Source organism: Achromobacter semiaridum, assembly GCF_053543755.1.
This window is the reverse complement of record NZ_JBLVOL010000124.1, coordinates 1-48,190: the sequence shown is the minus strand read 5'-3', so window position 1 is coordinate 48,190 and position 48,190 is coordinate 1. Positions and strand designations below refer to the sequence as shown.

Below are 48,190 nucleotides of genomic sequence, written 5' to 3'. Positions count from 1 at the left end.
CCCCCCCGCTACGCTTCAGTGGTTGCCCTTCAATCACCGTGCCTCAGGCGCTGCGCGCCTCTGCGACAAACGCGCGCCAGCGTGCAAGAAAGGCCTCGCGACCGGCGGAAGCTTCGGCTTCATCGACCGGCACGATGTTGATGTCGGCAAGCGGCGGCATGTCCAGGTGCTTGCTGACGTCGATGTCGTCCCGGCTGGGGCGGCGATAGGCGTTTTGCAGCAATGCCAATTGCATCTCGCGCGACAGCAGCAGGTCGTACATGCGCTGGGCGGCCTGCGGGTTGGGCGAGTTCTTCACCATGGCCATGTTGTCGGCCACGGTGAAGGTGCCGTCCGACGGGTACATGATGCCGATTTCCTTCTGGCCGCCCGCCACATAGGGATACGCCGTTGATTCGAAAGTGATGCCCACGGCGTACTCGCCCTGACCCACGCTGCGCACCACATGCGAGGCCGCGCTGGAGACGCTGACGTTACGCGCCAGCGCTCGCAAGCCGTCGGTACCCAGCACGCGCTCGATGCCCCACAACGCGGTAAAGGCTGTTGAACTGTTGCCCGGGTCGCCGATGATGACCTTGCCTTTAAAGCGGCGGTCGGTCAGGTCGGCCCACGACGTCGGGGCGGGGCCGGACAACTGCCGCGCATTGACCATGCCAACCACGACGTGCAGGTTGGCGGCCATCCAGAGGTCGTCGGGGCCATGCAGGTGCTCGGGAATCGCGGCGATGTGCTTCGAGCGGTAAGGCTCGAACAAGGCGCGGTAGCCGTGCATGACGTTGGCGCTGGACGTCCAGAAAAGATCGCCCTTGGGCTGGCCCGCTTCGGCTTCGATCCGTTTCAGCAACTGGCTGCTGCCGCCCGCCACCGTGCTGGGCTTGATATGGGGCAGCAGGTCGCGCGCGAGATCGCTGGCGGTCTCGACGGACTGGGCGTTCAACGTGGTGTACAGGACGACTTTTTCGGCCCGCTGGGCCAGCGCCTGAGCGGGCAGGGCGCCGATGCCTCCGGTGACGGCCAGCAGCTTGAGCACCTGGCGGCGGTTGAAAGAGGGAAGCTGAATCATGGCGGTTCCTTGAAGGGTGGGGTGAAAAAGGCGGGCTCAGGCAAATAGCCGGATATTGAAGACACGGGTCGCCAGCAGCACCGGCGCCAGAATCACGGCGATCAGCACCAGGCCATAAGCCGATGCCTGCGCCATCAGGCCACTGTCGATCAGTCGGAAAATCTGGATGGGCAGCGTTTCATGGCCTGGCGAATACACGATGACCGACGCGCTCAGTTCAGAGACGGTGGTGGTCCAGGTCAGGACGGCGGCGGCGGCGATCGCGGGCGCCATCAAGGGCAGCACCACCTTCAGGAAGGACGCCAGTGGCGGCACCCCCAGGCTGATGGAGGCCTCTTCGATGGAGTCGGGCAGGTTGAACAGCGTGGACGACGCGTTGCGCACGCCAAAGGGCAGTCGGCGCACGATGTAGGCCAGCACGATCAATGACGCGGTGCCGGACAAATCGAACGCGCCATGGCCGAAGGTCATCAATAGACCGATGCCGATTACCGTGCCGGAAAGTGCTAGTGGAATGGAGCTTAGGTAATCCAGCCAGGGCGTCAACAAGTTGCGCTTCTTGACGATCAGGTAGCTGGCCAGCGTGCTGAAGGCAATGGCGATCAGCGTGGCGGCTCCGGCGAACAAGACGGAGTTCAGCACCGGGCCGGGGGCATTGATCAGCACGCGTTCCAGATGCGCAAGCGTCCATTCACCCCAACGCATGACCGGGCCATGCGCGCGTGTGAAGGCTCCCACGGCCAGCGTGCCCAGGGGCAACATGGACAGCGCCATCACGGCCAGCGCCGCACCCGCCATCGCAAGCGCGCCGGGCCCGCGTATCGGCGTCTCGGGCGCGGCGCGCCCTTGCGTGATTTCATAGCGGCCCCGCGACACGATCCAGCGTTGCAGGAACAGGGCCAGCATCACCAGGGCAATGGATGTGGTGGCCAGCGTGCTTTGCATGACCGGGTCGCTGCCGGTTTCGGATACGGACGCCTGATACGTCAATACCGACAGCAGTTCGACGCGGTGCCCAAGAATCATCGACGTGGCGAAATTGCCCACCACCATGGTGAAGACGAGCAGCGCACTTGCCAGCACGGCGGGCAGCACTACCGGCGCCATCACCTTCAGGCGCGATATCGGGGGCGACGTGCCCAGGCTTTGCGCGGCCTCTTCAAGCTGCGCATCAAAGCCGCGAATGGCGGCCAGCGTGCCAATGTAGATGTACGCGTAATACGTGAACGTCATCACGGTCAGCAAGCCCGGCCAGCCATAGAACGACGGCGGGTCCAGCCCCAGGCCGTCACGCAGGGCGCGTGTCAGCACGCCGTTGTTGCCCAGGATCATCAGCCAGGTCTGCGCGCCGATCACTTCGGGAATGATGAGCGTGATCAAGGGCAGGATCGACACCAAGGCCTTGCCGGGATAGCGGTGGCGCGCGGTCAGGTAGGCAAGCGGCACGCCGATGGCCGCGGCCAGCAGCGTGACGCCCGCGCCCAGCAGCAAGGTGTTGCCGATGGCGCGCGGATATCGCGGATCCGCCAGCATGATTTGCCAGCCGGACAGGCCTTCGTCGTTGCGGGCCAGCATGCTGGCCGACAGGATGTTCAGCACAGGCCAGACCAGGAATACCAGCAACACGGCCAGCACCGCCAGCGACAACCACGTCCAGGGCGACCGCAGGATGGGAACCAGGCGCTTCATGATGCCAACACCAGGGTTTTTTGCGGGTTGAAAACCAGGTCCACCTTGGCTCCTCGTGCCAGCGCCGCGATCGGGTCGCCGTGCACGTCCACGTTCATATGGCGGCCACTGGGCAGTTCGACGCGGTAGTTCGTCTTGATGCCCAGGTACTGCTGCGTCAGGATCCGTGCGGGCACGCCGGCGCCCGCGGTGGTGGACAGCAGGATGTCTTCGGGGCGCGCAACCAGAACGGCCTGGCCTGTCACGGGCACTGGGGCATGCGCGGCCACGGGGTGCCCGTCAAGCTGCAAGCGGACCGGCCCGATTTCACGCGCGTGGCATTGCACGGGCAGCAGGTTGGCCGCACCGATAAAGTCCGCCACGTAGCCGCTGGCCGGCTGGCTGTAGATATCGCGCGGCGTGCCCAACTGCGCCACGCGGCCCTTCTGCATGACGGCGATCTGGTCGGATAGCGCCAGCGCTTCTTCCTGGTCGTGCGTGACAAAGACGGTGGTGATGCCGGCCTCGCGCTGGAGTTCGGCGATGGTCTGGCGCACCTGGATGCGCAGCTTCGCATCCAGGTTGGACAGCGGTTCATCCATCAGCAGCACCTGCGGCTGGATGACCAGCGCGCGTGCAAGCGCGACGCGCTGCCGCTGCCCGCCGGACAATTCGGCAGGCAGTCTTGCCGCGTATTGCCCCAGGCCCACCCGTTCCAATGCCGCCGTAACCCGCTGCTGGATCTGGGCGGACGCCACCTTTCGTGCGCGCAGCCCGTACGCCGCGTTGTCGAACACGCTGCGGTTGGGAAACAGCGCATAGTCCTGGAACACCATGCCGATGTTGCGTTGGTGCGCGGGCAGCCGGGTCACGTCCTTGCCGCCAAAAAGCAGTTGGCCGGAAGCAACGGCCGTGAATCCCGCGATGGCGCGCAGCAGGGTGGTCTTGCCGCAGCCGCTAGGGCCCAGCAAGGTAAAGAAGGCGCCGGGAGGAATATCCAGGCTCAGGCCGTCGATGACGCGCTGATCGCCGTACGAAATGCAGAGTTTTTCAATGCGGATGTCCATGCCCGGGGGCTCCTGATGCGTGCAAGGTGTGTGGGGGAAGGATCAATCCATTGCCTGGCGCACCAGCTGCAAAGCCTGCCGATGGCGTCGCGGGTCCCCCGCGGCGAGGATGCGCGCCGCCGGGTTGCCGAGCCCGAGCGCCTGTCCGTTCCAGTCCGTGATGACGCCCCCGGCGCCCTGGATGACGGGGATGAAGGGCGCGTAGTCATACAGCGCCAGGCGGGCGTCGATGGCGATGTCGGTGCGGCCGGCGGCCAGCAGCCCATACGCCAGGCAGCATCCGCCGTAGATGCGCCAGCGGGTACGTTCGCGCAGCGCCTGCAAGGCGGGAAGTTCGTCGGGCGCGTAGAAGTCCGGGTTGCTGGTGCTGAGCATCGCATCGCCCAACTGGTCGCAGGCACGTGTGTGGCAGGGCACGCCGTGATGCAGGGTAGGGCGTCCGGCAGCGCCGACCCAGCGATCACCGGTGGCGGGAAAATCCATGATGCCCAGCACCGGCGTGCCGCGCTGCATAAGCGCGATCAAGGTGCCGAAGACGGGCACGCCGGCAAGAAAGGGCGCCGTACCGTCGATGGGGTCAAGCACCCAGACATGCTCGGCGTCCAGTCGCACGATGCCGCCTTCTTCTCCGTAGATGCCGTGCTTCGGGTACGCGTCTTCGATACGTGCGCGCAGGTGCGCTTCGATGGCTTGGTCCAGCGCGGTGACCAGGCTGCGGTCCGGCTTGATATCGGTGCGCGGCAGGCGGGGCCTGGCGGCGTGGGCTGCGGCGTTGGCATTGTTGTCGGCATCAAGCTCAACGGTGTGGTTCAGGTAAGGCGCGTACATTTTTCGCGCCTCGTCAGCCAGGCTTTGCGCGAACGCGATGTGGGCGTCCAGGGTGTTCGTCATGAGGGGTTCCTTAGTCGAGCGAGTTGCCGGATGAGGACGCGATGGCCGCCAGCGTGTCGATGCGGGCGGGCGCCAGCAGATGTCGGGGGGGCAAGGGCTGCCAGCCATAGAGGGCTTGGGCGGCGGCGCCGCAGATGCGGCCCTGGCAGGCGCCCATGCCGCAACGCGTGTGCAGCTTGGCGTCGGTCCAGTCTTGATGCGCCGCCAACGCGGATTGCGGCACGTCTTCGCAACGGCAAATCAGGGTGTCCGGGCGTGCCAGGGACAACAGCGGCGCGCGTAGCGCGAAGGGGCCGCGTAGCGCGTCGGCAAATTCCTGCCAACGCGCAAGATCGTTCGACAGGCGGGCGGCCTGGGTCAGTTCGCCCACGGCCGCATGGCCGGCGCGCGTGCCCTGCACCCGGGCGCGTTCGTTGCCGCCGATGCCCGTGCATTCGCCTGCCGCGAAGATGCCGGGCACGGTGGTTTGCTGCACGTCATCCACGCGCAGGCCACCGTGCGCGTCCAGTTCGCAGCCCAGCATCTGTCCCAGCTTGATGTTGGGCACCAGGCCAAACCCGCAGGCCAACCGATGGCAGGCGATGGTTTCTTCGCCGTCCGCGCGGCGTAGCCGCACCTGTTGCACGCGCCCATCGCCGGTGGCTTCCAGCACGTGGCTGGCAGTACGGTAGTGCGGATTGAACAGCGCGACGGCTTGCGCGGCCTTGGCGGGCCAGCGGTGCAAGCGATAGGCGAAGCGCAGCAATGCCCGCCAATCCGCTTGTTCGGCAATGCGCACGACGCGCGCGCCCGCCCGATGTGCGGCATGCGCCGCGGCAAGCAGCAAGGGGCCCGTGCCGGCGATGACGAGGCGCTTGCCGCGCAGCGGTACGCCCGCTTTCACCAAGGCTTGCAGGCCGCCCGCGCCGGTCACGCCGGGCAAAGTCCAACCGGGAAATGGCAGCAGAAGCTCACGAGCGCCCGTGCACAGGATCAGCGCGCCATAGTGCTGCGCCCAACCTTCGCGCGCATTCTCCAGCATCAGCGCCCGTTGCCCGGGCAAGCCGGCCATGCCGACGACACGGGTGTCGCAAAGCAGCGTGATATTCGAATATTGCGTCAGTTGTTCGCGCAGGCGCCGGGCAGGGGCGGGTATGGACGCGCCCGGGCCATCGCGCCAGATCTGGCCACCCGGTGCGGCGTTGTCGTCCACCAGCACAATGGCGCGTCCGCTTGGCGCGGCGGCCAGCGCGGCTGACATTCCAGCAGGGCCGGCGCCGATGATCAGCAGGTCGCAGGCATTTGCGGCAGCGTCATGTCGCGGGGCTACGCCAGGCGGGGTGCTGTGTTCCAGTACCGTATCCACGCGCATGCCTTCCTGGCAGCGCGTTTGGCATGCCAGGCGCAGGCGGCCATCGATCAGGACCCGGCATTCGTGGCACACACCCATGCCGCAAAATGCCGCGCGTTTTTCGCCGGACACCGATACGCGCGAATTGCCGGGTGACCTGGCGGCCAGCGCGGCGGCGACGCTGCTGCCGGGTTCCACGCGCATCGGCCGGCCGTCAAGCTGGATGCGCGGGCGGGCGGAATATCGCGGACGCGTCATGGCGTTACCTCGTCAAATGAGCGGGATGGTGCAAAGGGCGCGGCAGCCAGCGGCGGCGTTGCGTTCGTCATGAGAGCGGTCAGCAAGGCGGCGGTGGCGGGTGCGGTGGTGACGCCCAGGCCTTCATGGCCCAATGCCAGCCAGAGCCCGGGGCGGCTGGGGTGCGGTCCAATCAGCGGCAGACCGTCCGGCGTGGCGGCCCGGATGCCGGTCCAGGTGCGGATGAGGTTCATGCCCGACAGACCTGGCAGGAAGTCGATGGCCTGCTTGAGCATGCGCGACAGCACCATGGGATCGATGTCGGAATCGGCTTGCCCGATCTGGCGTGACGAACCGATCAGTAGCTGGCCCGTGGGCCGGGGCTGCACGTTGAATGCCACGGAGGCGCCGTCGCGTTGCTGGGTGCTGGCCATGTAGGCAAGCTCGACCAGTTGGTGGCGAATGCCGGTCGGGTAGCGGTCCGTGATGGCCAGATGGCCTTTTTTGGGAACAAGAGGCAAATCGTTGCAAAGGTGGGTGGCCAACATGCCCGCCGCCAGCACGACGGCCTTGGCAGGGCGCCGCGAGCCATCGGCCAGGACAGCGCCGCGCTCGTCAATCTTGTCCACGCGGGCGGCCTCGAATGACACGCCCGGTGGCGCGTGCGTCAACAGCCAGCGCGCCGCGTTGGGGGCATACACCAGGCCGTCGCCGGGTACGTGCAGCGCGCCGGCCAGGCCGGGGCGCAAGAAGGGTTCGGCGTCGGCCAGTTGCCGCGCGCTAAGCAGCGTGGCCGCTATTCCGTGGTGGACAAGTCGCGCGTGCTTGCGTTCGGCTTCGGCCATGTCGTCGGGATTGGCTGCGACCCACAGCGTGCCGCATTCGGTGTAGGCGCATGCGGGGTCTGCTGCGTTCATGCGCGGGCCCCACTGCCGCCATGTGTCCATCGAAAGGCTGCTCAGCGCGAGTTCGTCGGGGTCGCCGTCCATGACGACCAGATGGCCCATGCCGGCCTGCGTGGCGCCTTTCAGGCCGGCGTCCAGCACATGCACTGACAGCCCGGCGGCCGCCAGATGGCGCGCACAGGCGGCGCCGATAATGCCCGCGCCGACGATCAGCACGTCTTTCGTGGGGTGTGGCATGCGTAGGCTTCCGTGGCAATCAGCGATTAGCGAATAGCGGTCAGCAAATAACGGTCAGCAATAACGGCCGGCGATCAAAGCCGGATGCCCCAACCGAAGGGGTCGTCCGGCTGGATCAGCAATGTGGATTCGGCGCAGATGTGGGCGCGCCCGCGTATGGTGGGAATGATCTGCCCGTCCGCCAATTCATAGCTGGCCTGAAAGGTGCTGCCGATGACACTGGCCTGCCGCCAGATTTGCCCCGGGGCCAGCTTGCCGTCCGCGGCAAGGCAGGCCAGCTTGGCGCTGGTGCCGGTGCCGCACGGCGAGCGGTCATAGGCTTTGCCCGGGCACAGCACGAAGTTGCGGCTGTCGGCGTTGGGGTCGGGGGAGAACAGTTCAATGTGGTCGATTTCCGCGCCATCGCGGCCGCTGATGCCCGACGCTTGTAACGCCTGGCGGATGGCCCAGGCGTACTGGGTCAGCGCGTCAAGGTTGTCTGGCGCAACGCGCTGCGCGTGCTGGCTGACCAGGAAGAACCAGTTGCCGCCCCAGGCGATGTCGCCGACGACCTTGCCGTATTCGGGTACATCGACGCATACGGCTTGGCGTAAGCGGTAGGCGGGCACGTTGCGCACGCTGACGGATCCGTCTTCGTGCAAGGTGGCGCGGATCGTGCCGACCGGCGTTTCGATACCGTGTGTGCCGGGTTTGATACGGCGCAGGTAAGCCAGGGTGGCGACCAGCCCGATAGTGCCGTGGCCGCACATGCCCAAATACCCGGCATTGTTGAAGAAGATGACGCCGGCGGCATTGGCCGGGTTTTGCGGGGGGCACAGCAAGGCCCCCACCAGGACGTCGCTGCCTCGGGGTTCAAGGACGGTTGCCGCGCGCCATGCGTCGTGCTTGTCGGCAAGGCGGCGTTGCCTTTCCGCCATGTCCGCGGCGCCCAGATCAGGAAAACCGGAGACAACAAGCCGGGTGGGTTCACCGCCGGTGTGGGAGTCGATGACACGGATCTGGTTCATTGACGCGCCTTGTGCAGAAGTTGTAGACGTGCAGCGAAAAAGCGGCCCGGCAATCAGTGCTTGCCGGCGGACGAACAAGAAGAAAACGAACAAGCGAACGGGCTAGTCTAGGCAATTAAACGCGTGGCGTCGTGTCGTAGAGACCGCAACGCCACGCATTTTCCTCACCGCGCGATTCAGCGATAACGCCATGGCATTGCTGGAAATTCCTGGAAGTCATCGGCCGGATCATCGTCGGGCGGAAAGGGCGGTCAGGGCAGCGACTGGTACTGCGCGGGGCGCGTTGCCAAGGCCTGCGCCACAACGCGTTCGATCAATGCGCGTTCTTCGCCAATGACCGGCAGACGGGGGCGGCGCACGTGTTCGGTGCCTACGCCAACCAGCGCGTCGATCAGCTTCAGGTTCTGAACCAGCTTGGTGGATACGTCCAGATGCAGCAACGGCGTCATCCATTGATAGAGCGACAACGCCTCGGCGTACTTGCCCGCCTTCATCAGGTCGTAAAGCGCGACGGTTTCACGGGGAAACGCGCAGCCCACGCCGGCCAGCAGGCCATCGCAACCCAGCGCCAGGCCTTCGTAGGCCAGATCGTCCACGCCCAGGAAGATCTGGTAGCGGTCCCCCACGGTGTTGCGCAGGTCGGTCACGCGGCGGGTGTCGCCCGAGCTGTCCTTGACGGCGGCGATCCATTTGCAGTCGGCCAGCTCGGCCATGTGGGCGGGCGTCAGGTCCACGCGATAGGCCAGCGGGTTGTTGTAGACCATGATGGGTTGCTGCGCGGCATCGGCCATGGTGCGCACATTGAGCATGGCCTCGCGCGCGTCCGCCACGTAGATCAGCGACGGCATGACCATGAAGCCCGCCACGCCCAGCTTGTTGGCGCCTTCGATGTATCGCAGCGCTTCGCGCGTGCTGGTCTCGGACACGTTGGCCAGCACGGGCACGCGGCCGCCGGACGCCTCCAGTGCGATCTTGGTGACCTGTAGCTTTTCTTCCAGCGTCAAGGTGCTGGCCTCGCCAAGCGAGCCGCAGGTGACCATGCCATGGATGCCGTTGCGAATCTGGAAATCGATGTGCTTGGCGGTGCCTTCGGCGTCGATCCGTTCATCGGCGTGGAACTTGGTGGTGATGGCGGGAAAGATGCCTGTCCAGCGAGGGTGCGTCATGAGGAACTCCAGGGTTCACGTGCGGTGGGTGGCTTCAGATATATGGCTAATATATTTAATGCACGGGTTAAAGGAATGGGGGTTAACCAGCGCCTGGCCTTCCGGCACAAATTTCGATGGATGCGGTAGTGAGAATGGTTATAATTCAGGCCGATAAAAAACAGGCATCGGCCGCGGGGCTTGTCTGTTGTCTTTATCAGACTAAAAAACCAGAGGAACCAGAATGAACTTTGCAAGGACTTTGGCCGCTATCGCGCTCATGGGATGCGCGGGCGCTGCGCAGGCGCACTTTGTTTGGCTGGAACGGGGGGGCGAGGGCCCGGCCAAGGCGTACTTCGGCGAATGGGCCGACGACGTGCGCGAAAAGCAGGACGGCTTGCTGGGCAAGATTCTGGTGGCGCCCGTCGTGACCGCCGCTGACGGCACCGTGCTGAAGGCCTCGGGCAAGGGCGCGGACTTTGTGGAATACGCGGTGTCCGGAAAGGGCGACGTGCGCCTGGCCCAGCCGATGCAGTTCAAGGAAACGCTGGTCAAGTACGGCGCCAAGGCCGGACGCACCGATACGCAGGCCAAGCTGGACCTGGAACTGGTGCCCACCGCCGCCGGCGCCAACGCTTTTGTCCTGAACTTCGAAGGCAAGCCGCTGGCCAAGACCGAAGTGACCGTTTTCGGTCCCCCTAAGTGGGAAAAGCGCTTCTGGACCGACGAGAACGGTCGTATCGAAATCACGACGCCGTGGCCGGGCCAGTACGTGCTGGAAGCGGCGCACATGCAAGAGAAGGCGGGCGAGGCCGACGGCAAGACCTACGCCAAGATCCGCTACGTTTCCACCCTGACCTTCAATGTGAATCCGTGAAAGCTCCCGCAGCCGGCGCAGGCATGATGCGCTACCGCATGGCCGTTTTTTCCAGGGCGGCTGCCGCCATTCTGGGCGGCTATGTCCTTGCCTCGGCGGCTGCGGCGTGCCTGGCCGCCTGGCTGCCCATGGGGCGGGCAGACGCCGTCACCACGGCCCTGATGGTGTCGTTCGTCGTCTACACATGCGGCGTGATCTGGGTGTTTGCCACGCGTAGCGCGTGGCGCGCCTGGGTCGGTATTTTGCTGCCCGCCGCATTGTTGGGCGGCTTGTTCCTGGCCGGCCGCGCGATGGGGATGGCATGACGGCACGAAAGCCCAAAGCGCAGGGCGAAGAGGGCCTGCGCCAATCGATGTCGTGGCTGCACACCTGGGCCGGATTGATATTCGGCTGGGTGTTGTTCGCGATGTTCCTGACCGGGTCGCTGGCGTTCTTCCGGCCCGAGATCACGCGCTGGATGCAGCCCGAGATCCAGGTGCAGTCGGCACCCGCCGTGCAGTCGGTCGAGATGGCGCAGCGCTACCTGAACGAACATGCCCCGGACGCCAAGCGCTGGTTCATCACGCCGCCGTCCGATCGCGAGCCGCTGATTCTGTTGCTGTACCAACTGTCCAAGCCCAAGCCGGGCGAACGCGGCTTTGTGCGCGTGAAGCTGGACCCCGCCACCGGGCAGGCGGTCCAGGGGCGCGAAACACGCGGCGGCGATTTCTTTTACCGCTTCCATTTCGAACTTGAGACCGCGTTCCCGTGGGGGCGCTGGCTGGCCAGCATCGCGGGCATGTTCATGCTGGTGGCGATCATCAGCGGCATCATTACCCACAAGAAGATCTTTGCCGATTTCTTTACCTTCCGTCCTGGAAAGGGCGGACAACGCGCCTGGATGGATGGCCACAATGCCCTGTCGGTGCTGGGGCTGCCTTTTCATCTGATGATCACCTTCAGCGGCCTGGTGCTGTTCATGGTGATGCTGATGCCCGCCGGCATCAAGGCCGTCTACGAAAATCCGCGCCAGTACACGGACGACGTTTTCAAGTCATTCAAAGTCACGCCACCGCTGAACCAACCCGCGCCGCTGGTGCGGATTGCGCCGCTGGTCGAGCAGGCACAGCAGCAGTGGCAAGGTCGACTGGGCCGCGTCACGGTAAACAACCCGGGCGATGCGGGCGCCACCGTGACGTTGACGCAGGCCGCCGCTGACGGCGTGTCGTTCGGTCTGATGGCGCCGTGGATGCGGTTTGACGGGGTGACCGGCAAGCCAACGGAAGGGCAGGGCGAGTTGGGCGCCACCGCCAGAACCGCCGGCACGATCACCGGCCTGCACCTGGGCTTGTTTGCCGAGCCCTTGCTGCGCTGGTTCTATTTCCTGGTCAGCCTGGCCGGCACCGGCATGGTGGCCACGGGGCTGGTGCTGTGGATTGCCAAGCGTCGCCAGAAGGCGCGGCCCCAGGATGCGCGCGAAGCGTTTTCGCTGCGGTTGGTGGACGGCTTGAATGCCGGCACCATCGCCGGCGTGGTGCTGGGCGTTGCCGTGTTCTTCCTTGCCAACCGCCTGCTGCCGGCCGACCTGCCGGGGCGTCAGTTGTGGGAGTCCCGTAGCTTCTTCGCGGCGTGGGCCGTGTCGCTGGTCTATGCATTTCTGTTCCAGCGCCGCAAATGGCAGGACCTGCTGGGTGTTGCCGCCGCCGCGCTGGCCCTGGTGCCGGTGGTCAACGCGTTGACGACATCGCGCCACCTGGGCGTGTCGCTGCCGCAAGGCGATTGGGTCATGGCCGGATTCGATCTGACCTGCCTGGCCAGCGCCGTGTTGTTCGCCTGGATGTCGCTCAAGGCGGCGCGAGCGCGTCGCGCGCCGGCCAAGGGGGCTGCGCGGGGGCGGGCCAATGCGGCGGCATCAACGGCCACTACGGCATCAACGTCCCCCGCGACCGCCGCCGTCGTCTACGAACCGCGAGGTGATACGCCATGACGCTTGCAGCTTTCTGCCTGGCCTACGCCGGTTTTTCCGCGCTGTGCCTGGGAATGGACCGCCACTACGAAGACCTGTTCGACCGCGCCATCCCGCGCCGCCACCGCGTGCCGTTGCGCATCTTCGGCTGGATCGCGCTGGCCTTGTCGCTGTACGCATCGGCCACGGTCTGGGGCTGGAGCTACGGCACGGTGGAATGGATCGGCATCCTCAGCATCGCCGGCTTGCTGCTGATCTGGTTCCTGACGTTCCGTCCGCGCGCGGCGTTGACCACGGGCGGAATCTGCGCGTTGGCCGCGCCGGTATTCGCGGTTCTGTAGGCGGCCGCTCGCGCAGCCCGCGTACATGGCGTGATGGCGGTTTGCGCGGCGCTGGTCGGGCGCCCGCCGTCGCAGTCGGGCAAGGCGCCGATGCGCTGGCACGTTACACTGCTTGTTTCCCCCTAGCACACGCCTCTTCGCCTTATGAATACCCGCGTCCTTACCGGCATTACCACCACTGGCACCCCCCACCTTGGCAATTACGCGGGGGCCATCCGGCCCGCCGTGCAGGCCAGCACCCAGCCTGGCGTGGACGCGTTCTTCTTCCTGGCGGACTATCACGCGCTGATCAAGTGCGATGACCCGGCGCGTGTGGCGCGTTCCCGCCTTGAAATCGCCGCCACCTGGCTGGCGGTGGGCCTGGACCACGAACGCGTGACGTTCTACCGGCAATCCGACATTCCCGAAATTCCGGAGCTCAGCTGGCTGCTGACCTGCGTCACGGCCAAGGGCATGATGAACCGCGCGCACGCCTACAAGGCGTCCGTGGACCAGAACGTGGCCAAGGGCGTGGACCCGGACGACGGCATCACGATGGGTTTGTTTTCGTACCCGGTGCTGATGGCCGCCGACATCCTGATGTTCAACGCCAACCGCGTGCCGGTGGGCCGCGACCAGATTCAGCATCTGGAAATGGCGCGTGATATCGCGCAGCGCTTCAATCATCTTTATGGCCGCGACTACTTCACGCTGCCCGAAGTGGCCATTGAAGAAGACGTGGCGACCTTGCCCGGCCTGGATGGCCGCAAGATGTCCAAGAGCTACAACAACACCATCCCGTTGTTCGAAGGCGGCGCCAAGGCGCTGCGTGCGTCGGTGATGCGTATCGTGACGGATTCCCGCGCGCCCGGCGAAGCCAAGGACGCGGAAAATTCGCACCTGTACACGCTGTATCGTGCATTCGCCACGCAGGCGGAATCGGCGGCGTTCCGCAAGCAGCTGGAAGACGGCATGGGCTGGGGCGACGCCAAGCAGGCGCTGTACGAGCACCTGGAAAACCTGCTGGCGCCGATGCGCGAAAAATACGTGGACCTGATCGCCAACCCGGGCCGCATTGAAGACATACTTCAAGCCGGCGCCGACAAGGCGCGCAAGCAGGCCTTGCCGCTGATGCAGGAACTGCGCGTGGCCGTCGGCTTGCGCAACCTGAATGCGGGCGCGGCGACGGCCAAGTCGCAGGGCAAGAAAGACAAGGACAAGGGCGCGCGCTTCGTCAGCTTCCGCGATGAAACGGGCGGCTTCCGCTTCCGCTTTCTGGCGGCGGATGGCGAAGAACTGCTGTTGTCGCAACGCTTCGCGGACCCGAAGCAGGCGGGCGCCTTGATGCGCCGTCTGCAAGACGAATCGCCTGACACCGTGCTGCAAGCGTCCGGCGAAAGCTATGCCGCGGTCATTGATGGTGAGACGGTTGCTGAAGCCCCGGCCGGCGCGCAAGGCGATGCAGCGTCGCGCCTGACGCGCACGCGTGACGCGCTGGCGTCGCTGGCGAAAGAATAAGCGGCCGGGCGGCGCGCTACCGCCTGCTGCCCGCCTCCGTCTGCTGCCCGTGCGCCGTTACGCCGTACGGGCGCCCGCCACGATGCGCCCATCGCGCACCTGGAACCGCTGCGCGCTGCCTTGCCCGGCGATTTCCAGCAGGTCGCCTTCCGAATAGCCCGTCACGTTCGGGCAATCCAGCCATTCCGGGTTGATGAACGGAAAGTACTTCAGTGCGCCGCTGCCCTGGCTTGCGAAATCGAACGTCGTGTTGGCCACCACTTCCGGGTCCCATTGACTGGCGTCGAAAGTCAGCGCGCAGCCCACGCCGATCCGGTACACGATGCTGGCGCCCATGCTGGCAAAGCCCAGCGCGCCCACTTGTAGCTGCGCGCCGTTGCGCAACTCGATCACGCGGCTGCCCAGGCGTTCCAGCGTGATGTGCTTGAAGGCGACTTCGGCGCCGTCAACGACCAGATGCGAGTATTGGCCCAGCGTGACTTCGGCGTAGGTGCCGCTGTGGCCGGCTTCTTTTTCGGTGATCGTTGCCGCTTCATTGGCGGCAAGCGTGATGGTCGTGCGCATGTTCAATGGCTCTCCGGGGCTCTCAGGGTAGGGCGCTTTTTCTTTTACTTCTTGCCTGATAGACGGTTCGCGCCGCGGTTCGCCTGATCATGGGTGTTTGTGTCTGCCGTGTTCCCCAACGCCACCAGCTTTTATTATTTGGACACAATTCGATATTTTCCCTTATTTTTAGAATTCTTGATTGAGCGAGCGCAAGGAAAACGCCCAATCTACGGGAAAGTCCTAGGGTAAAGGCGGGCAAAGAAAAAGCCAGGGCATCAGCCCTGGCCTTGTTTTTGGCGACGCGCGAAAAAGATCAGCGCTTCAGCTTGGCGAAGGCGTCCGCCATGGCGCTGTTCATGCCACCGGCACCGCCTGCCGCGTTGCCACGGCCGCCGTCACCTTGCGGGCGGCGCGGGCGGTCGCTGCCCTTGGGGGCATCGCCGCCGCGGCGCGCGGGGGCCGCAGTGTCGTTCAGGCGCATGGTCAGCGCAACGCGCTTGCGGGCGGCGTCCACTTCCAGCACTTTCACGCTGACCGTCTGGCCGACACGAACCACATCGCGCGGGTCTTTCACGAACTTTTCGGCCAGGGCCGAAATGTGGACCAAGCCGTCCTGGTGCACGCCGATGTCCACGAACGCGCCAAAGTTGGCCACGTTGGTCACAACGCCTTCCAGCACCATGCCGGGATACAGGTCGTTCAGCGTTTCAACGCCTTCCTTGAACTGCGCCGTCTTGAACTCAGGGCGCGGATCGCGGCCGGGCTTTTCAAGTTCGGCGAAGATGTCGCGCACCGTGGGCAGGCCGAATCGTTCATCCGTGAAGTCGGACGGCGACACACCCTTCAAGGCGTCGCGCTGGCCGATGATCTGTTTGACCTCGGCCTTGATCTTGGCAACGATGCGTTCGACGACGGGATAGGCTTCCGGGTGCACCGACGAGGCGTCCAGCGGGTTGTCGCCGTTGGGAATACGCAAAAAGCCCGCGGCTTGTTCGAACGCCTTTTCGCCAAAGCGCGGCACTTTGCGCAGCACTTCGCGGGTCGGGAACGCGCCGTTTTCATCGCGCCAGGACACGATGTTCTTGGCCAGCAGCGAGTTCAAGCCCGACACGCGGGCCAGCAACGCGGCCGACGCCGTGTTCACGTCCACGCCCACGGCGTTCACGCAATCCTCGACCACGGCGTCCAGCGAACGGGCCAGCTCGCGCTGGTTGACGTCGTGCTGGTATTGGCCCACGCCGATGGCCTTGGGATCGATCTTGACCAGTTCGGCCAGGGGGTCTTGCAAACGGCGGGCGATGGACACGGCGCCACGCAGCGTCACGTCCAGATCGGGGAATTCCAGCGCGGCCATTTCCGAGGCCGAATACACGGATGCGCCCGCTTCCGAGACCACCACGCGGGTGACCTTCAGGTCGGGGAAGCGTTCCATCATGTCGCCCACCAGCTTTTCGCTTTCGCGCGAAGCGGTGCCGTTGCCGATGGCGATCAGGTCGACCTTGTGGCGCGCCACCAGCGCGGCCAGCGTGTTGATCGTGCCGTCGCGGTCGCGGCGCGGTTCAAACGGGTAGACGGTGGTGGTGTCCACGACCTTGCCGGTCTGGTCGATGACGGCGATCTTGCAGCCCGTGCGGATGCCGGGGTCCAGGCCCAACACGGCCTTGGGACCGGCCGGTGCGGCCAGCAGCAGGTCTTTCAGGTTGGCGGCGAACACGCGGATGGCTTCGGCTTCACCGCTTTCGCGCAGGCGGCCGATCAGTTCGCTTTCAAACGCCGTCAGCAGCTTCACGCGCCAGGTCCAGCGGCACACTTCGCCCAACCAGCGGGCGCGCGGCGTCGCGTCCAGCGCGAACAGGCCATTGCCCAGCTTCAGGAAGTTGGCGATGCGCGCGACGCACGGGTGCGGCACCTGCGCTTCAAGTTCGGCTTCCAGCCCCAGGCGCAATTCCAGCACGCCTTGCTGGCGGCCGCGCAGCAGCGCCAGGATGCGGTGCGAGGGCAGGGTGCGCAGCGGCTCGTTGAAGTCGAACCAGTCGCGGAAGTTGGCCCCTTCGGTTTCCTTGCCGTCGATCATCTTGGAATAGATCAGGCCGGTGGACCACAGGTGCTCGCGCATGTCGGCCAGCAGGTCCGCGTTTTCGGCGTAGCGTTCGGCCAGGATGTCGCGCGCGCCGTCCAGCGCCGCCTTGGCATCGTTGATGGACGCCTCGGGGTTCAGGTACTGCTCGGCCAGCGCGGCGGGGTCGCAGGCGGTGTCGGCCAGGATGGCGTCCGCCAGGGGTTCCAGACCGGCCTCGCGGGCGATCTGGGCACGCGTGCGGCGCTTGGGCTTGTACGGCGCGTACAAGTCTTCCAGGCGCTGCTTGGTGTCGGCCGTGGCAATTTCTTGCTGCAACGCGGACGTCAGCTTGCCCTGCTGCGAGATGGACTCAAGGATGGCGCCACGGCGCTCTTCGAGTTCGCGCAGGTAGCCCAGCCGCACTTCCAGGTTGCGCAGCACGGTATCGTCCAGGCCGCCAGTGGCTTCCTTGCGATAGCGCGAGATGAACGGCACGGTGGCGCCGTCATCCAGCAGTTCCACCGCCGAAGCGATTTGGGAGGTGCGCGCGCCCAGCTCGGTGGCAAGCTGCGCGATGATGCGGGCGTTGTCGACGCCGGCGGCGACGTACGTGATAGCGGAAGTTTCAGACATCTCTATACGACGGCAAAAAGGAAAAACAAGGGGCGGATTGTGCCATAAGCGGCTATTACAAAACGTGCCAGGGGGGACCCATCTGTCCCTTGGTCAGCCGGAAAGGCGGCGTGGCAAGGGGTATCATTTGGTCCTTTCCCACATCAGTGTCTGGCGCCCGAACCGTTACCGGTACCGGTTCACCATAGACTCCGACCGACACTAGGCTGCCGTAATGCTGGACCTGGATATTTCCGAATTCTTCGACGAGGACGGGCCGTTGGCCACGGCCATGCCCGGCTACAAGCCTCGCCCTTCGCAAGTGGAGCTGTCGCAGGCCATCGGCGACGCCATCCAGGACCGCGCCACGCTGGTGGCCGAAGCGGGCACCGGCATCGGCAAAACCTGGGCCTACCTTGTACCCGCCTTCATCCAGGGCGGCAAGGTGCTGATTTCCACAGGCACGCGCACGCTGCAAGACCAGCTGTTCGCGCGCGACTTGCCGCGCGTACGCGCCGCGCTGGCCGCGCCCGTCACCGCCGCGCTGCTCAAGGGGCGCGGCAACTATGTCTGCCACTACCACCTTGAGCGCTTGCAGGGCGATGAGCGCGCGTTGAAATCGCGCACCGAAATCCAGCAGCTGCGCCAGATCCAGGTGTTCGCGGGCATTACCAAGACGGGTGACCGCGGCGATCTGGCGCAAGTGCCCGAAGACGCCGACATCTGGCAGCGTGTGACCTCGACCCGCGAGAACTGCCTGGGCCAGGAATGCCCCCGCATCCGCGACTGCTTCGTCGTCAAGGCGCGCCGCCAAGCCCAGGAGGCCGATGTCGTCGTGGTCAACCACGCGCTGTTCATGGCCGACCTGGTGCTGCGCGAAGAAGGCGTTACCGACCTGCTGCCCGAAGCCGATACCGTCATCTTCGACGAAGCCCACCAGTTGCCCGACACCGCCACGCGGTTCCTGGGCAGCAGCGTGTCCACGCACCAATTGATGGACTTTGGCCGCGCGCTGGAGGTGGCCGGGCTGGCGTATGCGCGCGAGGCCGCCAAATGGAGCGACGTCAGCCGCCACCTGGAAACGGCCGCGCGCGAACTGCGCCTGGCCTGTGCGCCGCTGGACAAGATGCCGGGCCGCAAGGCCACGTTCGAGGCTATCCCCAACCCCGAGGAATTCGACGAGGCGCTTGCCGCCTTGCGCGAGGCCGTGGACACGGCAACCAAGGCATTGGGGGTGGTGGCTGAAAAGCACCCCGACCTGATGGCGGCCGCGCGCAGCGGCGCCGAAATATCGGTGCGACTGAAACGCTGGGCAACGCCGGGCCGCGCGGGCGCCCACACGGATGATGAAGGCTGGGGCCGTGATGACCAGGCGCCCGAGCCCGCCGCCGACATCGCGCTGGCCGATGGGCCGTCCACACCCGCCGCCATTCTGGAAGGAGTGGCGGCCGCGCAGCAATGGACCGGCCCGGCCGTGCGCTGGGTCGAACACGGCCTGCACCATGTGCGGCTGCATTCCGCGCCGCTGTCCGTTGCGCAGGCGTTTTCCAAATACCGCAAGCCGGGGCAGGCCTGGATCATGACGTCGGCCACGCTGTCGGTGAATGGCGAATTCACGCACTTCACCAGCCAGCTTGGCCTGGAGCAAGCGCGTACGGGCAAGTGGGAATCGCCGTTCAACTATCCCGAACAGGCGCTGCTGTTTGTGCCGCGCGGCATGCCCGAGCCGCAATCGCCGCAGTTCCTGGATCGCTTTGTCGACACGCTGATGCCTTTGCTGGAGGCCAGTCCGGGCGGCACGCTGGTGCTTTGCACGACGCTGCGCGCCGTGGAAAAAGTGGCTACATTGCTGGCCGACGCGTTTGACGACGCAGGCCACGACTGGCCGCTGTTGAAGCAGGGCGAGGGCACGCGCCGCGATCTTCTGGACCGCTTCTGCAAGCTCAAGCACCCGGTGCTGGTGGGCAGTGCCAGCTTCTGGGAAGGCATTGACCTGCCGGGCGACGTGCTGACCCTGGTAGCCATCGACAAGCTGCCGTTTGCCCCGCCTGATGACCCGGTCATCGAAGCGCGCCTGCGCGCGTGCCGGGCGCAGGGCGGCAACCCGTTTTCGGAATACCAATTGCCCGAAGCCGCCATTTCGCTCAAGCAGGGCGCGGGCCGTTTGATCCGCACGGAATCGGACTGGGGCGTCTTGATGGTGGGCGATGCCCGCCTGGTCGAAAAGCCCTACGGCAAGCGCCTGTGGCGCGGCCTGCCGCCGTTTGCCCGCACGCGGGAACTGGAAGAGGTACTGGCGTTCTACCGGCGCAAACAGGGCGGCGACGACGTGGCGGCCTAGCGCGGATGCGTTGCCGCCGGCGTTGCGGCAAGACGTTCTTTTTCGACAACGCCGCCAACGCCTAACCACCAGGCCCAAATAAAAAGCCCCTCGGATCCACGATCCGAGGGGCTTTTTCCCATGCGGGCAAATCCGCTGAACAGTCAGTCAAACCAATCAGTCAAACCAATCAGTCAAACGGATTCCACCAGCTGCGGTCGGCCTTCAGGCCCTTGGTCTTGAATTCGCTGTTGGGGAAGTTCTTGTCGTAGACGCGTTGCGCGTCGTTCTTCAAGTCGGTCATGCCCAGCTTGTCGTAGGACTCGACCATCAGGTAAAGCGCTTCTTCGGTGGCGGGGGCGCCTTCGAAATCGGTGATGACGGTTTGCGCGCGGTTGGCGGCGGCCACGTAGGCGCCGCGTTCGTAGTAATAGCGCGCCACATAGACTTCGTTCATGGCGATGGTGTTGACCAGCCACGCGATGCGCTTTTCGGCGTCAACCGAATACTTGCTTTCCGGGTAGCGCTTGATCAGTTCGTTGAACGCGTCGTAGGACGCGCGCAGGCCCTTGGGGTCGCGCTCGGCGGGGTCCTGGCCCGTGATGTTGGTCATGAACGCGCTGGCGGGCGTGAAGTTGATCAGGCCTTTCAGGTACAGCGCGTAGTCGGTGCCCGGGTGGTTCGGGTAAAGCTGTTGAAAGCGATCGATGGCGGCCAGGGCCTGTTCGTTTTCGCCGTCTTTCCAGTTGACGTAGGCCAGTTCAAGCAGGGCCTGCTGGGCGTACACACCGAAGGGGTAGCGGCTTTCGATGGCGGTCAGGCGCTCGCGCGCTTCCTTCCAGCCGCCGGAAGACATTTCCGACTTGGCGTCGGCGTAGAGCTGTTCGGCGCTCCAGTTGGTGGTCTTGTCATATTTGCTGTTGGTCGAGCCGCAACCGGCGATGACGATGACGGCAAATAGCGCGATAACCACGCGCAAAACCGGCCCGCTTCGGGATGCGGGGTTCGAGGGAGCTGCGGGGTGGTGAATCACGAGAATCGTATCCTTGGTGTTAGCATGGCAGGCTGATTATATGATTTGTCTCCATGTCCGATACAGCCGCCGGCACAGATCTCGTTTCCGACGACGAACTCCTGGGCCTTCCTGACGAAAACTCCGACGAAATCACCGAGGCAAACCCCGCCGAAAACCGGGGGGAACCGCAACGTGTAACCGTGCCTTCCAGCACCCGCGCCGACCGGCTGGACAAGGTGCTGGCCGGCTTGCTGCCCGACCATTCCCGCAGCCGCTTGCAAGGCTGGATCGAATCCGGCAACGTGCACGTGAACGGCGCGCCCGGCAAGACCCGCCAGACGGTGGGCCCGGGCGACGAGCTGCTGGTATGGGCCCAGCCCGCCCCTGACGCGCGCGCCTTCACCCCCGAACCCGTTGAATTCACCGTCGTGGACGAAAGCCCCGACTGGATCGTCGTGAACAAGCCCGCGGGCCTGGTGACGCATCCGGGCGCCGGCAACTGGAGCGGCACGCTGCTGAACGGCCTGCTGTACCGCTACCCGGAATTGGCGGCCGTGGCGCGTGCCGGCATCGTTCACAGGCTGGACAAAGACACCTCCGGGCTCATGGTCGTGGCCCGCAATGAAAAGGCCCAGACGCATCTGGTGCGCCAATTGCAGGCGCGCAGCATGGGCCGCGAATATGTCGCGCTGGCTCATGGTTGGATGGCGGCGGCCGGCCGGGTGGATCGCGCGATCGGCCGCGATGCCCGCGTGCCGGTGCGCATGAGCGTCGAACGCCCCGTTGCGCCCAAACTCGCCATTACCAATTACGCGCCGGTCCGGCGCGGCCAGGTGGACCCCGGCGGGCGCGTGACGGAAGTGGTGTGTCGCCTGGAAACCGGCCGCACCCACCAGATCCGCGTCCACATGGCCAGCCTGGGGCACCCGCTGCTGGCCGATACCATCTATGGCGGCAAGAACATTGCCGGGGCCACGCGGCAGATGCTGCATGCGCGGGCGTTGCATTTCGATGATCCCGGCGGCAACGGCGAGGTGCAATTCGCCGCTGACGTTCCGGCCGACATGACGCTGGTTCAGGAAACCGTTGCATGGACCGCGTGATCGCCAGCCTGCCCGTTGTGACCGGCCCGTCGTGGCCGGGCGTGTCGTACTTCTGCACGACCCGCGCCGGGGGCGTGGGCGTGGCGCCGCATGATTCCCTGAACCTGGGCCGGCGTGCCGGCGACCAGCCCGACACCGTCACTGAAAACCGCCGCCGCGTGCGCGCCGCCGTCCCGGGCGAGCCCTTGTGGCTGCGCCAGGTGCATGGCAGCGAGGTGGTCGATGCCGATGCGCCTGAGCTGCCCGACGAACCGGCGGTCGACGCCAGCGTCACTGCGCAACCCGGGCGCGTGCTGGCCATCATGGTGGCCGACTGCCTGCCCGTTGTCATTGCCGACGCGCAAGGCCGGGTGCTGGGCGCGGCGCATGCCGGCTGGCGCGGCCTGGCGGGCGGGGTGCTGGAACACACGCTGGCGGCCATGCAAGCCAAGGTGCCCGACGCCGGTGGTTGGCGCGCCTGGGTCGGCCCCGGCATCGGTCCGACCGAATTCGAAGTGGGGCAAGACGTGCTGGACGCTTTTACGGCGGACGATCCGGCCACGCTGCGGTTCTTCACGCCGCGTCCCGGTCTATCGGGAAAGTGGCTGGCCGACCTCGCCGGACTGGCCGATTTCCGCCTGCGCCGCGCCGGGGTACAAGAAGTGGCCCTGAGCGGCATGTGCACGGTATCGGACCCGCGGCGCTTCTTTTCATACCGCCGCGATACCGAAACCGGACGCATGGCGTTGCTGGCCTGGCTCGACCCGGTTTGATCTGGCGCAAGGCCGCCGCACAGGGCGCAAAACCGTGCGGCGAAACTCCTTGTATACCCGCATTGACAGTGATGGACCCGGAATGCAACATCAATCGAGCAGTGTCGATAACAAGGTGTGGAAGTGAACGCCAATCTCTCCGCAGGACCCATTCCGGTGAGCGTGGCACCGGAAATCCTGGCCGAAATTCAGGCCGAATTCTCTCGCGAGTGGCAGCGCCTTTGTGACGACGCCCGGCGCGGCGCGCTTGTGCCTCCCGCCGACCGCCGCTTTGCCGGCGACGCCTGGGCCGCCAATGGCTCGCATCTGCTGCTGGCCCACACGTATCTGCTGTCCGCGCGCGCCATGCAGCGCATGGTCGACGCCGCCCAGGTCAGCGAACCCATGCGCGAGCGCCTGCGTTTTTCCATCATGCAGTGGGTGGACGCGCTGTCGCCGTCCAACTTCCTGGCATTGAATCCGGACGCCCAGCAATCCATCGTCGAAAGCGCCGGCCGCGCGCTGAACGAGGGCTTGGCCAACCTGCTGGGTGACGTCAAGAAAGGCCGCATCACCCAAACCGATGAATCGCAGTTCGAGATCGGTCGCAACGTGGCCGTGTCGCCCGGCGAAGTGGTGTTCGAGAACAAGCTGTTCCAGCTGATCCAGTACGCGCCCTCGACCGCCACGGTCTACGAGCGCCCGCTGGTCATCGTGCCGCCGAACATCAACAAGTTCTACATCCTGGACTTGCAGCCCGAAAATTCCTTCGTGCGCCACGCAGTGGGGCAGGGCTACACGGTGTTCCTGGTTTCCTGGCGCAACCCGTTGGCCAGCGACACCGATGGCGTGGACCGCGCCACCTGGACCGACTACCTGGATGACGCCGTGCTGCAATCGCTGCGCGTGGCCAGCGACATCACCAAGCAGCCCAAGGTCAACGCGCTGGGTTTCTGCGTGGGCGGCACGATGCTGGCCGCGGCGTTGGCGCTGGCCGAGGCGCGCGGCGAACAGCCGGTAGCGTCGCTGACGCTGCTGACTTCGCTGCTGGATTTCCACGACACCGGTGTGCTGAAAGTCTTTGTCGACGAAGCCCACGCGCTGCTGCGCGACCAACAACTGGGCAACGGCGGCTTGATGCCCGGCCGTGACCTGGCCACCACGTTCTCGTTCCTGCGGCCCAACGAGCTGGTCTGGAACTACGTAGTCGGCAACTACCTGAAGGGCCAGAAGCCGCCCCCGTTTGACCTGCTGTTCTGGAATGGCGACAGCACCAATCTGCCCGGGCCGTTCTTTTCCTGGTACTTCCGCAATACCTACCTGGAAAACAACCTGAAGGTGCCGGGTCGCGCGCAAGCGGCCGGCACCCCGCTGGACCTGACGCGCCTGACGATGCCGGCGTACATCTTTGGTTCGCGCGAAGACCATATCGTGCCCTGGGTGTCCGCCTATGCCTCCACGCAGGTCCTGCGCGGGCCGCAGCGTTTCGTGTTGGGCGCCTCGGGCCACATCGCCGGCGTGGTGAACCCGCCCGCCAAGAAGCGCCGCAGCTATTGGGTGGCGGACAAGCTGGGCAAGAAGGGCCATGACATGCCGGGCGACCCGAATGCCTGGTTCGCGCAAAGCACCGAACACGCGGGCAGCTGGTGGCCGGACTGGACGGCCTGGCTGGCCGACCATTCGGGCAAGCAGATCAAGGCGCGCACAAAATTAGGCAATGCCAAGTACCAGCCGATCGAGCCGGCGCCTGGCAGGTATGTGAAGGTCCGGGCAGCCTGAAACCGCACGACGCGGTTTACCCCGGACTAATAAGAAGTTAATCAACGAGGCGTCCGTCGCACACAGGAGGAAGTCCAATGAGCGGAAAACTGGCTTACGTAACAGGCGGGATGGGCGGTATCGGCACCTCTATTTGCCAGCGCTTGGCCAAGGATGGCTTTCGCGTCGTGGCAGGTTGCGGCCCCAGCCGCAACTACCAGCAATGGCTGGATGAGCAGGCTGCGCAGGGCTACACGTTCCACGCGTCTGTGGGCAACGTGTCCGACTGGGAATCCACCGTGAAGGCCTTTGAAAAGGTCACGGCGGAGCTGGGCGGGGTCGACGTGCTGGTCAATAACGCGGGCATCACCCGCGATGGCTTGTTCCGCAAGATGAGCGCCGACGATTGGCGCGCGGTGATCGACACCAACCTGAACAGTCTGTTCAACGTGACCAAGCAGGTCATCGAGGGCATGGTTGAACGGCAGTGGGGCCGCATCATCAACATCAGCTCGGTGAACGGTCAGAAGGGCCAGTTCGGCCAGACCAATTACTCCACGGCCAAGGCCGGCATCCATGGCTTCACCATGGCGCTGGCTCAGGAAGTGGCCAGTAAGGGTGTCACCGTCAATACGATTTCGCCGGGCTACATCGGCACGGACATGGTTCGCGCCATCCGCCCCGAAGTGCTTGAAAAAATCGTGGCGACCATTCCGGTGCGACGCTTGGGCACGCCCGAGGAAATCGCCTCCATGACGTCGTGGTTGGCGTCGGATGAATCCGGTTTTTCAACCGGCGCGGACTTCTCGCTGAACGGCGGCCTGCACATGGGCTGATGAAGGCTAGCGGGCCGCCCCCCGGCGGCTCAAGGCGCTGGAAGGCCTCGGGGAGAGGGCCTTCCGGCATTACACTCCACCCTATTCGAAGTCTTAGAGATCGCCCGATCCGGGGACACACATGACGCAAGCACAAACCGGCGCCAGCCTGCGCCTGATTAAAAAATACCCCAACCGTCGCCTATACGACACCCGGACCAGCACCTACATCACTCTGGCAGATGTCAAGCAACTGGTCCTGGCCAATGAAGAATTCCAGGTGGTCGACGCCAAGAGCGGCGAAGACCTGACCCGCAGCATCCTCTTGCAGATCATTCTTGAAGAGGAAAGCGGCGGCATGCCCATGTTCTCGTCGAACATGCTGTCGCAGATCATCCGTTTCTACGGGCACGCCATGCAGGGCATCATGGGTTCTTATCTTGAAAAGAACATCCAGGCCTTCATGGAAATCCAGACCCGCATGGCGGAACAGTCCAAGGGGCTGTACGGTAGCCAGTTCGGGCCCGAAGCCTGGACGCAGTTCATGAATGTGCAGACGCCCATGCTGCAAAACATGATGAACAACTACATCGACCAGAGCAAAAACCTGTTCGTGCAGATGCAGGATCAAATGCAGGACCAGACGCGCGCGATGTTCTCGACGTTCCCGTTCACGCCGGGCAGCACGCCGGGCCAGGGTCGCAAATAGCGCCAAGCGGCAAAGGCGCATCCGCGCTTTTTGCCCTGCCAGCAGCCGGTGCGGCACTGCCTCGCCGGCTTTTTTGTGGCCGCTTTTCCCTTTGAGATAACGCAACGAACTGACGCATCCCGGGCCTTTTGGTTCAGGGATATGTCAGTTTTTTTCGTTACATTAATGCAAACGGTTCTTGTTTATGTTTTTAGAGCCGATACCTAATTCGAGTTTCACAGGATGATGCACATGATCAAGAAAGCCTTGGCGCTGGCCATTGTCGCAATGAGCGTGTCGGCCGCCAACGCGGCCCAATACCCCATCGGCAAGCCGGTTGAGAAGGGCGGCATGGAAATCGGCGCGGTGTATTTGCAGCCGATCGAAATGGACCCGCCCGGGATGATGCGCCCCGCCAAGGATTCCGATGTGCACCTTGAGGCCGATATCCACGCCACGGCCGGCAACAAAACCGGCTTCCCGGAAGGCGAATGGGTGCCTTACCTGGTCGTGAATTTTGAAATCCAGAAGGTCGGCAGCCAGAACGTGCAGAAAGGTACCTTCATGCCGATGGTCGCCAACGACGGGCCGCACTATGGCGACAACGTCAAGCTGGAAGGCCCGGGAAAGTACAAGCTGAAGTATTCGATCCTGCCGCCGTCCGAAAACAAGATGGCCCACTTCGGCCGCCACGTCGACAAGGAAACCGGCGTGGGCCCGTGGTTCGAGCCCTTTGAACTGGAATACGAATTCGTCTACGCCGGCACCGGCAAGAAGGGCGGATATTGATCGTGCGCCGCCTGCTTCGCGTTGTTGCCGCCGTGCTGATCGGCCTGGCCGGCCTTGCCGGCATGGCGCCCGCGCAGGCGGACGAATTGCCGACGTTCACGCTCAGGTTCAAGCCGGACGGCACGTTCGAGCCGGCAACCCTGGAAGTGCCCGCCGGCCGTTTCAAGATTGAACTCATCAACGAAAGCAACGAGCCGGTGGAATTTGAGAGCATTCCGCTGCGCAAGGAAAAAGTGTTGGGACCGGGGGTGAAATCCTTCGTCGTCATCACCATTTCCCGCCCCGGCGAGTACCCCTTCTTTGATGACTTTCACCAAAGCGTGAAAGGCACCCTGGTCGTCAAGCCCAAGGAATAAGCGGTAGCCATACATGGAACAGGTCCTTTTTATCGTCTGGCGTGAAAGCGTCGAAGCCCTGCTGGTGGTGGGTATTTTGTACACCTGGCTACGCGCCACGCCGGAAGGCAAGCGCGGGCTGAACTACCTGTGGGGCGGCGTGGCGGCGGGCCTGGGGCTGGCCGTGGCGCTGGCCCTGGTGTTGCTGGGCGTGTCGTCCTGGCTTAGCGACGAAGGGCAGGAATGGTTTCAGGCCATCATGTCGTTAGCCGCTTGCGCGCTGGTCGTGCAGATGGTTGTGTGGATGAAAAAGCACGGCCGCACGCTAAAAGGCGAACTGGAAAGCGGCGCGCGTAGTTCCGTCGCCAATGACAACTGGTGGGGCCTGTTCGTGCTGGTGGCCATTGCCGTGGCGCGTGAGGGCAGCGAGACCGTGGTGTTTCTGTACGGCACCGTGTCGGCGGGCGAGGGCGGTGGCGACATGGCCAAGCTGGCGCTGGCCGGCGTGGCTGGTTTTGCCGTGGCCTTGCTGACGTTCTGGCTGTTGCAGTTGGGCGGCAAGATGATTACGTGGCGCCGCTTCTTCCGCGTAACCGAAATCCTGTTGCTGCTGTTGGCCGGTTCGCTGCTGGTCGGCGGCCTGGACCACCTGATTTCGCTGGACGTGTTGCCCACCATCATCGACCCCGTCTGGGATAGCTCGTGGCTCTTGAGCGACAGCACCGGCGTGGGCAAGGTCCTGGCCGACTTCGCCGGCTACCGCGCGTTGCCCGCCCTGATCTCGGTGTTGTTGTGGGTGGCTTACTGGATCGTGGTGTGGGCGCTGTTGCGCTGGGTGGGCGGCAAGCCGGCCCGCGCGCCGGTGCCAGCGCGCAACGTCTCTTGATTCCGACGTGATGCCGGACTGAACATTGAAGGTTTGACCATGGCTGCTGTACTCGGGAGGGTGACTTCCCGGATCGCCGATTTTCTCCGTGACCATGCCCCGCTGTTGCGCAAGCTTCAGTGGGGCATTGTTGCGTTGTACGCGTTCCTGTTGATCGTGCCCGCAATCATGCCCTTGCCCGACAACGCGGCATCGGTGTTCAACAACCTGACCATCGTTGCGCAGTTTGCCTTCTGGGGAGTCTGGTGGCCATTCGTGCTGATCTCGATGCCGATCCTGGGCCGCGCCTGGTGCGGCTGGCTTTGCCCAGAAGGCATGCTGACGGAATGGGCCAGCGAGCGCGGGCAGGGCCGCGCCATCCCGAAGTGGATGCGCTGGGGCGGCTGGCCGTTTGTGGCGTTTGCGTTGACGACGGTGTACGGCCAACTGATCAGCGTGTATCAATACCCGCTGGCGGTGCTGGCCGTGCTGGGCGGTTCCACCGTGGCGGCCATGATCGTCGGCTGGCGGTATGGCCGCAGCAAGCGCGTCTGGTGCAAATACCTGTGCCCGGTCAACGGCGTGTTCAACCTGCTGGCCAAGCTGGCGCCGTGGCACTTCAAGGTCGATGAAGAAAAGTGGCGCCACCCGGTTATCCGCATCGAGCCCATCAACTGCGCGCCGCTGGTGCCGCTGCGCCACATGAAGGGCGCGGGCGATTGCCACATGTGCGGCCGGTGCAGCGACTATCGCGGCGCCATTGCCCTGACACCGCGTTCGCCTGAAGAAGAAATCGTGCACGTGGCGGATGGCGATGCCTGGCAGACCGCCTTGCTGTGCTTCGGCCTGATGGGTATCGCCATCGGCGCGTTCCTCTGGAGCGCCAGCCCCTGGTACGTGACGGCCAAGCAGTGGGCCGCGACCTGGCTGGTCGAGCACGACATCATGTGGCCGCTGATGGACAACGCGCCCTGGTTCATCCTGACGCATTACCCCGACGTCAACGACAGCTTCTCGTGGCTGGACGGCGCGGGCATCCTGATGTTCGTCATCGGCGCCACGGTGTTTGTGGGCGGCGCCAGTTTCCTGTCGTTGTGGCTGGCGGACCGCCTGGCGCCCGCCGCGCCGTCGGTCGATGCCGCCGCAACGCGCTGGATCCGTCCCGGCGTGCACAAGCTGGCGCAGGCGCTGATCCCGTCGGCCGGCATCGGCGTGTTCCTGGGGCTGTCGGCCACCACCGTCAACCTGCTCAAGCACGAAGGGGTGCAAGCGGGCTGGGCCGGCCCGGTGCGCTTCACGCTGTTGACACTTGCCGTGCTGTGGACCTTGCGCCTGTTTGCCCGCCTGTTGGCGCCGCGCCCCGTCACGGCCACGCGCAAGGTGGCGGCGTGGGTGGTGCTGGCCGCGGGCCTGGCGCCGTTCTGCATGGCTTGGGTGTTTTTCTTTGCAATCTGGTAAGCGATGCGTGATGGATCGCGGCGGGGCGCTGCGATAAAGTGGAAAGCCTTGCCGGGTGCGCCGGCGCTTTTCCTGCGTGATTCCCTTCATGACTTCCTACGCTTTCCGCCTGCTAAACGTCTTTGCCTCGTCCACCTTCGGAGGTAACCAGCTTTGCGTGTTTGAAGACGCGCGGGGCATGGACGACGCCACGATGCTGAACCTGGCTGCGCAATTCAACCTGTCGGAAACCACGTTCATCCTGCCGTCCGACAAGGCTGATGCACGCGTGCGCATCTTCACGCCGGGCTACGAGATGAAGTTTGCCGGCCACCCCACCCTCGGTACGTCGCAAGTGGTGCGCGACATTCGCGGCACCGGCGATGCGTTGACGCTGGAATTCGCCGCGGGCGTGGTGCCGGTGCAGGCGCAAGGCGACGCCTGGACCTTCACCGCGCCGTGCCCCAACGGCGTGCAAACGGCGCCGCCCCAGCAAGATCGCGCGGCAATCGCATCGCTGGTCGGATTGTCGGCCGATGACCTGGCAAGCGATCCAATTTGGGTGGATACCGGCGCCGATCAGCTGCTGGTGCCGTTGGCCAGCGTGGACGCGGGGCGCCGCGCGGCGCCCGATTCCGCCAAGCTAAGCCGCTGGCAGGCCAGCAGCCTGGGCCGCAAGACGATGTACCTGTTCGCGTTCGACGAAGGCAATGTGCGCGATGCACGCCAGGTAGTCGTGGCGCGCTACTTCTTTGCCAAGGCGGGCGGCGGTGTGGACGAGGACGCCGGCACCGGATCGGCCTGCGCCAACCTGGGGGGCTGGTTGATTCACAAGCAGCGGCCTTTGCCCGCCAGCATCCTGGTCGAGCAGGGCGATCAAACGGGACGTCCGTGCCGCTTGCTGCTGGACGTGCATGCCGACGGCCGCATCCTGGTGGGCGGCCGTGCGGTGGAGATCGGCCGGGGCACCGTCACGATCTGACGGATCTGATCCGGGGCATCCCCCGGGGCAAGGCGGGCGCTGTGTGCAGGCCCGCCCATAAAAAACGGCGCCTGTGTCTGCCACAGGCGCCGCCTCTCTCTCTAGGCCCCGGTATGGAACGCGGCCGTCCTTACAAACCTGCCTTACTTCTTGTTCTTGGCCGGGTCGACCTTGATGTTGTTCTTCACCTGCTTCACCCCTTCAACGCCACGGGTGACGGTAGCAGCGTGGTCGGCTTCAGCCGCCGTGCCTACGGTACCGGTCAGCGTCGCAACGCCATTGTTGGTTTCCACGGCGATGTCCAACGCGCTCAGTTGCTTGTCGGCAACGAAAGCGGCCTTGACCTTGGTCGTGACGGTCGCATCGGAGGCATATTCGCCCACGGATTGCTTGGGCTTGCCATCATCCGCCGCGAAAGCCATGGAAGTGAAGACAGCGCCAGTTCCCAGTGCGGCGGCGGCGATCAGCTTGCGAAATTCCATAGTCGTGCTCCTTATTAGTATGGGTCTGCCGCGTTAAGCGTCGGCGCGGCAGACAGTCAGATTTTCAACTTTCAACTTCGAGGGGTATGCGTGCTATCGGCGTGTTCTATTTTTTTCGAAGCGCGCCGCTCAGGATGGACAAGAGCGCCAGCACCAGGAATACGAAGAACAGGATCTTGGCGATACCCGCGGCCCCGGCGGCAATACCGCCAAAGCCGAGAACCGCCGCGATGATCGCGATGACGAAGAAAACTACGGCGTAATGCAACATGTCAGCTTCTCCAGTGAGTTCGACCGATCAAGGCGGTGGGAGGATTCAGGGATTGCGGTCGAAGAAATCCCGGACTTCCTTTTGCGCTTCATCCTTGGTCTTGCCATAACGCTCTTGAATCAGGCCAGCCAGGCGTTCGGCGTTGCCTTCCGTGCGGGTCAGTTCGTCGTCGGTGAGCTCACCCCAGGCGGCTTTGGCCTTGCCAGTCATTTGCTTCCACTTGCCGGCGATGATGTCGTTATTCATGGTGACCTCTCTTCTTATCTTCGTGCGACGCAGGGCTTATGGCCTATAAGTTCCTGCTGTCGCGGTTGACTTGAACGCTGATCAGCTAGCCCCTAACTTACGAGTGGCCAAAGGGGCTGTCAAACGCGGCTGTGGGTATATGTAACAGCGCCGGAAGGCTTGGCGGACGCGATTTTCCGAGGGAAAAATCCCGGGCGAAAGGGCCGCGCAGGAGTTACATTCCGGCAATGTCTTGTCCCCTTTTGAGCGGGGCTGGTAACGGAAGATGCGTCGGTTCCCCCCTGTGGCGGGCTAGAACGGCCACTGCGGCGCTGGTGGCGGCAAGGCCCGGCCGGTATAGTCGTGCCCAACCCTTGGGCTTTTCATCAACAAAAAAGGAAGGCACGCATGACGCAACGACTTTGCAGCGCTCTCTTGCTGACGCTGGCCGCGCTGGCGGCGGTGGGATGCACGCATGTGACGGACAAGTACCAGGCCACCGGCCCCGCGCCGGAAGCGGCAACGCCCAGCACCTGAGCGCGTGGGTTCACACGTTGCACCCGGCGCCGTGCATGGTGGTTGACATCATGGCGGTCGACGTCATGGCGGTTGACATCATGGCGGTTGACATCATGGCGGGTGAAATGCAAACGGGGCGCACTGCGCCCCGTTTGCGTTTTCGGCGTACCCGCCGCGCCGCCCGCCTCAGGGCTGGGCGATGCGGTGAGCGATGTGCGCCAGCGCTTCTTCCACCTGGTCCACCAGGATCAGGCACAGATCCCCGGCTTGCAGGCGCCCCAGCGCCGTATCGATAGCCAGGAATTCGCCATGGATTTCCTCGATGTGCGTCGTGCGCGGCGCATCCACCAGGCCCTCTTGCAGCAGAGCCAGCACCTCGCCGTCGGCGCGGCCCCGTTGGCATTGATCCTGATACAGCAGCACGTCATCAAAGGCGGCGCCCAGGATTTCGGTCTGCATGCGGATGTCTTCATCACGGCGGTCGCCCGCCCCGCTGATGACCACCGAGCGGCGCTTGGCCGGCATGGCGTCCACCGCGCGCACCAGCGCCAGAATGGCGTCGGGGTTGTGGCCGTAGTCGGCGATGACCGTTGCGCCCCGGTAGTCGAACACATTGAAGCGGCCAGGGGCCGTTTGCGCATCGTTCACAAACGTGGCCAGGCCACGGCGCACAACGTTCCAATCCAGGTTCAACGCCCACGCCGCGGCAATTGACGCCATGGCGTTTTCGACCTGGAAGGTGATCGTGCCATTGCGCGTCAGCGGAATGTCGGCCAGCGGGAAGCGGGTTTCTTCGGCGCCTTGCGCCGCCACGATCGCGTCGCCGTCGCGGTACACCGACCGCAGGCCCTGCGCGCGGTGTGTGGCCAGGACGGGATGGTTGCGGTCTTCGGCAAAGTAGGTGATTGACCCCGGGCAGCTGGCGGCCATCTCGGCCACGATCGGGTCGGCGGCATTCAGCACAGCGGTGCCTGACGGGTGCACGTGCTGCACGATCACGCGCTTGACCACGGCCAGGTCCTCAACGGTGCTGATGTAGCCCAGGCCCAGGTGGTCGCCCATGCCGATGTTGGTGACGATGGCCACGTTGCAACGGTCGAACGCCAGGCCTTCGCGCAAGATGCCGCCACGCGCGGTTTCGAACACGGCGGCGTCCACGTCCGGGTGCATCAGCACGCTGCGCGCGCTGCGCGGGCCGCTGCAATCGCCGGTGTCGATGCGCAGCTTATCGATATACACGCCGTCGGAATTGGTCATGCCGACGCGGTTGCCGGCCGCGCCCAGCAGGTGCGCGGTCAGGCGCACCGTGGTGGTCTTGCCGTTGGTGCCGGCCACGGCCACGACCGGAATACGCCCGTCGTCGCCGTCCGCGTACATGTTGGCGATGATGGCCTCGCCCACCGCGCGGCCCTTGCCGAACGACGGGTTCAGGTGCATGCGCAGGCCCGGCGCGGCGTTGACTTCGACCACGCCGCCATGCTGCTCTTCCAGCGGGTACAGCACGCTTTCGGCCACCACGTCCACGCCGCAGATGTCCAGCCCGATCATCCGCGCGGCGGAGACCGCGCGCGCCGCCATCTCGGGGTGCACTTCGTCGGTCACATCGGTGGCCGACCCGCCCGTGCTCAGGTTGGCGTTGTTGCGAAGGAATATGAGGGTGCCGGGGGGCGGCACGGAATCCGCGTCAAAGCCTTGCTTTTTCAGCGTGGCCAGCGCGATGTCGTCAAAGCGGATCTTGGTCAGCGAGGTGGCGTGCCCGTCGCCGCGCAATGGGTCCGCGTTGACCTGATCGACCAGTTCGCGAATGGTGTGCTGCCCGTCGCCGGTCACTTGCGGCGGGTCGCGGCGCGAGGCCGCAACCAGCGCGCCGCCCACCACCAGCAGACGGAAGTCGTGGCCGGGAATATAGCGTTCAACGATGACTTCCGAGCTGACTTCCTCGGCCACCTCGAACGCCTGGATCACGCGTTCCCGTGTTTCGATGTTGACCGCCACGCCCCGGCCCTGGCTGCCGTCGCGCGGCTTGACCACCACGGGGCCGCCCAGCTCTTGCGCGGCTTCCCATGCCTCTTCGGCGGTCGTCACCGAGCGGCCCATGGGTACCGGCACGCCGGCCGCGTCCAGCAGCATCTTGGTCAGGTCTTTGTCTTGCGCGATCGATTCCGAAATGGCGCTGGTCAGGTCGGTTTCGGCGGCCTGGATGCGGCGCTGCTTGCTGCCCCAGCCGAACTGCACCATGCTGCCCTGCGTCAGGCGGCGATAGGGAATGTTGCGGGCGACGGCGGCGTTCACGATGGAGCCGGTGCTGGGTCCCAGGCGCACGTCTTCGTCCAGATCGCGCAAGCGCTTGAGCGCATCGGGCAAGTCAAAGGGCGTGTCGTCCAGCGCCGCGCGCACCAGTTGCTGCGCCATTTCCATCGCCAGCAGGCCGACTTCTTCTTCGCTGTACTCGACCACCACCTGGAACACGCCGGGCTCCACGGTGGACGAGGTGCGCCCAAAGGTCACGGGGCAACCGGCGTGCGCCTGCATCGTCAACGCGACGATCTGCAACACGTGCGCGATCGACACCGCGCCTTGATGGCCTTCCGGCCGCATCAGCCCGGTTTGCGGCAAGCGCGCGCGCAGGCGGGCTTCGAACTCGGGCAGGTTATCAATGGAGCACTCGGCGTCGGCGCACGAAACGATGGCCTCGATCGCGGTGTTCTTGCTCCACAGATTGGGGCCGCGCAGGGCACGGATACGGGAAACTTCCATGGCAGGTATTCCTGTCAGTATTGTTGAATCCAGCGGCGGACCAGATCGATGGTGGGGCCCGAAAAGGCTTCGTCGGATTGCAGCAGGACGAAGTCGCCCGTTGCAATGCCGGTCAGCACGCTTTCGATGGCCTTGCCATGATCCGGCTCGTCCTGGATGTCTTTCACGCGGCTGCCTTGCGACAGCCCCTGGCGCAGCAGCGCGCGCGCCTGGCCTTGGGGGCGCTTGCTTTGCACGGTCATGTCGTCATAGAGCACGACGCGGTCAAAGGCATCGCCCAGCAGGCGGCCCTGTTCGATCAGGTCGGCGTCGCGACGGTCGGCGCCGGCGGAATACACCGCGGCGCGGCGCGTCGACGGAAACTGGTCGATGGCGGCGATCAGCGGGCGCAGGGCGGACGCGTTGTGCACGTCGTCCACCACCACCGTGCTGCCGTTGCGTTCAAACAGCGTGAACTGCCAGGGCGCATCAGCCTGGTCGATATCGAAGGTTTCGATACCGGCGCGGATCAGTTCCACGGGGATGTCCAGCGCCCAGGCGGCGCCCACGGCGGCCAGCACGTTTTCCACCTGGAAGGCCACGCGGCCACCATGCGTCAACGGGATGGCGGCCACATTGGCCAGCCGCTCTTCGCGGGCGCCTTGCGCCAGGATGATGCCGCCGTCGCGCACAAACACCGCGCGGCCGTCTTGCTGCAAATGCGCGGCGATGGCGGGCAGGGCGGGGTCGATGCCAAAGAAAATCACCGCGCCATCGCACAGCTCGGCCATTTCCACCACGCGGGGGTCGCGCGCGTTGAGCACGGCGGCGCCCGTCGGCAGCACCACGTCGACCTGCGTGCGGAACACATTGAACATGCGTTCCGTTTCGTTGATGTCGAAGTCGCCAAGATGGTCGGCGTCGTCGATATTGGTCACCACACCGACCTGGCAGCGGTCATAGGCCAGGCCCTGGCCCAGGATGACGCCGCTGTCGTTTTCGATGACGGCTGCGTCCACGTTGCGGTTCATCAGCAACCGGGTGCCGGACGCGAAATCGGCGCGGTCGCCCTTTTGCACCAGGCGGCGGTCCAGGTACAGCCCTTCGCTGCACGCCAGGCCGGTGCGCTTGCCGGACAGATGCAGCAAGCGCGCAACCAGGCGTGCCACCACGGTCTTGCCGTTGGTGCCGGTGACGCCCACGATGGGAATGCGGCCGGCGTCGCCGTCGGGGAACAGGTGGTCGACGATGGCGCGGCCCACCGGGCGAGGGGTGCCGTCGGCCGGCTTCAGGTGCATCAGCAAGCCCGGGCCGGCGTTCACTTCAACGATGGCTCCGCGCTGTTCCGCCAGCGGGCGGGTGATGTCTTCGGCCACCAGGTCCACACCGGCTATGTCCAGGCCCACCACGCGGGCGGCCAGCGTGACGGTGGCGGCAATGCTGGGATGCACGCGGTCGGTCACGTCGAACGCCACGTTGCCGCTGCGCTGCACCAACACGCGCTGGCCGTCGGCCGGCACGCTGTCTTCCGACATGCCCTGGCGGGCAATTTCCAGCCGGGCGGCGGAGTCCAGGCGGACCAGGTTCAATGGATGGTTTTCGGTGCGACCGCGGCGCGGATCGATGTTGATCTGGCTGTCGATCAATTCGGTGATGGTGGACTTGCCGTCGCCCGTTACCCAGGCTGGTTCGCCGGCGGCGGCGGCCACCATGCGGTTGCCGACCACCAGCAAACGGTGTTCGTTGCCCAGCACAAAGCGTTCGACGATGACGCCGCTGCCTTCATCCACCGCCACGCGGTAGGCGGACACCACGTCTTCACGGGTCGTCAGATTGGTGAAGACGCCACGGCCGTGGTTGCCGTCATACGGCTTGACCACCACGGGCAGGCCGATGTCCTCGGCGGCTGCCCAGGCGTCGTCCTCGCTGCGCACCAGGCGGCCCTCGGGCACCGGCACGCCGCAGGTCGACAGCAGTTCCTTGGTCAGGTCCTTATCGCGCGAAATGCCTTCGGCGATAGCGCTGGTGCGGTCGGTTTCGGCCGTCCAGATGCGGCGCTGGGCCGAGCCGTAGCCGAATTGGACCAGGTTGCCTTCAAACAGGCGGATATACGGAATATCGCGGTCGTCGGCGGCATCCACGATGCAAGCGGTGCTGGGCCCCAGGCAGTGCTTGTCCACCAGGCTGCGCAGCTTGGCAATGGTGGCGGGCACGTCGAACGGGCGGTCTTCAATGGCGGCCATGACCAGGTCGCGCGCTTCGTTCAGGGCGGTGCGGGTGACCTGTTCCTGCCAGGCGCGCACCACTACTTTGTAGACGCCGCGGGTGGACGTTTCGCGGGCTTTGCCGAAGCCGCCGCGCAATCCGGCCAGGTTCTGCAATTCCAGCGTGACATGTTCAAGAATGTGGCCGGGCCAGGTGCCTTCTTTCAGGCGGGCCAGGAATCCCCCGCGCACGCCGGGGCTGCATCGGTGTTCGATCAGCGTCGGCAGCCATTCGGACAAGCGCTCGTAAAACCCGGGAATGGTGTTGGACGGATAGTCTTCCAATTCACCAATATCCACCCATGCTTCAAGGACCGGGCGATACGTCCAAATGTTCGGGCCGCGCAAAGCCACGACATCGAGAAATTCAATGTCTTTCTTTTTCATGTTTTAATTTACTTGAGAAGCAGGTTGGCACGCGCGGACGCCCCTATGTAAGACCGCGAATTTATTGCGAATTTTTGGGGTTGCGCTGTAAGAATAATGCCAACGAGTGGGGGATCCCAGATATTCCTAATTAGAAAAATCGGCTGCTACTATACGACGCCTTCAAGGCGTGAACTCGTTGTGTTGTAAGGAAGGGACACGTTTGCCGCCGTAGGTGGTAAACCGGTTGCCGCCTAGTAGGGCAGAGTCCTGGCCCGGTATGCGTTCCAATGAAAAAACCACACCTGCTTTCCGGCCTTGCCGATGCCTTTCCTGCCCGCTGGCGGGATGAAATCCGCGCTGAATTAGCGGATGGCGAAACCTTGCTGGCCTGGGTTGAAATAGACCTGGACCAGCGGCTGAAGTTCCAGCCAGGGCTGGTCGCCGCGACGGATCGGCGCCTTCTAGCCCGAAATTCCGCCGATAACGGCTGGGATTCGTGGGCCTACGGGCCGCAATTAACGCTTAATCTGACGGACCACGCCGGCGCCGCCGTGCTGGAATTGCACGACAATACGGCGCGTCTGGCCATCTGGCGTTTCACGCTGGCCCGCAACCCGGCCGCGCTGCGCCTGTTGGCGCAGTTTGAATCGCAGCAGGCGATCCGGCTCTCGGGCCAAGCCGAAGAAGCGCCGCAGGAACGCAATTGCACGGTGTGTAATAACGTTATTCCCGCCGGCGAGGAAGAATGCCCCACCTGCAACCAGGAACAGGCCGCGCCGTCGTCCACGTGGGCGTTGTTGCGGCTTTGGCGCTTCGCGCGGCCGTATCGCGGCCACTTGCTGGTCGGTTTCGTGCTGACGTTGCTGGGCACGGCCGCCACCTTGGTGCCGCCTTACCTGACCATGCCGCTGATGGACGATGTGTTGATTCCGTTCCAGAACGGCGCGCCCATCGACTACAGCAAGGTGCGCCTGTATCTCAGCGGCTTGCTGGCATCCGCCTTTCTAGCCTGGGGGCTGGGATGGGCTCGCACCTACATCCTGGCCTGGGTCAGCGAGCGTATCGGCGCTGACCTGCGCACCACCACTTATGAACATTTGCAGCAGTTGTCGCTGGAGTACTTTGGCGGCAAGCGCACGGGCGACCTGATTTCCCGCATCGGTAGCGAGACCGACCGCATTTGCGTGTTCCTGTCTTTGCACCTGCTGGACTTCGCCACCGACATCCTGATGATCGTGATGACGGCGGTGATCCTGGTGTCGATCAACCCGTGGCTGGCCTTGGTGACGCTGGTGCCGCTGCCGTTCATCATCTGGATGATTCACGCCGTGCGCGACCGCCTGCGCCACGGTTTTGAAAAGGTCGACCGCATCTGGTCCGAAATCACGAACGTGCTGGCCGACACCATTCCCGGCATTCGCGTGGTCAAGGCATTCGCACAGGAAAAGCGCGAAGTCGCGCGTTTTCGCGAAGCCAATAATCGCAACCTGGAAGTGAATGACCGCGTCAACACCACGTGGTCGCTGTTTTCACCCACCGTCACGCTGTTGACGGAAGTGGGGCTGCTGGTGGTGTGGATATTCGGTATCTGGCAGGTGTCGCAAAAGCAGATCACGGTAGGCGTGCTGGCTGCGTTCCTGGCGTATATCGGGCGCTTTTATCTGCGCCTGGATTCCATGAGCCGCATTGTGTCGGTGACGCAAAAGGCGGCTGCCGGCGCCAAGCGCATTTTTGACGTGCTGGACCATGTGTCCAGCGTGCCCGAACCGCAAAAGCCGGCCACGCTGCCGCACATCAACGGCCGCATCGAATTGCGCGACGTGGGCTTCCGCTACGGCAACCGCCAGGTGATACGCGGGCTGAACCTGACCATCGCCCCGGGCGAAATGATTGGGCTGGTCGGTCACAGCGGCTCGGGCAAGAGCACGTTGATCAACCTGATCTGCCGTTTCTACGACGTGTCCGAAGGCGCGGTGCTGGTGGACGGCATCGACATCCGCTCGGTGCGCGTGACCGACTATCGGCGCAACATCGGGTTGGTGCTGCAAGAGCCCTTCCTGTTCTTCGGCACCATTGCCGAGAATATTGCCTACGGCAAGCCTGACGCCACCCGCGACGAAATCGTCGCAGCCGCTCGTGCGGCCCATGCGCATGAATTCATCCTGCGCCTGCCGCACGGCTATGACTCGCTGGTGGGCGAGCGGGGCCAGGCCCTGTCGGGCGGTGAACGCCAGCGCATCTCGATTGCGCGCGCGTTGCTCATCGATCCGCGGATCCTGATCCTGGACGAAGCCACGTCGTCGGTGGACACCACCACCGAAAAGGAAATCCAGAAGGCATTGGACAACCTGGTGCGTGGTCGCACCACGATTGCCATCGCGCACCGGTTGAGCACGCTGCGCAAAGCCGACCGGCTGGTCGTGCTGGACCGTGGCCAGATCGTCGAGCAAGGGCCGCACGAAGAATTGATGGCCCGCGAGGGCGCCTACTATCGCCTCTACCAGGCGCAAGCGCGCCAGGCCGAAGCCGACGCGCAGGCGTCGGGCAGCGAAGACATGGCCGCCGTGGCCTGACGCCGAACCGGGATTATCTTCATGACGTTGCCGACCTTTCAGCTGCGCCGCAATGCCTTTGGGCGTCTGGAATATCAATCCGCCGACGGCGAGACGCACGAAGGCGTCATCCCCGTGCGCGCCTTCCCCATCAGCGAAGCGGGACGCGGCCTGTCGCTGGTGACCAGCGACGGCCACGAACTGCTGTGGATCGAACACCTGTCCGACGTGCCGGCCCCGCAACGGGCGCTGATTGAAGAAGAGCTTGCCGGGCGTGAATTCATGCCCGAAATCCGCAAGCTGGCCAGCGTGTCGACGTTTGCCACGCCCAGTACCTGGAATGTTGAAACGGATCGCGGCCCCACCTCTTTCACGCTGCGCGGCGAGGAAGACATCCGCCGGCTCAGCCCGCAGACGCTGCTGATTGCCGACAGCCACGGCATCTTCTATCTGGTGCGCGACATCCTGGCGCTGGACAAGCACAGCCGCAAGCTGCTGGACCGGTTTCTGTAGGGACGCCGCACAGCGCGGCTACCGCTAGGCGCTGCCCTTGAACGGCGTGTGCGATTCCAGCTCGCCCAGATAGTCGGTGACCGCCGAGGTTTCCTCGTCCAGGAAATTCTGGATCGCCTCGGCAAAGCCCGGGTGCGCCACCCAGTGCGCCGACCATGTCGGCGTCGGCAACAAGCCGCGCGCCATCTTGTGTTCGCCTTGCGCGCCGCCTTCAAAACGGCGGATGCCATGCGCAATGCAATACGCAATCGACTGCATATAGCAGGTCTCGAAATGCAGGCCCGGCACGTATTCAGTGGCGCCCCAATAGCGCCCATACAGCACGTCGCCGCCCACCAGATTCAGCGCTGCCGCCACCCGCACGCCATCGCGTTCGGCCAGGATCAATACAAACGCTTCCGGCTGTTCCCGATGCGCGCGTTCAAAGAAATCCCGGTTCAGATAGGGCGGATTGCCATGGTTGAAATACGTGCGGCAATAACAGTCGTAGAAAAAACCGAGGTCGGCGGGGGTAATGTCGCCGCCGCGCAACCAGCGGAAAGACAAGCCGGCGGCGGCGACCTTCTTGCGGTCCTGGCGGATCTTCTTGCGCTTGTCGTGGCTCATCAGCGCCAGGAACGCGTCAAAATCCGCGTAACCCGGGTTGGTCCAATGAAACTGCACGCTTTCCCGGATCATGAAGCCGGCCTCGCGCAGCACGTGCATGTCGGCGTCCGCCGGAAACAGCAGGTGTAGCGACGACACCTTGATTTCCTCGGCAAAGGCGACCAGCCCGCGCACCAGCGTGGCCCGGTCTTCGTCATTGGTGGCCAAGAGGCGCGGCCCCGTGACAGGCGTGAGCGGAATGGCAGACAGCAGCTTCGGGTAATAGCGCATGCCGTGGCGTTGGAAGGCGTCGGCCCAGGCGTAGTCGAACACGTATTCGCCACGCGAGTGCGACTTCAGGTAAAGCGGCGTGGCGGCGGCCAGCGCTCCGTCGCGCCACAGCGCCAGATAATGCGGCGCCCAGCCCGAGGCCGGCGCCGCGCATCCCGTTTCATGCAGCGCGCACAGAAACGCGTGCCGCAGAAAGGGTTGATCACCGGCCAGCGCATCCCAGGCATGGGCGTCGATGCGGGACAGGTCGGTTTCAATGGTCAAGCGCAGGGAATCCATTCGTGAATGATAAAGTCTTCGCCAGCGCGCGGGTTTGAAACCGTGGGCTTTTTCAGGGATTGCGGCGGCACGGGCCGCCTGGGATTGGAAACACCATGGACAGCAACACCATCGCCGCGGCAGATGCCGCGCCGATCGCGCAATGCTTGCGGGGGCAGGCCTTGGCCGCGCTCGCCGGCAAGACATGGCCGGAAAAACTGGCGGCCGTGCGCAATATCGCCGATCGCGCGCCGCTGGACCGCACCCGCGTATTCGTCGCGCCGCACGGCTTGCCCGGCCGGCCGGAACACCCCGAATTGGTGCCGCCCGCGCAGGTCAAGCATCGATCCATGGCCACGGTCGAGGGCCGCGCCGCGCTGCTGCACGCACTGGCTCATATTGAATTCAACGCCGTCAATCTGGCGCTGGATATTCTGTGGCGTTTTGCCGGCATGCCCGAAGCGTTCTATCGCGATTGGCTGCGCGTAGCGCGCGAAGAGGCCTATCACTTCGATCTGTTGCGTCAGCGGTTGGCGGCGCTGGGTTACGCCTATGGCGACTTCCCCGCGCACAACGGCCTGTGGGACATGGCCGAGCGCACGCGGGGCGACCTGCTTGCGCGCCTGGCGCTGGTGCCGCGCACGCTGGAGGCGCGCGGGCTGGACGCCTCGCCCATGATCCGCAACAAGCTGGCCGGGGCAGGAGACGCGCCCAGCGCGGCCATCGTCGACATCATCCTGCGCGACGAGATCGGCCATGTCGCCATTGGCAACCATTGGTTCAAGCAGCTATGCGCACAATCGGGCCAGGAACCCGTGGCCTGCTACGCCGACCTGGCGCAGCGTTATGACGCCCCCAGGTTGCGCGGCCCGTTCAACCTGGAAGCGCGCCGCGCGGCGGGGTTCGACGACGCCGAGCTGGCCGCGTTGCAGGCCAACCAGCCGGTACCGAACACCCAATGAAACCGATAAGCATTGATGCGTTGCTGACCGGCACCGTGCGTCCGCTGGGCGATTCCGGCCGCGACAGCGGTATCGACAAACACCCCGTTTCCCAGCGCCTGTGGGTGGGCGCCGAAGGCCTGCGCGGCGACGAACAAGCCGACCGCCGTTTTCATGGCGGCCCGGAAAAGGCGCTGCATCATTACGCCCGCGAGCACTATCCCGCCTGGCAGGCCGAGCTGGGCGAACGCGCGGTATTGCAGGCGCCGGGCGCATTCGGCGAGAACATATCCACCCACGGCATGACCGAAGCCGACGTCTGCGTGGGCGATGTGTTTCGCGCCGGCACCGCCTTGATCCAGGTATCGCAAGCACGCCAGCCGTGCTGGAAACTGGATCACCGATTTGCCCGGCGCGGCATGGCAGCCCGCGTGCAGGCCAGCGGCATGACGGGCTGGTATTACCGCGTGCTGCAAGAGGGCTGGCTGTGCGCGGGCGACACGCTGACGCTATCCGAACGCCCGCATGCACAATGGACGCTTGCCCGCGTGCAAGACGTGCTGAACCGGCGCGTGCTGGACGCGGACGTGCTGCACGCCCTGGCCGCGCTGCCCGAACTGTCGCCGAACTGGCGGGCGCTGTTCGAAAAGCGCGCCCAGGCCGGACAGGTGGAAGATTGGACCCGCCGCCTGCAAGGCGATGCGCAGGCCCCGACATCGCAGGAACGTTGAACATGAAAATGTCCCTATCGACAAGACCGGCCCTGGCCCGGGCGCTTTGCTGCGCGGCGCTTGCGCTGCCTGCTTTCGGCGCCCACGCGGCCGACCCTTACGCCGCCTGCCTGTCGCAGCTGCGCGGCCCCGCGCAGAAAGCGGGCGTGTCCGCCGCCACCTTCGACACCCATACGAAAGGCTTGTCGCCCGACATGGCGGTCATCGAGCTGCTGGACGCGCAGCCCGAATTCAAGACGCCCATCTGGGACTACATGGCGGGCCTGGTCGATGACGAGCGCGTGGCGGACGGGCAGGCGGGCATGGCGCGCTGGCAGGCCGACCTGGCCCGCGCGGCGGTGCGCTACCAGGTCGACCCGGCCACGATTGCCGCCGTGTGGGGCGTGGAAAGCAACTTTGGGCGCACCCTGGGCGGCCGGCCGCTATTGACGTCCCTGTCGACGCTGTCCTGCTTCGGCCGGCGGCAAGCCTACTTCCGAGGCGAATTTTTTTCGACGCTGAAAATCATTCAGGACGAACACATCGCGCCAGAGCGGCTGGTGGGTTCGTGGGCCGGCGCCTTTGGCCAAACGCAGTTCATGCCCTCGACCTATCTGCGGTTGGCGGTGGATTTTGATGGCGATGGCCGCCGCGACCTGGTCGACAGCGTGCCCGACGCGCTGGCCTCAACCGCCAACTTCCTGAAACGCGCCGGCTGGAATCCGGAATTGGTCTGGGGTTATGAAGTCCGTCTGCCCGCCGCGCTGGACGCGGCCGGGGCGGGGCGCAAGAACAAGCGCGCGATGTCCGCTTGGGCTAAACAAGGTGTGACCCGCGCGGACGGGCAGGCGCTGCCTCCGGGCGATACGCCGGTCGGCTTGCTGCTGCCCGCGGGCAGGAAAGGCCCCGCGTTTCTGGTGACTCGCAATTTCGATGCGCTGTATTCGTACAACGCGGCGGAAAGCTATGCCCTGGCCATCGCCCACCTGTCGGACCGCCTGCGCGGCGGCGGCCCGCTGATACAAGCCTGGCCCACCGATGACCCGGGCCTGTCGCGGGCGGAACGCCGCGAATTGCAACGCTTGCTGATCGCCAAAGGCTATGACGTGGGCGAACCCGATGGAATGGTGGGCACGCGCACACGCCAAGCCTTGCAAGCCGCCCAGCGCGAACTGGGTCTGCCTGCCGACGGGCGTGCGGGCCTGAAGGCGCTGCGGGCGCTGCGGGCATCCCAGGCATCCCAGGCGCCCACCCCGCCGCGTTGAAGCCACCCAGGGCCGGATAAGCGGCCGCATTCCGCGGCCAGATTTACAAGTTTTGCAAAGAACCGACCCTGGGTAACCGCCTTGACATGCCGGGTGCCGGTCGCGGCCCTATACTGGTTTTCCCACTTTTCAGGAGCACTGCGATGAGCTTGTTGGATACCTTGGCCTCGATGGCCGGCGGCGGTCAGCAAGGAGGCTCGGCATCGCTGCTGCCGGCGCTGATCGAACAACTGAACAAATACCCGGGCGGTCTTACCGGCCTGATCGCCAGCTTTCAGAAGGGCGGCTTGAGCGAAATCGTGGCGTCTTGGGTAGGCACGGGGCAGAACCTGCCCGTCAGTCCCGACCAGCTGGGCGCCGTGCTGGACCCGGGTGTCGTCAACGAACTGGCCGCCAAGACCGGGCAGGACACCGATTCGGTGCTGGGCTCGCTGTCGTCGCTGTTGCCGCAACTGGTGGACAAGGCCACGCCGCAAGGCGAGGTCCAGCCTGGCCAGGATTTCAACCCGACCGATCTGCTGGCCTCGTTGTCCGGCATGTTCGGCAATCGGGGCTGACCCGGCGGGACGGGCTTACCCCTGATACGTCAACCGCTTTCCTCTCCCACCCGCCGGCGCCTGTTGCAGGCGCTGGCCGTGGGCGCGCTGGCGCCCTTGGCTGCCTGTGCACCGCCCCTGTCCTTGAACGCCACGTTTTTGCAACTGTGGCGCAGCCATCTGGATTTGACGCCTGAAGACTGGCGGGTGCGCCTGTCGGCCTATCGGCGCCTGGGATGCCGCGAGATCTTCCTGCAATGGGTCGGCCTGGAAGGCGGACGCCCTGACGACTGGATGGCGTCCGATGCCACGCTGCGCATGATCTTCGACGAGGCCGAGCACCAGGGCCTGGGCGTGCATGTGGGGCTGCCTTACGACCAACGCTGGTGGGAGATGCTGGGCAACGCCAACCCGCGGGCATTGGCAGCTTACTTGGACCACACCCGCACGCGCGGCGTGGCGTACATGCAGGCCGCGCCCTGGCCCCAGCGCAAGTCGTTTCGTGGGTGGTACCTGCCCTACGAGCTGGAACAATACAACTGGGCCTCTGCCGCGCGGCAAGCGTTGCTGATGCCGTGGCTGGATGCCTTGTCGCGCGCGGCGCAGGACACCAGCCGGGGGCGCCCGCCCTGTATTTCCACCTATCATTCCCGCCTGCCCACCGACGGTTCCTTGATGAACCTGTGGAGCGCCATCCTGGACCAGGTGGCGATTCATCCCATGATCCAGGACGGCGTGGGCGTGTCTGGCCTGGCCAACTACCAGGCGCTGGCGCCGCTGCACGACATGCTGCTGGCGCGCCGCGCATCGTTCGACCTGGTTCTGGAGTTGTTTGAAGAACTGCCCTCGGGCAGTACCGATGGCTCGACCTTCAAGGCGCGCTCGGCCGACTTCGATCGCGTCAAGCAACAGTGGGAAGTCGCGCGCGGCTATGGCGCCAAGCGGGTGGTGGCGTTTGCGATTGACCCCTGGGTCATCGACAACACGCCCGAGGCGCGGGCGCTGATGCGCGCGTGGCTGGACGCGCGCGTCTAGTACGACAGCGTCAGGTTGATGAACAGCCCGCGCGCCCGGTCGGCCGCGCCGCCGCCGATGTTGAAACGGTACTGCGTGGTCAGGTCCAGATAGGATCGCGGCGCGTTGTAATGGTCTTCACGGAACCAGTAACGCACGTTGAAGCCGGGGCCCGCGCCTAGCGACCATGACGAGCCATTGCCTTGTTGATCCACGGAAAACGACTCGCCTTGGAGGTTGAAGGAGGCGCGGTTCTTGTTCCACAGCCAGTCGGCGCCCACCACGGCATACGGAAAGAACACCAGCCGGTCGCTGAGGGCATCCATCCGATAGCTGCGACCCACGCGCAATTCACCGGCGCCAAACGCCTGGTCGCGTTTCATGCGGCCTGAGACCTTGTCGCTGTCTTTCCCCGTGGCGTTGTCGCGCAGCCAGTATTTTGCGGGCATGTCCTGCCAGGAATAGCCGCCCTGCAAATAGCCTTCCATCGTGAACCAGTCGGGGCGGTCGATGCGCAGGTTCGTGCCTTCGTACAAGCCATAGGTGATGTAGGCCAGCCACGCGCCGTTGTCCGCCGTGGTCTGGTAGTGGGGCGATTGATTCGTCTGATTCAGCGCGCAGCGCAGGGCGGCCGGCGCGGGGCTGAACGTGCCCTGGCGCGTGGCGGTGCCCAGGTTGAATTGGCGTTCGACGCCGAACGTCAGGCCTACCTCGGTGGACGGCGTGAAGCGCATGCCCAGCGACCCGACCGTCGTGGGCAAGCCCGCGATGCCTTCGTTGCGGGTCTCCGCGACATCGATGCTGCCCCCGCAAGGGTCGGCGACGGTCTGGCCGGTAGTCTTGCCGCCTTTGTCATACAAGGTGTTGGAAAAGCGGCCATACAACTCGAAGGTCTGCGTGGCCGAGTTCAGAAAGTCGGCCGGGCGCCAGAAGATTTCGGCCGTGCTGAAGATGGCGTCACCGGGCACCGTGATTGCCGCGCCGCCCAGCCCGGAGGACGCCGGCCGCGCGCCGCGATAGCCGGCGGACACATAGCCGCCCCATTCGCGCGCCAACTCCGCAACGCCGCTGCGCGTGTCAAAGCGCTGCTGCGGCGTCAGTTCCAGTTTGCCGGCATCGGCTTCGTCGATAGCCTGCTGCAAATCAGCCACCGCGCCACGCTTGTCGCCCGCGCCGGCGCGCGCATAGCCTTCGTCCAGGATTACGGTGGGCGGCGCCTTGCCGGTGGCGCGCGCGGCCTGGAAGTCTTGCAATGCCAGGGCCGGCTGCTTCATGCGTTGGCGCAGATAGCCGCGCTGCATCAGCAGCGTGGGGTCGTCGGGCTGCGCCACCAGCGCGTCGGTCATGCGTTGGTGGGCTTCGGCCAGCTGCGCGCCTTTGCCGGCAGCAAGCGTGGTGGTCAACAGCCGCTGGTATTCCTGGTTGGCCGGGTCTTGCTCGACGGCCAGGCGGGCCTGGGCGATGGCCTCGGCATAGGCTTCGCGCGCATAGGCGGCGTAGGCCCGTGCAGCGGGGCCGCCGCTGCCCACCGCGTCGGACGGCAGCAGGTCGCAATAGGCGCCGGGCGGCGTGTTGCGGCAGTCCGGGACGGGCGCGGGGTAATTGGCCAATGTCAGCGTGGCGGGCACGGCGGGCCGGGAACGGGCGCGCTTGATTCTTACGTCGGCGGCGCTGTCCTGGCTGCCCAGTGGCGTCATCAGGGCCAGCGCGCGGGCATTTTCGCCGCCGGCCAATGCGGCGTCGGCGGCCAGCAGCCGGATGCTGCGGCGCTGGGCTTCGGTTAATTGTCTTTGCTTCAACGCGGCGTCAAAGTCTGCATTCGCCAGATCGGTCTTGCCTTGGCGCTGGCGCAGATAGCCGCGCATGACCCGTGCCGTGGTGTTGCCGCTGCGCGCGCTGGTGGCGGGGGTGGCGTCCGCGCGGGCGGGTGCGTTGCTGTCGCCGGTGCCGCCGGTGCCGTCGGCGCCGGCGGTGGCGTTGATAGCGTCGGTGGCGGCGGCCTCGGCTTCTGCCAGGCGGTCGCTTTGCATCAGCGCAATAATCAGCAGCATGCGATAGCTGGCGGTGTCGGGTGACGCCGACACGGCCTGGCGCGCCAACGGCACGGCATCATCCGCGCGGTTGTCACTTAGCGCCTGGTAGGCCGCATCAGCCTGTTTGGCGGCCATGCGCGAGGCCATGGTCTGGCGCCGAGCAGCCAGGTCTTTTTTGTTCGGAGCGCCCAGCGCAATCGCGCGGTCGATGGCGGCGTCGGCCTGGGCGTATTGGTTCTGCGCTTCCAATGCGTCCAGCCACAGCATGGCCCACGCACCTTGCTTGGGGTCGATGCGAAATGCGCGCTCGGCGCCGCTTGCGGCGGCGGCATAGTCACCGCGCTTGTAGTCGGCGTAGGCA

At 65.1% G+C, this 48,190-nt stretch carries 42 protein-coding genes; 24 read left to right on the top strand and 18 right to left on the bottom strand.

Annotated elements, in window-relative coordinates:
• Positions 1-43: 43 nt before the first annotated feature.
• From ACNPP0_RS26090 to ACNPP0_RS26055, 8 genes are all read right to left on the bottom strand, one after another.
• Positions 44-1,063: an extracellular solute-binding protein gene (locus tag ACNPP0_RS26090; protein WP_448707427.1), complete on the bottom strand. Its 1,020-nt coding sequence runs from the start codon at positions 1,061-1,063 to the stop codon at positions 44-46.
• A gap of 36 nt (positions 1,064-1,099) precedes the next feature.
• Positions 1,100-2,752, bottom strand: coding sequence for an ABC transporter permease (locus tag ACNPP0_RS26085; RefSeq protein WP_332610566.1), 1,653 nt, complete (start codon positions 2,750-2,752; stop codon positions 1,100-1,102).
• On the bottom strand, positions 2,749-3,798 hold the full coding sequence (locus tag ACNPP0_RS26080; RefSeq protein ID WP_332610565.1) for an ABC transporter ATP-binding protein: 1,050 nt from the start codon (positions 3,796-3,798) through the stop codon (positions 2,749-2,751). Before ACNPP0_RS26080 ends, ACNPP0_RS26085 begins: the two co-directional genes overlap by 4 nt.
• Positions 3,799-3,840: 42 nt before the next feature.
• Positions 3,841-4,689 carry an inositol monophosphatase family protein gene (locus ACNPP0_RS26075; protein WP_448707426.1) on the bottom strand — a complete coding sequence of 283 codons (849 nt, stop codon included), beginning with the start codon at positions 4,687-4,689 and terminating at the stop codon, positions 3,841-3,843.
• A gap of 10 nt (positions 4,690-4,699) precedes the next feature.
• Positions 4,700-6,277 carry an FAD-dependent oxidoreductase gene (locus ACNPP0_RS26070; protein WP_448707425.1) on the bottom strand — a complete coding sequence of 526 codons (1,578 nt, stop codon included), beginning with the start codon at positions 6,275-6,277 and terminating at the stop codon, positions 4,700-4,702.
• Positions 6,274-7,398: an NAD(P)/FAD-dependent oxidoreductase gene (locus tag ACNPP0_RS26065; RefSeq protein ID WP_448707424.1), complete on the bottom strand. Its 1,125-nt coding sequence runs from the start codon at positions 7,396-7,398 to the stop codon at positions 6,274-6,276. Before ACNPP0_RS26065 ends, ACNPP0_RS26070 begins: the two co-directional genes overlap by 4 nt.
• Positions 7,399-7,472: 74 nt before the next feature.
• Positions 7,473-8,405 (bottom strand): 4-hydroxyproline epimerase, encoded by a 933-nt coding sequence (locus ACNPP0_RS26060; RefSeq protein ID WP_332610559.1) that lies wholly within the window; start codon positions 8,403-8,405, stop codon positions 7,473-7,475.
• 251 nt (positions 8,406-8,656) lie between these two features.
• Entirely contained in the window at positions 8,657-9,571 is a 915-nt protein-coding gene (locus ACNPP0_RS26055; protein ID WP_448707423.1) for a dihydrodipicolinate synthase family protein, read from the bottom strand.
• A 223-nt stretch (positions 9,572-9,794) separates the two neighbouring features.
• On the opposite strand from ACNPP0_RS26055, the gene ACNPP0_RS26050 reads away from it, so the two are divergent.
• From ACNPP0_RS26050 to ACNPP0_RS26030, 5 genes are all read left to right on the top strand, one after another.
• The gene (locus ACNPP0_RS26050; RefSeq protein WP_332610556.1) at positions 9,795-10,427 is read left to right on the top strand and encodes a DUF4198 domain-containing protein; all 633 of its coding nucleotides are present in this window, start codon (positions 9,795-9,797) and stop codon (positions 10,425-10,427) included.
• A gap of 23 nt (positions 10,428-10,450) precedes the next feature.
• The gene (locus tag ACNPP0_RS26045; protein WP_332610860.1) at positions 10,451-10,732 is read left to right on the top strand and encodes a DUF3649 domain-containing protein; all 282 of its coding nucleotides are present in this window, start codon (positions 10,451-10,453) and stop codon (positions 10,730-10,732) included.
• A complete protein-coding gene (locus ACNPP0_RS26040; RefSeq protein WP_448707422.1) occupies positions 10,729-12,393 on the top strand; it encodes a PepSY-associated TM helix domain-containing protein in 1,665 nt (554 codons plus the stop codon). The genes ACNPP0_RS26045 and ACNPP0_RS26040 overlap by 4 nt, the downstream gene beginning before the upstream one ends.
• A complete protein-coding gene (locus ACNPP0_RS26035; protein ID WP_219991916.1) occupies positions 12,390-12,713 on the top strand; it encodes a DUF3325 domain-containing protein in 324 nt (107 codons plus the stop codon). Before ACNPP0_RS26040 ends, ACNPP0_RS26035 begins: the two co-directional genes overlap by 4 nt.
• A 144-nt stretch (positions 12,714-12,857) precedes the next feature.
• The gene (locus ACNPP0_RS26030; RefSeq protein WP_448707421.1) at positions 12,858-14,210 is read left to right on the top strand and encodes a tryptophan--tRNA ligase; all 1,353 of its coding nucleotides are present in this window, start codon (positions 12,858-12,860) and stop codon (positions 14,208-14,210) included.
• A gap of 57 nt (positions 14,211-14,267) precedes the next feature.
• Here ACNPP0_RS26030 and ACNPP0_RS26025 read toward each other — a convergent pair whose 3' ends face one another.
• Both ACNPP0_RS26025 and tex read right to left on the bottom strand, forming a co-directional pair.
• Positions 14,268-14,774 (bottom strand): hypothetical protein, encoded by a 507-nt coding sequence (locus ACNPP0_RS26025; RefSeq protein ID WP_332610552.1) that lies wholly within the window; start codon positions 14,772-14,774, stop codon positions 14,268-14,270.
• Positions 14,775-15,069: 295 nt separating this feature from the next.
• A complete protein-coding gene (gene tex / locus ACNPP0_RS26020) occupies positions 15,070-17,448 on the bottom strand; it encodes an RNA-binding transcriptional accessory protein Tex (RefSeq protein WP_448707420.1) in 2,379 nt (792 codons plus the stop codon).
• Between the two features lie 214 nt (positions 17,449-17,662).
• On the opposite strand from tex, the gene yoaA reads away from it, so the two are divergent.
• Positions 17,663-19,768 (top strand): DNA repair helicase YoaA, encoded by a 2,106-nt coding sequence (gene yoaA, locus ACNPP0_RS26015; protein WP_332610548.1) that lies wholly within the window; start codon positions 17,663-17,665, stop codon positions 19,766-19,768.
• A 169-nt stretch (positions 19,769-19,937) separates the two neighbouring features.
• On the opposite strand, the gene bamD is transcribed toward yoaA, so the two are convergent.
• The gene (gene bamD / locus ACNPP0_RS26010; RefSeq protein ID WP_046802694.1) at positions 19,938-20,726 is read right to left on the bottom strand and encodes an outer membrane protein assembly factor BamD; all 789 of its coding nucleotides are present in this window, start codon (positions 20,724-20,726) and stop codon (positions 19,938-19,940) included.
• Positions 20,727-20,833: 107 nt separating this feature from the next.
• Here bamD and ACNPP0_RS26005 point away from each other — a divergent pair, with 107 nt between their 5' ends.
• The 10 genes from ACNPP0_RS26005 (at position 20,834) to ACNPP0_RS25960 (ending at position 30,265) form a co-directional block, all read left to right on the top strand.
• A complete protein-coding gene (locus ACNPP0_RS26005) occupies positions 20,834-21,865 on the top strand; it encodes an RluA family pseudouridine synthase (protein ID WP_448707419.1) in 1,032 nt (343 codons plus the stop codon).
• The gene (gene pgeF, locus ACNPP0_RS26000; protein WP_448707418.1) at positions 21,853-22,617 is read left to right on the top strand and encodes a peptidoglycan editing factor PgeF; all 765 of its coding nucleotides are present in this window, start codon (positions 21,853-21,855) and stop codon (positions 22,615-22,617) included. The genes ACNPP0_RS26005 and pgeF overlap by 13 nt, the downstream gene beginning before the upstream one ends.
• 123 nt (positions 22,618-22,740) lie before the next feature.
• Positions 22,741-24,375 (top strand): PHA/PHB synthase family protein, encoded by a 1,635-nt coding sequence (locus ACNPP0_RS25995; protein ID WP_332610543.1) that lies wholly within the window; start codon positions 22,741-22,743, stop codon positions 24,373-24,375.
• A 77-nt stretch (positions 24,376-24,452) separates the two neighbouring features.
• Positions 24,453-25,190 (top strand): acetoacetyl-CoA reductase, encoded by a 738-nt coding sequence (locus tag ACNPP0_RS25990; RefSeq protein WP_050447831.1) that lies wholly within the window; start codon positions 24,453-24,455, stop codon positions 25,188-25,190.
• 121 nt (positions 25,191-25,311) lie between these two features.
• Complete coding sequence (gene phaR, locus ACNPP0_RS25985) at positions 25,312-25,878, top strand: polyhydroxyalkanoate synthesis repressor PhaR (RefSeq protein WP_006218172.1); 567 nt, start codon at positions 25,312-25,314, stop codon at positions 25,876-25,878.
• A gap of 231 nt (positions 25,879-26,109) precedes the next feature.
• Complete coding sequence (locus ACNPP0_RS25980; protein WP_448707417.1) at positions 26,110-26,646, top strand: iron transporter; 537 nt, start codon at positions 26,110-26,112, stop codon at positions 26,644-26,646.
• A 2-nt stretch (positions 26,647-26,648) separates the two neighbouring features.
• Positions 26,649-27,002, top strand: a complete 354-nt coding sequence (locus ACNPP0_RS25975; protein ID WP_332610541.1) for a cupredoxin domain-containing protein — start codon at positions 26,649-26,651, stop codon at positions 27,000-27,002.
• A gap of 13 nt (positions 27,003-27,015) precedes the next feature.
• A complete protein-coding gene (locus ACNPP0_RS25970) occupies positions 27,016-27,867 on the top strand; it encodes an FTR1 family iron permease (RefSeq protein ID WP_332610540.1) in 852 nt (283 codons plus the stop codon).
• Between the two features lie 39 nt (positions 27,868-27,906).
• Positions 27,907-29,304, top strand: a complete 1,398-nt coding sequence (locus ACNPP0_RS25965; protein ID WP_448707416.1) for a 4Fe-4S binding protein — start codon at positions 27,907-27,909, stop codon at positions 29,302-29,304.
• An 88-nt stretch (positions 29,305-29,392) separates the two neighbouring features.
• On the top strand, positions 29,393-30,265 hold the full coding sequence (locus ACNPP0_RS25960) for a PhzF family protein (RefSeq protein ID WP_448707415.1): 873 nt from the start codon (positions 29,393-29,395) through the stop codon (positions 30,263-30,265).
• Positions 30,266-30,408: 143 nt separating this feature from the next.
• Here the strand turns inward: ACNPP0_RS25960 and ACNPP0_RS25955 are convergent, their stop codons facing one another.
• The 3 genes from ACNPP0_RS25955 to ACNPP0_RS25945 form a co-directional block, all read right to left on the bottom strand.
• A complete protein-coding gene (locus ACNPP0_RS25955; protein WP_046802700.1) occupies positions 30,409-30,747 on the bottom strand; it encodes a BON domain-containing protein in 339 nt (112 codons plus the stop codon).
• A 106-nt stretch (positions 30,748-30,853) separates the two neighbouring features.
• The gene (locus tag ACNPP0_RS25950; protein ID WP_006218179.1) at positions 30,854-31,018 is read right to left on the bottom strand and encodes a DUF1328 domain-containing protein; all 165 of its coding nucleotides are present in this window, start codon (positions 31,016-31,018) and stop codon (positions 30,854-30,856) included.
• A 45-nt stretch (positions 31,019-31,063) separates the two neighbouring features.
• On the bottom strand, positions 31,064-31,264 hold the full coding sequence (locus ACNPP0_RS25945) for a CsbD family protein (protein ID WP_046802701.1): 201 nt from the start codon (positions 31,262-31,264) through the stop codon (positions 31,064-31,066).
• Between the two features lie 387 nt (positions 31,265-31,651).
• Here ACNPP0_RS25945 and ACNPP0_RS25940 point away from each other — a divergent pair, with 387 nt between their 5' ends.
• Positions 31,652-31,780: a hypothetical protein gene (locus ACNPP0_RS25940; RefSeq protein ID WP_332610537.1), complete on the top strand. Its 129-nt coding sequence runs from the start codon at positions 31,652-31,654 to the stop codon at positions 31,778-31,780.
• A gap of 168 nt (positions 31,781-31,948) precedes the next feature.
• Here the strand turns inward: ACNPP0_RS25940 and cphA (ACNPP0_RS25935) are convergent, their stop codons facing one another.
• Entirely contained in the window at positions 31,949-34,519 is a 2,571-nt protein-coding gene (gene cphA, locus ACNPP0_RS25935) for a cyanophycin synthetase (protein ID WP_448707414.1), read from the bottom strand.
• 14 nt (positions 34,520-34,533) lie between these two features.
• Positions 34,534-37,149 carry a cyanophycin synthetase gene (cphA, locus tag ACNPP0_RS25930; RefSeq protein ID WP_448707413.1) on the bottom strand — a complete coding sequence of 872 codons (2,616 nt, stop codon included), beginning with the start codon at positions 37,147-37,149 and terminating at the stop codon, positions 34,534-34,536.
• Positions 37,150-37,418: 269 nt separating this feature from the next.
• Here cphA (ACNPP0_RS25930) and ACNPP0_RS25925 point away from each other — a divergent pair, with 269 nt between their 5' ends.
• Together ACNPP0_RS25925 and ACNPP0_RS25920 are read left to right on the top strand one after the other, a co-directional pair.
• Positions 37,419-39,704 (top strand): cyanophycin metabolism-associated ABC transporter, encoded by a 2,286-nt coding sequence (locus tag ACNPP0_RS25925; protein WP_332610534.1) that lies wholly within the window; start codon positions 37,419-37,421, stop codon positions 39,702-39,704.
• A 21-nt stretch (positions 39,705-39,725) separates the two neighbouring features.
• Positions 39,726-40,196, top strand: coding sequence for a cyanophycin metabolism-associated DUF1854 family protein (locus ACNPP0_RS25920; protein ID WP_332610533.1), 471 nt, complete (start codon positions 39,726-39,728; stop codon positions 40,194-40,196).
• 24 nt (positions 40,197-40,220) lie between these two features.
• Here ACNPP0_RS25920 and ACNPP0_RS25915 read toward each other — a convergent pair whose 3' ends face one another.
• A complete protein-coding gene (locus ACNPP0_RS25915; RefSeq protein WP_448707412.1) occupies positions 40,221-41,351 on the bottom strand; it encodes a GNAT family N-acetyltransferase in 1,131 nt (376 codons plus the stop codon).
• A 95-nt stretch (positions 41,352-41,446) separates the two neighbouring features.
• Between ACNPP0_RS25915 and ACNPP0_RS25910 the strand changes: the two genes are divergently transcribed.
• The 5 genes from ACNPP0_RS25910 to ACNPP0_RS25890 all read left to right on the top strand — a co-directional run bounded on the left by ACNPP0_RS25910 (position 41,447) and on the right by ACNPP0_RS25890 (position 45,817).
• Complete coding sequence (locus ACNPP0_RS25910) at positions 41,447-42,292, top strand: ferritin-like domain-containing protein (RefSeq protein ID WP_448707411.1); 846 nt, start codon at positions 41,447-41,449, stop codon at positions 42,290-42,292.
• The gene (locus ACNPP0_RS25905) at positions 42,289-43,002 is read left to right on the top strand and encodes an MOSC domain-containing protein (protein WP_448707410.1); all 714 of its coding nucleotides are present in this window, start codon (positions 42,289-42,291) and stop codon (positions 43,000-43,002) included. The genes ACNPP0_RS25910 and ACNPP0_RS25905 overlap by 4 nt, the downstream gene beginning before the upstream one ends.
• A 2-nt stretch (positions 43,003-43,004) precedes the next feature.
• Positions 43,005-44,246, top strand: a complete 1,242-nt coding sequence (locus ACNPP0_RS25900) for a lytic murein transglycosylase (RefSeq protein ID WP_448707409.1) — start codon at positions 43,005-43,007, stop codon at positions 44,244-44,246.
• Positions 44,247-44,389: 143 nt separating this feature from the next.
• Positions 44,390-44,803: a YidB family protein gene (locus ACNPP0_RS25895; RefSeq protein ID WP_104143120.1), complete on the top strand. Its 414-nt coding sequence runs from the start codon at positions 44,390-44,392 to the stop codon at positions 44,801-44,803.
• A 63-nt stretch (positions 44,804-44,866) separates the two neighbouring features.
• Complete coding sequence (locus tag ACNPP0_RS25890) at positions 44,867-45,817, top strand: DUF4434 domain-containing protein (RefSeq protein WP_448707408.1); 951 nt, start codon at positions 44,867-44,869, stop codon at positions 45,815-45,817.
• On the opposite strand, the gene ACNPP0_RS25885 is transcribed toward ACNPP0_RS25890, so the two are convergent.
• Positions 45,814-48,190: NfrA family protein (locus tag ACNPP0_RS25885; protein WP_448707407.1), on the bottom strand; the 2,377-nt coding region annotated here is incomplete at its 5' end. The two genes, ACNPP0_RS25890 and ACNPP0_RS25885, sit on opposite strands and share 4 nt — an antisense overlap.

What these genes read in the sequence shown, in the direction of transcription:
- ACNPP0_RS26090 (WP_448707427.1), bottom strand. Translation starts at nt 1,063, where the DNA reads ATGATTCAGCTTCCCTCTTTCAACCGCCGCCAGGTGCTCAAGCTGCTG.
- ACNPP0_RS26085 (WP_332610566.1), bottom strand. Translation starts at nt 2,752, where the DNA reads ATGAAGCGCCTGGTTCCCATCCTGCGGTCGCCCTGGACGTGGTTGTCG.
- ACNPP0_RS26080 (WP_332610565.1), bottom strand. Translation starts at nt 3,798, where the DNA reads ATGGACATCCGCATTGAAAAACTCTGCATTTCGTACGGCGATCAGCGC.
- ACNPP0_RS26075 (WP_448707426.1), bottom strand. Translation starts at nt 4,689, where the DNA reads ATGACGAACACCCTGGACGCCCACATCGCGTTCGCGCAAAGCCTGGCT.
- ACNPP0_RS26070 (WP_448707425.1), bottom strand. Translation starts at nt 6,277, where the DNA reads ATGACGCGTCCGCGATATTCCGCCCGCCCGCGCATCCAGCTTGACGGC.
- ACNPP0_RS26065 (WP_448707424.1), bottom strand. Translation starts at nt 7,398, where the DNA reads ATGCCACACCCCACGAAAGACGTGCTGATCGTCGGCGCGGGCATTATC.
- ACNPP0_RS26060 (WP_332610559.1), bottom strand. Translation starts at nt 8,405, where the DNA reads ATGAACCAGATCCGTGTCATCGACTCCCACACCGGCGGTGAACCCACC.
- ACNPP0_RS26055 (WP_448707423.1), bottom strand. Translation starts at nt 9,571, where the DNA reads ATGACGCACCCTCGCTGGACAGGCATCTTTCCCGCCATCACCACCAAG.
- ACNPP0_RS26050 (WP_332610556.1), top strand. Translation starts at nt 9,795, where the DNA reads ATGAACTTTGCAAGGACTTTGGCCGCTATCGCGCTCATGGGATGCGCG.
- ACNPP0_RS26045 (WP_332610860.1), top strand. Translation starts at nt 10,451, where the DNA reads ATGATGCGCTACCGCATGGCCGTTTTTTCCAGGGCGGCTGCCGCCATT.
- ACNPP0_RS26040 (WP_448707422.1), top strand. Translation starts at nt 10,729, where the DNA reads ATGACGGCACGAAAGCCCAAAGCGCAGGGCGAAGAGGGCCTGCGCCAA.
- ACNPP0_RS26035 (WP_219991916.1), top strand. Translation starts at nt 12,390, where the DNA reads ATGACGCTTGCAGCTTTCTGCCTGGCCTACGCCGGTTTTTCCGCGCTG.
- ACNPP0_RS26030 (WP_448707421.1), top strand. Translation starts at nt 12,858, where the DNA reads ATGAATACCCGCGTCCTTACCGGCATTACCACCACTGGCACCCCCCAC.
- ACNPP0_RS26025 (WP_332610552.1), bottom strand. Translation starts at nt 14,774, where the DNA reads ATGCGCACGACCATCACGCTTGCCGCCAATGAAGCGGCAACGATCACC.
- tex (WP_448707420.1), bottom strand. Translation starts at nt 17,448, where the DNA reads ATGTCTGAAACTTCCGCTATCACGTACGTCGCCGCCGGCGTCGACAAC.
- yoaA (WP_332610548.1), top strand. Translation starts at nt 17,663, where the DNA reads ATGCTGGACCTGGATATTTCCGAATTCTTCGACGAGGACGGGCCGTTG.
- ACNPP0_RS26005 (WP_448707419.1), top strand. Translation starts at nt 20,834, where the DNA reads ATGTCCGATACAGCCGCCGGCACAGATCTCGTTTCCGACGACGAACTC.
- pgeF (WP_448707418.1), top strand. Translation starts at nt 21,853, where the DNA reads ATGGACCGCGTGATCGCCAGCCTGCCCGTTGTGACCGGCCCGTCGTGG.
- ACNPP0_RS25990 (WP_050447831.1), top strand. Translation starts at nt 24,453, where the DNA reads ATGAGCGGAAAACTGGCTTACGTAACAGGCGGGATGGGCGGTATCGGC.
- phaR (WP_006218172.1), top strand. Translation starts at nt 25,312, where the DNA reads ATGACGCAAGCACAAACCGGCGCCAGCCTGCGCCTGATTAAAAAATAC.
- ACNPP0_RS25980 (WP_448707417.1), top strand. Translation starts at nt 26,110, where the DNA reads ATGATCAAGAAAGCCTTGGCGCTGGCCATTGTCGCAATGAGCGTGTCG.
- ACNPP0_RS25970 (WP_332610540.1), top strand. Translation starts at nt 27,016, where the DNA reads ATGGAACAGGTCCTTTTTATCGTCTGGCGTGAAAGCGTCGAAGCCCTG.
- ACNPP0_RS25965 (WP_448707416.1), top strand. Translation starts at nt 27,907, where the DNA reads ATGGCTGCTGTACTCGGGAGGGTGACTTCCCGGATCGCCGATTTTCTC.
- ACNPP0_RS25960 (WP_448707415.1), top strand. Translation starts at nt 29,393, where the DNA reads ATGACTTCCTACGCTTTCCGCCTGCTAAACGTCTTTGCCTCGTCCACC.
- ACNPP0_RS25955 (WP_046802700.1), bottom strand. Translation starts at nt 30,747, where the DNA reads ATGGAATTTCGCAAGCTGATCGCCGCCGCCGCACTGGGAACTGGCGCT.
- ACNPP0_RS25950 (WP_006218179.1), bottom strand. Translation starts at nt 31,018, where the DNA reads ATGTTGCATTACGCCGTAGTTTTCTTCGTCATCGCGATCATCGCGGCG.
- ACNPP0_RS25945 (WP_046802701.1), bottom strand. Translation starts at nt 31,264, where the DNA reads ATGAATAACGACATCATCGCCGGCAAGTGGAAGCAAATGACTGGCAAG.
- ACNPP0_RS25940 (WP_332610537.1), top strand. Translation starts at nt 31,652, where the DNA reads ATGACGCAACGACTTTGCAGCGCTCTCTTGCTGACGCTGGCCGCGCTG.
- cphA (WP_448707414.1), bottom strand. Translation starts at nt 34,519, where the DNA reads ATGGAAGTTTCCCGTATCCGTGCCCTGCGCGGCCCCAATCTGTGGAGC.
- cphA (WP_448707413.1), bottom strand. Translation starts at nt 37,149, where the DNA reads ATGAAAAAGAAAGACATTGAATTTCTCGATGTCGTGGCTTTGCGCGGC.
- ACNPP0_RS25925 (WP_332610534.1), top strand. Translation starts at nt 37,419, where the DNA reads ATGAAAAAACCACACCTGCTTTCCGGCCTTGCCGATGCCTTTCCTGCC.
- ACNPP0_RS25920 (WP_332610533.1), top strand. Translation starts at nt 39,726, where the DNA reads ATGACGTTGCCGACCTTTCAGCTGCGCCGCAATGCCTTTGGGCGTCTG.
- ACNPP0_RS25915 (WP_448707412.1), bottom strand. Translation starts at nt 41,351, where the DNA reads ATGGATTCCCTGCGCTTGACCATTGAAACCGACCTGTCCCGCATCGAC.
- ACNPP0_RS25910 (WP_448707411.1), top strand. Translation starts at nt 41,447, where the DNA reads ATGGACAGCAACACCATCGCCGCGGCAGATGCCGCGCCGATCGCGCAA.
- ACNPP0_RS25905 (WP_448707410.1), top strand. Translation starts at nt 42,289, where the DNA reads ATGAAACCGATAAGCATTGATGCGTTGCTGACCGGCACCGTGCGTCCG.
- ACNPP0_RS25900 (WP_448707409.1), top strand. Translation starts at nt 43,005, where the DNA reads ATGAAAATGTCCCTATCGACAAGACCGGCCCTGGCCCGGGCGCTTTGC.
- ACNPP0_RS25895 (WP_104143120.1), top strand. Translation starts at nt 44,390, where the DNA reads ATGAGCTTGTTGGATACCTTGGCCTCGATGGCCGGCGGCGGTCAGCAA.